At 57.6% G+C, this 56,765-nt stretch carries 59 protein-coding genes and 1 other RNA gene; 47 read left to right on the forward strand and 13 right to left on the reverse strand.

What is annotated here, in order from left to right:
- Positions 1-219 precede the first annotated feature (219 nt).
- The 4 genes from U5K34_RS09210 (at position 220) to U5K34_RS09225 (ending at position 4,591) form a co-directional block, all read left to right on the forward strand.
- Complete coding sequence (locus U5K34_RS09210) at positions 220-402, forward strand: hypothetical protein (protein WP_322568100.1); 183 nt, start codon at positions 220-222, stop codon at positions 400-402.
- A 94-nt stretch (positions 403-496) separates the two neighbouring features.
- Complete coding sequence (locus U5K34_RS09215; protein WP_322568101.1) at positions 497-3,049, forward strand: DUF2892 domain-containing protein; 2,553 nt, start codon at positions 497-499, stop codon at positions 3,047-3,049.
- A 2-nt stretch (positions 3,050-3,051) separates the two neighbouring features.
- Complete coding sequence (locus U5K34_RS09220) at positions 3,052-3,186, forward strand: hypothetical protein (protein ID WP_322568102.1); 135 nt, start codon at positions 3,052-3,054, stop codon at positions 3,184-3,186.
- 118 nt (positions 3,187-3,304) lie between these two features.
- Positions 3,305-4,591 carry an OmpP1/FadL family transporter gene (locus U5K34_RS09225; RefSeq protein WP_322568103.1) on the forward strand — a complete coding sequence of 429 codons (1,287 nt, stop codon included), beginning with the start codon at positions 3,305-3,307 and terminating at the stop codon, positions 4,589-4,591.
- Positions 4,592-4,982: 391 nt separating this feature from the next.
- Here the strand turns inward: U5K34_RS09225 and U5K34_RS09230 are convergent, their stop codons facing one another.
- The gene (locus tag U5K34_RS09230; RefSeq protein ID WP_322568104.1) at positions 4,983-6,206 is read right to left on the reverse strand and encodes an MFS transporter; all 1,224 of its coding nucleotides are present in this window, start codon (positions 6,204-6,206) and stop codon (positions 4,983-4,985) included.
- Between the two features lie 50 nt (positions 6,207-6,256).
- On the opposite strand from U5K34_RS09230, the gene U5K34_RS09235 reads away from it, so the two are divergent.
- From U5K34_RS09235 to recR, 5 genes are all read left to right on the forward strand, one after another.
- Positions 6,257-6,931, forward strand: a complete 675-nt coding sequence (locus U5K34_RS09235) for a class I SAM-dependent methyltransferase (RefSeq protein WP_322568105.1) — start codon at positions 6,257-6,259, stop codon at positions 6,929-6,931.
- Between the two features lie 91 nt (positions 6,932-7,022).
- Positions 7,023-7,119, forward strand: an RNA gene (gene ffs, locus U5K34_RS09240) — signal recognition particle sRNA small type.
- Positions 7,120-7,394: 275 nt separating this feature from the next.
- Positions 7,395-8,987 carry a DNA polymerase III subunit gamma/tau gene (gene dnaX / locus U5K34_RS09245; protein WP_322568106.1) on the forward strand — a complete coding sequence of 531 codons (1,593 nt, stop codon included), beginning with the start codon at positions 7,395-7,397 and terminating at the stop codon, positions 8,985-8,987.
- A 29-nt stretch (positions 8,988-9,016) separates the two neighbouring features.
- Positions 9,017-9,340 carry a YbaB/EbfC family nucleoid-associated protein gene (locus tag U5K34_RS09250; RefSeq protein ID WP_322568107.1) on the forward strand — a complete coding sequence of 108 codons (324 nt, stop codon included), beginning with the start codon at positions 9,017-9,019 and terminating at the stop codon, positions 9,338-9,340.
- A 197-nt stretch (positions 9,341-9,537) separates the two neighbouring features.
- Entirely contained in the window at positions 9,538-10,137 is a 600-nt protein-coding gene (gene recR, locus U5K34_RS09255; protein ID WP_322568108.1) for a recombination mediator RecR, read from the forward strand.
- 12 nt (positions 10,138-10,149) lie between these two features.
- On the opposite strand, the gene U5K34_RS09260 is transcribed toward recR, so the two are convergent.
- Entirely contained in the window at positions 10,150-11,625 is a 1,476-nt protein-coding gene (locus U5K34_RS09260; RefSeq protein ID WP_322568109.1) for an HDOD domain-containing protein, read from the reverse strand.
- A 224-nt stretch (positions 11,626-11,849) separates the two neighbouring features.
- Between U5K34_RS09260 and motA the strand changes: the two genes are divergently transcribed.
- Positions 11,850-12,707 (forward strand): flagellar motor stator protein MotA, encoded by an 858-nt coding sequence (gene motA, locus U5K34_RS09265; RefSeq protein WP_322568110.1) that lies wholly within the window; start codon positions 11,850-11,852, stop codon positions 12,705-12,707.
- 17 nt (positions 12,708-12,724) lie between these two features.
- Positions 12,725-13,690, forward strand: coding sequence for a flagellar motor protein MotB (gene motB / locus U5K34_RS09270; protein ID WP_322568111.1), 966 nt, complete (start codon positions 12,725-12,727; stop codon positions 13,688-13,690).
- Between the two features lie 239 nt (positions 13,691-13,929).
- On the opposite strand, the gene rsgA is transcribed toward motB, so the two are convergent.
- From rsgA to U5K34_RS09290, 4 genes are read right to left on the reverse strand one after another with little or no spacing between them, the layout of a single operon-like run.
- Positions 13,930-14,877 (reverse strand): small ribosomal subunit biogenesis GTPase RsgA, encoded by a 948-nt coding sequence (rsgA, locus tag U5K34_RS09275; protein WP_322568112.1) that lies wholly within the window; start codon positions 14,875-14,877, stop codon positions 13,930-13,932.
- Between the two features lie 26 nt (positions 14,878-14,903).
- A complete protein-coding gene (locus U5K34_RS09280) occupies positions 14,904-15,233 on the reverse strand; it encodes a 4a-hydroxytetrahydrobiopterin dehydratase (protein WP_322568113.1) in 330 nt (109 codons plus the stop codon).
- A 4-nt stretch (positions 15,234-15,237) separates the two neighbouring features.
- Positions 15,238-15,558 (reverse strand): hypothetical protein, encoded by a 321-nt coding sequence (locus U5K34_RS09285; RefSeq protein WP_322568114.1) that lies wholly within the window; start codon positions 15,556-15,558, stop codon positions 15,238-15,240.
- Between the two features lie 34 nt (positions 15,559-15,592).
- A complete protein-coding gene (locus U5K34_RS09290; protein WP_322568115.1) occupies positions 15,593-16,837 on the reverse strand; it encodes a M48 family metallopeptidase in 1,245 nt (414 codons plus the stop codon).
- 84 nt (positions 16,838-16,921) lie between these two features.
- Between U5K34_RS09290 and orn the strand changes: the two genes are divergently transcribed.
- The 13 genes from orn (at position 16,922) to U5K34_RS09355 (ending at position 28,184) form a co-directional block, all read left to right on the forward strand.
- Positions 16,922-17,479 (forward strand): oligoribonuclease, encoded by a 558-nt coding sequence (gene orn / locus U5K34_RS09295; protein ID WP_322568116.1) that lies wholly within the window; start codon positions 16,922-16,924, stop codon positions 17,477-17,479.
- Positions 17,480-17,738: 259 nt separating this feature from the next.
- Positions 17,739-18,260 carry a flagellar basal body-associated FliL family protein gene (locus U5K34_RS09300; protein WP_322568117.1) on the forward strand — a complete coding sequence of 174 codons (522 nt, stop codon included), beginning with the start codon at positions 17,739-17,741 and terminating at the stop codon, positions 18,258-18,260.
- A gap of 9 nt (positions 18,261-18,269) precedes the next feature.
- Positions 18,270-19,286: a flagellar motor switch protein FliM gene (fliM, locus tag U5K34_RS09305; protein ID WP_322568118.1), complete on the forward strand. Its 1,017-nt coding sequence runs from the start codon at positions 18,270-18,272 to the stop codon at positions 19,284-19,286.
- 7 nt (positions 19,287-19,293) lie between these two features.
- Entirely contained in the window at positions 19,294-19,713 is a 420-nt protein-coding gene (fliN, locus tag U5K34_RS09310) for a flagellar motor switch protein FliN (RefSeq protein ID WP_322568119.1), read from the forward strand.
- Positions 19,710-20,150 carry a flagellar biosynthetic protein FliO gene (fliO, locus tag U5K34_RS09315; protein ID WP_322568120.1) on the forward strand — a complete coding sequence of 147 codons (441 nt, stop codon included), beginning with the start codon at positions 19,710-19,712 and terminating at the stop codon, positions 20,148-20,150. Before fliN ends, fliO begins: the two co-directional genes overlap by 4 nt.
- Positions 20,150-20,905: a flagellar type III secretion system pore protein FliP gene (gene fliP, locus U5K34_RS09320; protein ID WP_322568121.1), complete on the forward strand. Its 756-nt coding sequence runs from the start codon at positions 20,150-20,152 to the stop codon at positions 20,903-20,905. Before fliO ends, fliP begins: the two co-directional genes overlap by 1 nt.
- 12 nt (positions 20,906-20,917) lie before the next feature.
- Positions 20,918-21,187 carry a flagellar biosynthesis protein FliQ gene (gene fliQ / locus U5K34_RS09325; protein WP_322568255.1) on the forward strand — a complete coding sequence of 90 codons (270 nt, stop codon included), beginning with the start codon at positions 20,918-20,920 and terminating at the stop codon, positions 21,185-21,187.
- A gap of 4 nt (positions 21,188-21,191) precedes the next feature.
- Entirely contained in the window at positions 21,192-21,971 is a 780-nt protein-coding gene (gene fliR, locus U5K34_RS09330) for a flagellar biosynthetic protein FliR (RefSeq protein WP_322568122.1), read from the forward strand.
- 2 nt (positions 21,972-21,973) lie between these two features.
- Entirely contained in the window at positions 21,974-23,104 is a 1,131-nt protein-coding gene (flhB, locus tag U5K34_RS09335; protein WP_322568123.1) for a flagellar biosynthesis protein FlhB, read from the forward strand.
- 19 nt (positions 23,105-23,123) lie between these two features.
- Positions 23,124-25,214 (forward strand): flagellar biosynthesis protein FlhA, encoded by a 2,091-nt coding sequence (flhA, locus tag U5K34_RS09340; RefSeq protein ID WP_322568124.1) that lies wholly within the window; start codon positions 23,124-23,126, stop codon positions 25,212-25,214.
- 42 nt (positions 25,215-25,256) lie between these two features.
- On the forward strand, positions 25,257-26,579 hold the full coding sequence (gene flhF / locus U5K34_RS09345) for a flagellar biosynthesis protein FlhF (protein WP_322568125.1): 1,323 nt from the start codon (positions 25,257-25,259) through the stop codon (positions 26,577-26,579).
- 37 nt (positions 26,580-26,616) lie between these two features.
- Positions 26,617-27,456 (forward strand): MinD/ParA family protein, encoded by an 840-nt coding sequence (locus U5K34_RS09350; RefSeq protein WP_322568126.1) that lies wholly within the window; start codon positions 26,617-26,619, stop codon positions 27,454-27,456.
- Positions 27,453-28,184, forward strand: a complete 732-nt coding sequence (locus U5K34_RS09355) for an RNA polymerase sigma factor FliA (protein WP_322568127.1) — start codon at positions 27,453-27,455, stop codon at positions 28,182-28,184. The genes U5K34_RS09350 and U5K34_RS09355 overlap by 4 nt, the downstream gene beginning before the upstream one ends.
- 15 nt (positions 28,185-28,199) lie before the next feature.
- Here U5K34_RS09355 and U5K34_RS09360 read toward each other — a convergent pair whose 3' ends face one another.
- Positions 28,200-28,544 carry a hypothetical protein gene (locus U5K34_RS09360; protein WP_322568128.1) on the reverse strand — a complete coding sequence of 115 codons (345 nt, stop codon included), beginning with the start codon at positions 28,542-28,544 and terminating at the stop codon, positions 28,200-28,202.
- A 28-nt stretch (positions 28,545-28,572) separates the two neighbouring features.
- Here U5K34_RS09360 and cheY point away from each other — a divergent pair, with 28 nt between their 5' ends.
- From cheY to U5K34_RS09440, 16 genes are all read left to right on the forward strand, one after another.
- Positions 28,573-28,959 carry a chemotaxis response regulator CheY gene (cheY, locus tag U5K34_RS09365; protein ID WP_322568129.1) on the forward strand — a complete coding sequence of 129 codons (387 nt, stop codon included), beginning with the start codon at positions 28,573-28,575 and terminating at the stop codon, positions 28,957-28,959.
- A 20-nt stretch (positions 28,960-28,979) separates the two neighbouring features.
- The gene (locus U5K34_RS09370; protein WP_322568130.1) at positions 28,980-29,720 is read left to right on the forward strand and encodes a protein phosphatase CheZ; all 741 of its coding nucleotides are present in this window, start codon (positions 28,980-28,982) and stop codon (positions 29,718-29,720) included.
- Positions 29,721-29,744: 24 nt separating this feature from the next.
- Positions 29,745-31,823, forward strand: coding sequence for a chemotaxis protein CheA (locus tag U5K34_RS09375; RefSeq protein ID WP_322568131.1), 2,079 nt, complete (start codon positions 29,745-29,747; stop codon positions 31,821-31,823).
- Between the two features lie 93 nt (positions 31,824-31,916).
- Positions 31,917-32,984, forward strand: a complete 1,068-nt coding sequence (locus tag U5K34_RS09380) for a chemotaxis response regulator protein-glutamate methylesterase (RefSeq protein ID WP_322568132.1) — start codon at positions 31,917-31,919, stop codon at positions 32,982-32,984.
- A gap of 3 nt (positions 32,985-32,987) precedes the next feature.
- A complete protein-coding gene (locus U5K34_RS09385) occupies positions 32,988-33,737 on the forward strand; it encodes a flagellar motor protein (protein WP_322568133.1) in 750 nt (249 codons plus the stop codon).
- A gap of 2 nt (positions 33,738-33,739) precedes the next feature.
- Entirely contained in the window at positions 33,740-34,552 is an 813-nt protein-coding gene (gene motD, locus U5K34_RS09390) for a flagellar motor protein MotD (RefSeq protein ID WP_322568134.1), read from the forward strand.
- Positions 34,553-34,782: 230 nt separating this feature from the next.
- Complete coding sequence (locus U5K34_RS09395) at positions 34,783-35,595, forward strand: ParA family protein (RefSeq protein ID WP_322568135.1); 813 nt, start codon at positions 34,783-34,785, stop codon at positions 35,593-35,595.
- Positions 35,585-36,310: a chemotaxis protein CheW gene (locus U5K34_RS09400; RefSeq protein ID WP_322568136.1), complete on the forward strand. Its 726-nt coding sequence runs from the start codon at positions 35,585-35,587 to the stop codon at positions 36,308-36,310. Before U5K34_RS09395 ends, U5K34_RS09400 begins: the two co-directional genes overlap by 11 nt.
- A gap of 169 nt (positions 36,311-36,479) precedes the next feature.
- Positions 36,480-36,956, forward strand: a complete 477-nt coding sequence (locus tag U5K34_RS09405) for a chemotaxis protein CheW (protein ID WP_322568137.1) — start codon at positions 36,480-36,482, stop codon at positions 36,954-36,956.
- Positions 36,957-36,967: 11 nt separating this feature from the next.
- Complete coding sequence (locus tag U5K34_RS09410; RefSeq protein WP_322568138.1) at positions 36,968-37,150, forward strand: hypothetical protein; 183 nt, start codon at positions 36,968-36,970, stop codon at positions 37,148-37,150.
- A gap of 8 nt (positions 37,151-37,158) precedes the next feature.
- The gene (locus U5K34_RS09415; protein WP_322568139.1) at positions 37,159-37,560 is read left to right on the forward strand and encodes a DUF2802 domain-containing protein; all 402 of its coding nucleotides are present in this window, start codon (positions 37,159-37,161) and stop codon (positions 37,558-37,560) included.
- Between the two features lie 508 nt (positions 37,561-38,068).
- Positions 38,069-38,626 carry a class I SAM-dependent methyltransferase gene (locus U5K34_RS09420; RefSeq protein ID WP_322568140.1) on the forward strand — a complete coding sequence of 186 codons (558 nt, stop codon included), beginning with the start codon at positions 38,069-38,071 and terminating at the stop codon, positions 38,624-38,626.
- Positions 38,627-38,690: 64 nt separating this feature from the next.
- Entirely contained in the window at positions 38,691-39,575 is an 885-nt protein-coding gene (locus U5K34_RS09425; protein WP_322568141.1) for a hypothetical protein, read from the forward strand.
- A 75-nt stretch (positions 39,576-39,650) separates the two neighbouring features.
- A complete protein-coding gene (locus U5K34_RS09430; RefSeq protein WP_322568142.1) occupies positions 39,651-40,631 on the forward strand; it encodes a DUF2157 domain-containing protein in 981 nt (326 codons plus the stop codon).
- Between the two features lie 92 nt (positions 40,632-40,723).
- Complete coding sequence (locus U5K34_RS09435; RefSeq protein WP_322568143.1) at positions 40,724-41,698, forward strand: DUF4401 domain-containing protein; 975 nt, start codon at positions 40,724-40,726, stop codon at positions 41,696-41,698.
- Positions 41,688-42,221, forward strand: a complete 534-nt coding sequence (locus U5K34_RS09440; RefSeq protein WP_322568144.1) for a GDYXXLXY domain-containing protein — start codon at positions 41,688-41,690, stop codon at positions 42,219-42,221. Before U5K34_RS09435 ends, U5K34_RS09440 begins: the two co-directional genes overlap by 11 nt.
- 79 nt (positions 42,222-42,300) lie before the next feature.
- Here U5K34_RS09440 and U5K34_RS09445 read toward each other — a convergent pair whose 3' ends face one another.
- Entirely contained in the window at positions 42,301-44,979 is a 2,679-nt protein-coding gene (locus U5K34_RS09445) for a bifunctional acetate--CoA ligase family protein/GNAT family N-acetyltransferase (protein ID WP_322568145.1), read from the reverse strand.
- Positions 44,980-45,054: 75 nt separating this feature from the next.
- Between U5K34_RS09445 and U5K34_RS09450 the strand changes: the two genes are divergently transcribed.
- From U5K34_RS09450 to U5K34_RS16115, 3 genes are all read left to right on the forward strand, one after another.
- The gene (locus U5K34_RS09450; RefSeq protein ID WP_322568146.1) at positions 45,055-45,972 is read left to right on the forward strand and encodes a histone deacetylase family protein; all 918 of its coding nucleotides are present in this window, start codon (positions 45,055-45,057) and stop codon (positions 45,970-45,972) included.
- A gap of 328 nt (positions 45,973-46,300) precedes the next feature.
- Entirely contained in the window at positions 46,301-49,210 is a 2,910-nt protein-coding gene (locus tag U5K34_RS09455; protein WP_322568147.1) for an EAL domain-containing protein, read from the forward strand.
- 93 nt (positions 49,211-49,303) lie between these two features.
- Positions 49,304-49,678, forward strand: a complete 375-nt coding sequence (locus tag U5K34_RS16115) for a PilZ domain-containing protein (protein ID WP_416224070.1) — start codon at positions 49,304-49,306, stop codon at positions 49,676-49,678.
- Here the strand turns inward: U5K34_RS16115 and U5K34_RS09460 are convergent.
- Together U5K34_RS09460 and U5K34_RS09465 are read right to left on the reverse strand one after the other, a co-directional pair.
- The gene (locus U5K34_RS09460) at positions 49,640-49,933 is read right to left on the reverse strand and encodes an EscU/YscU/HrcU family type III secretion system export apparatus switch protein (protein WP_322568148.1); all 294 of its coding nucleotides are present in this window, start codon (positions 49,931-49,933) and stop codon (positions 49,640-49,642) included. The two genes, U5K34_RS16115 and U5K34_RS09460, sit on opposite strands and share 39 nt — an antisense overlap.
- Complete coding sequence (locus U5K34_RS09465; protein WP_322568149.1) at positions 49,930-51,249, reverse strand: flagellar hook-length control protein FliK; 1,320 nt, start codon at positions 51,247-51,249, stop codon at positions 49,930-49,932. Before U5K34_RS09465 ends, U5K34_RS09460 begins: the two co-directional genes overlap by 4 nt.
- A 146-nt stretch (positions 51,250-51,395) precedes the next feature.
- On the opposite strand from U5K34_RS09465, the gene U5K34_RS09470 reads away from it, so the two are divergent.
- Entirely contained in the window at positions 51,396-52,277 is an 882-nt protein-coding gene (locus tag U5K34_RS09470) for a pentapeptide repeat-containing protein (protein WP_322568150.1), read from the forward strand.
- A gap of 248 nt (positions 52,278-52,525) precedes the next feature.
- On the opposite strand, the gene U5K34_RS09475 is transcribed toward U5K34_RS09470, so the two are convergent.
- From U5K34_RS09475 to amrB, 3 genes are read right to left on the reverse strand one after another with little or no spacing between them, the layout of a single operon-like run.
- Positions 52,526-53,056: a hypothetical protein gene (locus U5K34_RS09475; protein ID WP_322568151.1), complete on the reverse strand. Its 531-nt coding sequence runs from the start codon at positions 53,054-53,056 to the stop codon at positions 52,526-52,528.
- Complete coding sequence (gene amrA / locus U5K34_RS09480; protein ID WP_322568152.1) at positions 53,053-53,610, reverse strand: AmmeMemoRadiSam system protein A; 558 nt, start codon at positions 53,608-53,610, stop codon at positions 53,053-53,055. Before amrA ends, U5K34_RS09475 begins: the two co-directional genes overlap by 4 nt.
- The gene (amrB, locus tag U5K34_RS09485) at positions 53,611-54,408 is read right to left on the reverse strand and encodes an AmmeMemoRadiSam system protein B (protein ID WP_322568153.1); all 798 of its coding nucleotides are present in this window, start codon (positions 54,406-54,408) and stop codon (positions 53,611-53,613) included.
- Between the two features lie 91 nt (positions 54,409-54,499).
- Between amrB and U5K34_RS09490 the strand changes: the two genes are divergently transcribed.
- From U5K34_RS09490 to prmB, 3 genes are read left to right on the forward strand one after another with little or no spacing between them, the layout of a single operon-like run.
- Positions 54,500-55,234: a DUF481 domain-containing protein gene (locus U5K34_RS09490; RefSeq protein ID WP_322568154.1), complete on the forward strand. Its 735-nt coding sequence runs from the start codon at positions 54,500-54,502 to the stop codon at positions 55,232-55,234.
- A 38-nt stretch (positions 55,235-55,272) separates the two neighbouring features.
- Entirely contained in the window at positions 55,273-55,824 is a 552-nt protein-coding gene (gene mog / locus U5K34_RS09495) for a molybdopterin adenylyltransferase (RefSeq protein WP_322568155.1), read from the forward strand.
- Between the two features lie 5 nt (positions 55,825-55,829).
- A complete protein-coding gene (gene prmB / locus U5K34_RS09500) occupies positions 55,830-56,765 on the forward strand; it encodes a 50S ribosomal protein L3 N(5)-glutamine methyltransferase (RefSeq protein WP_322568156.1) in 936 nt (311 codons plus the stop codon).

A 56,765-nucleotide genomic window follows, 5' to 3' on the forward strand; every position in this document is an offset into this window, starting at 1 on the left:
TCCCGGGGCCCCCGGCAAATGTGATACCAGGCAATATGACGTCAATCATATTTATTCCGTGTATCTTCTGTAACTATCTGAATACAATCAATAAATAAACTTTCTCTTTGCTGCGCGTCAGCATATCGCGTGGTGCAGCGCCCTATTACCATCCCCGCAGAATAGGTCGTGGCCAATACGGCCATGTGTGGTCTGTTACACAAAGTTCCAGGGGGATGCATGATCAGGTCTGGTTTTGTCCGCACCGCTATCAGCGGGTTGACGCTATTATCGATGTCGGTGCTGTTTGCCGGCATTGCCGAGGCAATGGTTACCGGTCAGGTGACTGACGCGGCAACCGGAAAGCCGGTTGCCGGTGCGGTGGTAAAGGTACAGGGCACGGATCACCAGCGCCCGCAGTGATGCTGAAGGTCATTTTCAGCTCGATACCGCCGATGCGGATCTTTCCACCCGGCATATCACAGCCTGGGATGAGGGATACAGCATCGCCTCCGTAATGGCGTCCCGGGGTGATGAGGTCACATTGTCTCTGGAAGTCCTGCCGCCTGACGATCACACCTATCAATATCAATCCAACCAGTCTTGCGGCGCCTGTCACACGGATATTTACCAGCAATATCAAAATACCACCATGGGGCGGGCCGTCGACGAGAAATTGCCGCAAAAACAGCAGTTCTACCTGGGGGTGGATGAGGACGGTAAATTCGACGGGCTGGGTTTTGGCTGGAAATATTTTGCCCCCATGCTGGGCATTTCCCAGGGCATGCACGCCATGGACATGGATCATTATGTCGGCACTTGCGTCAATTGCCACGCCCGCGGCGCCACCTGGAAGGAGGGGGTAACCGAGCCGCATCGCAAACTCCATCCGGGGACCGGCGAAGTCTTTATCGATGGCCAACTCCAGGTCTACCGTTTCGACAAGCTCGAGGAACTGACTATCGGGCAGGGCCGCGAAGGCATCAGTTGCGAGGTCTGTCATTCGGTTCAGGACGTACGAATACACGAGGATCAGTTTGGCAAGCTCGAAACCGTCAAGATCGACCGCATGGAGATTATCCGCCGCGGCGATGTCAAGTTTGGCCCTTATAAGGATGCGGTCAGTCCGGCCCACAAGACAGCCTACAGTCCGATTTTCGAGAAGTCCGAATTCTGCGCCATGTGTCATATGGAACGTGCCGATGACCTGGAAGGCGTTGGGGTGCCGAGCCTGATGACGCTGGATGAGTATCCGCGCTGGAAAACCAACTTCGATGCCGGCAAGACGGACAAGCAGTGCCAGTCCTGCCATATGTATACCGGCGGTCAAGGTGCCTGGAGCGCGAACAAGGCCGCTACGATCGGTGTGGAACGCGACCCCAACACGCTGGCCGGACATCACTGGCGTGGCAGTTATTTCGATGGGGAGATGCCGCGTCGTGCTTCCAATCTCAAGATTCGTGCGCAACGCAATGACGACGGTGAAATCGCAGTTGCAGCCGAAGTCGCGAACGTTGGCGCCGCGCACAAGATGCCGGGTGGCCCCCCTTTCCGGCAGATGTTGTTGCTTATCGAGGCGACGGATGCCAATGGCGAGAAACTGGAGCCGCTGGATCCGGCAAGGGCCGATCCCAATGATGCCGCACATGCCAACCGCATTATCGACGTCGGTGGTGGTTACCGCAAATACGGTTTCTTCAAATGGTGGGAAATGTATCACGGTGAGTCATTCCCCGAGATGCCCTATGTTGGCCAGGTTGGCAAGGTTTATAACGGTTCCTGGGTGACGCCCGGGTTTTTTCCGATGGGCTGGATGTTCAGCTATTTGTGGATCGGCCTGATACCACTGCTGATTGGCGTGATCGGCTGGTCGCCATTGCGTGCCATGTTCAGTGACGGGAACAAAGACGATTCCGCCAGTCAGAAACCGGGTTTCTTCAGCGTCAACGTCGGCACGATCGACCGGCTGGCGCGTATGCTGGTGGGAGCGCTCGTCCTGATCTTTGTGCCAGCCCCCTGGAACCTGGTCGGGTTGATTCCGCTTGTAAGCGGTTTGCTCGGTTGGTGTCCGACCTACCACCTTATCGGGCAGATCGATACCCGCGAGCAGGGCGGTTTCTTCCCGCCCAATGTCGGAGCGCTGGATCGCTTCCTGCGGATTGTGGTGGGCATCGTGATCCTGATGATGATCGACTCACCCTGGGGTTGGGTTGGCCTGATTCCGCTTGTAAGCGGGGTGATTGGCTGGTGTCCGACCTATCGCCTGGCGGGTAATCTGGATACCCGGGGAGCGGGGATCAAGGGCCTGTTTGCCCCTAATGTGGGCACTCCGGACCGGATACTGCGGGCGCTGATCGGGCTTGCCCTGCTGTCATTGCTGTTCTGGGGACCGCAAACAGCCTGGGGTGCGCTGGGACTGATTCCTCTGTTTACCGCCGTGATGGGCAATTGTATTCCGTATCGGCTGGCGGGGATCGATACGCGCGGCAAGCAGGAGCGTACGAGCGATGGTCCCGTCTGGATGAACCTTAACTTTGGTGAGCGGCGTTCACGCATGCTCGTCGGACTGGTTCTGATTGCCATGGCGACGGTGCTGCCGAGCGTCGGCGCGATGCATGTTTGGCCCGTGGGCGGATTCGCGGCCGAGCGTGTCTACTACGATACACGCATCGGCTACAAGGAATCCGATACCACGCACTATCGTTTTCGTGCGCCTGCCTCCGGGCCTGCCAATATCGAGGCCAAACTCATTTACTTGCGTCACTGGTACTTCATGGAGCCTATCAAAGGCGAAAAATACTGGGGCACGGATAAATGGAAGTATCTGCTTCACGACCTTGCCGTCGAAGTGCCGCCGAAGGACGGGGCAGTGGTGATGGCGGATGCCGGTAACCATGACGGCAGTCTCGAAAATATGCCACCTGTTCCGTCCAAACCGGGTACCGGTGCCTGGACGGTGTCTGACGCCGATGAGCTCAAGCAGCTCGCCGAGACACTTGAACTGGCATCCGGTTCACCTGAGAAGCCGTCCGCGGAGGGTGTTAATGCAACGATGACAGGGGATGAATAGCCATGGGCTGGATTATCGGAGGTGGTTTGCTTGTGTGCTGTATCGCGGTGCCATTGTTGATCCGCTTCATGAAACAGCGCCGTGCAAGGTTATTACCCGAGGACGGGCAACAAGGCAAGGACAAGGATGAAGAGTGAAAAAGGATTTGATAATGGAAATTTAAAAAACATTCGATGTGTGAATGTCAACGTATCGATGCCGGTATGACGCACCGGCAGTGTTCAATCCATTAATTACGATAATCAGGAGAATACCATGAACAGTCTGACATTTCGGTGGATGGGGATAACGGTATTCGGTGTTGCCAGTCTTATGGGCGCATCGGCCCAGGCCAATATTGGCATGGAGAACGTGGGGTTCAGTGCACGCAGTATCGGTATGGGCGGCACCAGTATTGCCGTCGGCGAGGATACCTCTGTGATGAACACCAACCCGGCGGCTCTGGCGCGAGTACAAAACGGTCGGCTGGATCTCAATGCCGGGATGATGATTCCGGATTTCGGGTTTCGCAATGGGGTTAACGATTCTGACGGCGAAGATACGATCTATATGCTGATGTCAGCTGGTTTTGCCAGGCGTCTGAATGAGCGGGTTACCCTGGGTATTGGTCTGTTCAATGAAGGAGGGACGGGGACAAACTACGGGATACTCGACGTCAACAGCAGTTTCCTGGAGGGCGGCGCGCTCGGCTGCGGCACGGCCTGTCCCGCCGAGTACTACACCAACTTCGGTTATATGGTGATGACACCCAGTATCGCCTACCAGGTGGATGATCGTCTTTCCCTGGGCGCCTCGGCACAGATCGGCTATGGCATGATGCGAATGAAAATGCCGTTTTTCATGGATACCAACGCCAACGGTTTTCCGGATGTGTTGCAGGCAGCTGATATGAGTGGCAATGACATCAACTACCGCCTCAAGCTTGGCGTTCATTATGATGCGGGCCAATGGGGGGTGGGTGCGGCCTACACCTCCAAGGCCGACCTGGGCCTCTCTGGCGATGCCACCCTGGTTAATCTTGCCAACAACTCGATCTCCCGCATGCCGGTGACAGTGAATATCGGCTGGCCCTCTTCGCTGAAGGCGGGCGCGTTCTGGGACGGTAGAGAGGCAGGGATGCCCCTGCTGACATTCGAGGTGCAACGTACCAACTGGAGTGAATATCTGGACAGCATTCCGGTCAGCATGGGTCCCATGGCCATGCAGATGCGTACCGGCTGGGAAGACCAGACCGCCTATCGGCTGGGTATTGAATACCCGCTCACCGGATCCTGGGATGCGCGGTTTGGTTATACCCACGGCAGTAACCCGATTTCTGATGCCGGCATCCTGCCTGTCATGAACGCCATCGTCGAAGACCATGTCACCCTGGGAATGGGTTATCACGGTCTGAAAAACCTGGAGTTCAATGCCGCGCTGGAGTTCGGTCTCGACAATACCCAGACCGGCGCCATGCCGCACAATATCGGCCCCGATGTGATGAACGCGGAGGTCGATATGGGTTATCAGGCGATGATGATGCAGGTCTCGTATCAATGGTGATTGTTACCGGGTGAAGTTCTTCGTACTCCCCCGTCATTTCTGGCGCGGTTACACTCCCGTCCGCGCCAGTTCTTTTTTCCTGGTTGAGGTAAGGCGATTCCGGCAGTGATAGCAACAGCTAGAAGCAACAAGTAGTGTGCGAAACAGGATCGATTTGCATGGAGGGCGATGGACATGGTGGAGCATGTTATTCTGACCCCGATCGGTGCCCATGCACTGCTGTACAGGGATTCAGCAGTGGTAAGCGGGCAATTGTCGCGGCTTTCAGCATATTTTCGATGTTGAGACGAAAACGTGAAAAAAATGATCAGGTAGAAGATGTTGCCTATTGGTCGAGTGTGTTGAAAACACGATCCTGTTCAATACCCCGTAATTTGTGGTTGTCGCGTGTTCAGGATTTAATCTGGCCGCGCAACGCCACGGCGGCCAGCACGGCGGCCACAAGGATAGCACCGCCGATCCCGGCGGCGAGCATTTCGGTGCCCAGGCCCCGATCCAGCAGGACGCCGAGCAGCGGCGGGCCGATGGCGGTGGCGAGGATCATCAACGCCTGCAGCAGGGCGCGGATGGCACCCAGGTGGGCCAGGCCATAGCGTTCGGCCAGTAACGGGGTCAGTGCTGTGGCGTTGAGCCCCAGGCCCAGGCCGAGCAGGGCGGGCCACAGCAGTGCCGCCCAGGTGCTGTCGAACAGGGCCAGCACGGCCATCGATCCGATCAACGGCAGCAGCGAGGGGACGAACAGGCGGGTGGCGGTGAGCCGATCCACCAGCGGCCCGGCACCGAGCAGCCCGCTGACGTGGCCCACCGCGAACAGTGCCAGTCCCGAGGCGACCAGTTCGGTACTCCAGCCCTTGGCCTCGGCCAGCGGGATCTGGTGAAAAAAGGCGATGGTGACCGTAAACGGTGCCGCCACGGCGGCGGGCATCAGCAGGGCGAAACGCCAGTCGCGCACCACCTCGCGACGGGTCCAGTCCCGGGCAACCTGGCGACCTGTCGAGGTGTCGGCGAGGGTACCGCCGTGGGCACCCTGCAGCAGCCACAACAGCAGCAGCAGAAACAGCAGCACCACACCGCTGCCCAGCAGCCAGAGATCGCGCCAGCCCAGCCAGGCCAGCGCCGCCACGGCGGTGGCGGGGAACACGGCCTCGGCCAGCGGCAGGCCCATGGCGGCGATGGAGACCGCCTTGCCGCGTCCGCCGTGAAAACGCTGGGCCATGGTGGTCAGGGCAATGTGGGTCATCAGCCCCTGGCCGCCCAGGCGCAGTAAAAACAGCGCTGCCAGCAGCGCGAGCACGCCGCCGCTGGTTCCCAGCAACAGGCCGCCGAGAATCAGCAGCAGCGCCGCGCCGCTTAAAAACAGCCTCTGGTCCGCGCGATCATAGAGCTTGCCCAGCCAGGTCAGCAGTGAGGCGCTGGCCAGGGTGGCGCCGCCGTAGACCAGGCCAAGTTCAGCATGGCCCAGATCGAAATCGGCGCGCAGCTGGGGATTGAACAGGCCGATATAAAAGGTCTGGCCGAAACCGGAGAGCATGGCGGTCAGCAGGCCGAAGGCGAGCAGGCGCCGGTGCTCCCATAAAAAGGCCAGATAGTCGCGGGGCAGAAGGCGTGTTGGCATAGCGCGCAGTCTAGCAGAACCGTCGGCGGTCGATGCTATACTCCGCGCCTGTGAAAACACCTGCTACCAATCCATCCGATTCCCTGGCCTGCCCGTTATGCGGTCATCCGGCCGAGCCGTTTTGCGCGGATCGGCGCCGGCGGTTTTTCCGCTGTCCCCACTGTGAACTGATCAGCGCCGATCCCGCCGCGCATCTGGATCGTGACGAAGAAAAGGCGGTTTATGATCAACATGACAACGATCCGGGCGATCCCCGCTATCGGAGGTTTCTGGCGCAACTGGCCGACCCGTTGCTGGAACGGTTGAGTCCCGGCATGCAAGGGCTGGATTACGGTTGTGGTCCGGGGCCGACCCTGAGCGGCATGCTGCGCGAGGCGGGGATGGTGATGCATGACTACGATCCCCTCTATGCGCCGAATACGGTGCTGCTGGATCGTCAGTACGATTTTGTCACCTGCACCGAGGTGGTGGAGCATTTCAACGATCCGGCCACGGCCTGGCCCCAACTGGCAGACCTGGTGCGTCCGGGCGGCTGGCTCGGGATCATGACCTGGCTGGTCTCGGATCCCGATCCACAGGCTTTTCGCAGCTGGGGCTACAAGGGCGACCCGACTCATGTCAGTTTTTATCGTCCGGCGACTTTCGACTGGCTCGGGCAGAGACTGGGGTTCACGGTCGAACAGGCGGGTGAGCGGGTGATTCTGATGCACAAGTCCCGGGACTGATGTGCTACCATCGCGATTCGGATGTTGTGAAAACCTAGGGGCCCGCGGCCCTTTTTGTTTTTCGGCACCCTGCCAGTTCAATGGCAGCTTGTGCCGGTCCCCTCGCGACGATAAACCGTGAACCCGGTCAGGCCCGGAAGGGAGCAGCCGTAGCGGTGGACTCGGGCGCCGGGGTGTGGCTGGTACGAGCTGTCACCCAATTCCAGGGACGAGGTACGAGGGACGAGTGACGAGGAAGATCAAAAGCCCACTCCACGGATTGTAGGAGCGGCTGCGCCGCGACCGGGCTTGCCAGTGCGCAAAGGGGTATCGCGCCGAAGGCGCCCCTACCGGCCAGTGGCCTTGCGGTTTTCCTCGTTACTCGTCCCTCGTACCTCGGCCCTTTGTTCAGATTGATGCACCGCCCGTCCGGGACAGGTAGAATGACCCTTCTTGTGAAGCTTCAGGCGAATTCCGGAATATCATGAGCTACCAGGTATTGGCACGTAAATGGCGGCCGCGTACGTTTGAGACGCTGGTGGGGCAGGAGCATGTCTCGCGGGCGCTGATCAATGCGCTGGATAACGACCGCGTGCATCATGCCTTTTTGTTCACCGGCACGCGCGGGGTGGGCAAGACCACCATTGCGCGGATTTTCGCCAAGTCGCTCAATTGCGAGCAGGGCGTCAGTTCCCAGCCCTGCGGCGTCTGCAGTACCTGTACCGAGATCGATGAAAACCGGTTTGTGGATCTGATCGAGGTGGATGCCGCCTCGCGCACCAAGGTCGAGGACACCCGCGATCTGCTCGATAATGTCCAGTACGCACCCACTCGCGGGCGTTACAAGGTGTACCTGATCGACGAGGTACACATGCTCTCCGGGCACAGTTTCAATGCCCTGCTCAAGACCCTGGAAGAGCCGCCGCCGCACGTCAAATTCCTGCTCGCCACCACCGATCCGCAAAAACTGCCGGTGACCATTTTGTCCCGCTGTCTGCAGTTCAACCTGCGCCGCCTGCCGGCGGAGTTGATCGTTCAGCATCTGGAAAATGTCCTGCAGCAGGAGGGTATTGAATGCGAAACGCCGGCCCTGCAGCAGCTGGCCCGTTCCGCCGATGGCAGCATGCGTGATGCGCTGAGTCTGCTGGATCAGGCCATCGCCTACGGCGGCGGGGCGGTGCGCGAGGCGGAGGTGCGCGCCATGCTCGGCAAGCTGGATCAGCAACCGGTGCTCGCCCTGCTCGATGCCCTGGCCGACGGCGAGGGTCAGCAGGTGCTGGCGATCGTCCAGCAGGCCATCGATATCATTCCGGATTACAGTGAGGTGCTGGCGGAGTTAATCAGCCTGTTGCATTCGCTGGCGCTGTTGCAGCAGGTTCCCGAGGCGTACCATGAGGGCATGGGCGATCAGGCCGCTCTGCAGGCGCTGGCGCAAAAACTGAGCCCCGAGGATGTGCAGCTCTATTATCAGATCGCGCTGAATGGCCGGCGTGATCTGCCGCTGGCGCCGGACCCGCGCAGTGGTCTGGAAATGGCGTTGCTGCGCATGCTGGCGTTTCGGCCCGTGGCGGCGGGCGACAGTGGAGGCCCTGTCGCGGTAAAAAAGCCGCAGGCGGACGTGCCGCGTCCGCCACCCGCGAAACCGGCACCGACGGATAAAGCAACGGCAGCGGCCACGCCGGTTACGGCGTCGCCGGCCGAACAGGAGTGGTCGACGATTGTGGGCAGTTTGTCGCTCGGTGGCGCGGTCAAACAGCTGGCGGCCCATTCCGTTTTACTGGCCCGGGAGGGCAACAGCCTCAAGCTGGCCCTGGATCAGACCGGCGCCCCGCTGTATACCAAAGATCGCCAGGCCAATCTGCAACAGCAATTGAGCGAGTATTTCGGCCAACCGATCAAGCTGAGTATCGAGGTGGGCCAGGTGGAAGGCGAAACCCCGGCGCGTCGTGAAGCCCGGGAGCGGGACGAGCGACAAACTGCCGCAGTGGCGGCAATTGAAAACGACGCCAATGTAAAAAATCTGATGGAAACGTTTGACGCCCGGATCAATACCGGGAGTGTGGAACCGATCGACTAAACCGATAGTAATGCATCGAGGTGAAAAATATGAAAGGCGGATTAGGCAATCTGATGAAGCAGGCCCAGCAGATGCAGGCCGACATGCAAAAAGCCCAGGAAGAGATGGCCAAACTGGAAGTCACCGGCCAGTCCGGCGGCGGTCTGGTCAAGGTCACCATGACCTGCAAGCATGATGTTAAACGCGTCGAGATCGACGACAGCCTGGTGGGCGACGACAAAGAAATGCTCGAAGACCTGGTCGCCGCGGCCATCAACGACGCCGTGCGCCAGGTGGAAAAAACCGTGGAAGAAAAATTCTCCGGCATGACCGCCGGCATGAACCTGCCTGAAGGTTTCAAACTTCCATTTTAAAATTATTACATCACGTTCTCGCAAAGTTGCAGAGGCGTTTATGCCCGTTGTTCGGGTGCAAAGAAAACAAGGATCGGGTTTGGGCGTGATACGGCATTGTCAGAGTGACATGCTCACCAGGGCTTGCGATATTTATGATTTCTCCTGTTTCTTTGCGTGCGCGGCGGCTCTGCGAGAACAGTTCAGGATACGTTGTCATGTCCTACAGTCCCCTGATTAACCAGTTGGTTGAGGCGCTGCGCTGTTTGCCCGGCGTGGGGCCGAAGTCTGCCCAGCGCATGGCGTTTTATCTGCTGGATCGGGATCGCGAGGGCGGACGCCATCTGGCGCAAACACTGCAGGAGGCCATCGAGAAGGTGGGCCACTGCGAGCAGTGCCGTAATCTGAGCGAGTCGCCGGTCTGTCAGCTGTGCGCCAGTGACAACCGGGATCGCAGTCTGTTATGCATCGTCGAAACGCCGGCCGATGTGCAGGCGATCATGCAGGCCACCGAATACAAGGGCCTGTTCTTTGTGCTGATGGGCCATTTGTCGCCCCTGGACGGGATCGGACCGCTGGATATCGGGCTGGATAAACTGGGCGAACGCCTTGACAGTGGTGAAGTCACCGAAGTGATTCTGGCGACCAATGCCACGGTCGAAGGCGAAGCGACCGCCCATTACATTGCCGAGATGGCTGCCCGGCGTGAAGGCATCAATGTCTCGCGCATTGCCCAGGGCGTTCCGATGGGCGGTGAACTGGAATACCTGAACAGCAGCACCCTGTCCCGGGCGTTCATGGAACGCCATCGCGTTTGATCCCTCGGTCGGTTAATGCTTTTTCTGCGGGCTGTTGGCTCGGATTTTTTCAATAACCTGACCAAGTTGCTTGCAGACAGTTTTGAAATGGCGGTAGGTATTGTCGTCGAGCTGGCAGTTGTTGCTGTGGCGATCCGCGTAGATCAGGCCTAACGGTTGGTCATTAACAAAAAGAGACATGGCGATAAACGAGTTGACCCTGATTTTTTTCTGAAGATCCGCGGGAACCAGTGACCAGTACTGTTGGCGATTCTGATCGTTGATCATAATGGCCTGGGTTTTTTCCATGAGCCGACTGAACAGATGCTTGCCGTTCAGATCGATCTCAAACCGGCTGAAAATTGGATCGTTGTTACTGCCAATCACTTTCTCGCCAACCAGTTTTCGCTTTTCCGGTTCCAGGCGGGCAAAGACCACGCGATTCAGACCCAGACCGTGATGCAGGGACTCGATGACGGTTTGTATAACTTCCTGGGGACGTTTATCGAGTATTTGCGTGTCGGTCAGTTGTTGCAGCAGCTCGCGTACCACCGGCAGTTGCGGCATGAGGCAGATATCCGCGGTCGCTTCTGGCGCGTTGGCCTGCTTCGGGGAGTCGGCCCGGGTCTCAGGTTGTGGCTGCACAATCAGCGGTAGCCACGTAGCCGCGGGCGATACCTGGTACAGGGTGTACGAGGTATTGGCAATACGGGCGGCCAGTTGATGGATTCGGGCAATGACCTGATCAGGCGGCTGATCCAGCCATTCGGCTACCCTGTCTTCAATATCCCGGGTTTTTTCGCTGTACCAGTTAATCGCGGCATGGCGGCCGAGTTGCACGGCCAGCATGATGCCGTAAGCACGCGGAAAACGGGCATTTTCGGCTTGCAGGGATTCTTTGAGCAATTCCGGCAGATGCCATTGCTCCGCCAGTTTCAGGGTCAGCTCTTCAAGGGTGAATCCGAGCAGAACGTACTGGGCCTCTTCGGAGGGCAAATGCTGTTCGATGCACATCCGGTCGATCTGATCGAGCAGATCGGGGGCATGGATGGCGAGGGCCATTTCGCCGAGAAAATGCAGCTGGGTGGCGGCGAAGACTTCATCCGGGTTCATGTCCCGTCGCTCACGGGCCCAGGCCAGGGACTGATAGGCAGCATGATAAGTGCGGGAGAAGGTTTTGAGCAGGCGCAGACGGGCGGCATCGGGCAGACTTTTTTCCAGATCGGTCAGTTGTGCCGGGATTTTTTGCAGCTGCCCGGTCCCCAGCAACATCAGCGCCTGCTGGACCGAGGTTACCTCACTGGAGAGGCTGCTGCGCTTTTTGCTGTTGGCCAGACGCAGAACAAAGACCGACAAACCGGGATCCCGTTCCACCACTTCGACAATCTCATGCACGGAGCGGCGTTCATCACTGGTGACGCTGCGTAACTCCTTGATCGCACGACCAATGGCCGGAATCGGGTCGTTGCCGAACCGCTCGATCCAGTCGTTGAGGCGCCGGTTGCTCATGAAATACCCTGATCTCCATTGGGGCCAGGGATGACCTTGTTAGGCTTTCTATATCGGTATCCTGACCGCCGGCTTTAGAGTGGTGAAAGATTGACCATAGACGAAAGTCCGATGACATTACCGGCCGGAAACCTTTAAAGTTTACCGGTCATTCAGACGATAAGAGAATGGTATGCCGTCAGGTTGACGCGAATCTGCAGAATAAACAGGAACCGCTCGAGGCTATGAAGTTAATTATTGGTCTATTGATCGTCATTGGTGCCGTATTTGGCGGTTATTTGATGGCGCATGGGAATTTGCTGGCTCTTTATCAGCCTGCCGAGCTGGTGATCATCGGAGGCGGTGCATTCGGTGCATTTGTGATTGCCAACCCGCCAACAACCATCAAGGGTGTTTTCAAGGGCCTCCCGGCCCTGTTAAAGGGCAGTAAATATAACAAACAGACCTATCTGGATTTGTTGTCATTGATGTATAACCTGTTTGCCAAGGCGCGCAAGGAAGGGCTGATGGCACTGGAAAGCGACATTGATGAGCCCGAACAGAGCGAGATTTTCACGGCCTACCCCAAGCTGATGGGCAATCATCACCTGATTGCATTCATTTCCGATTATTTGCGGTTGATGGTTGGTGGAAATATGAACGCCTTCGAGCTCGAACAGCTCATGGATCTGGAGCTGGAGACTCACCATCATGAAAACGAGCAGCCGAGTCATGCACTACAAACAATGGCCGATGGTCTGCCGGGTTTTGGTATCGTCGCGGCGGTCATGGGTGTGGTAATCACCATGGGTTATATCAGTGAACCCCCCGAGGTGTTGGGGGCGCATATCGCCGCCGCGCTGGTCGGAACCTTCCTCGGGATTCTGCTGGCTTATGGCTTTGCTGCTCCAATGGCCAATGCCATGGCGGCACAGGCAGAAGAGGATAGCAAGCTGTTCGAATGCACCAAAGTCTGCATTATGGCAACTCTGAACGGTTATACCCCCCAGATCGCCGTTGAATTTGGCCGAAAGGTTCTGTTCACCAATCTCCGTCCCGGGTTCCTCGAACTGGAGGAACACATCAAGAACCAGAAAAAATAAGCTGACGGGTGACGGGCGTGGCCTCCGAGGACAAAAAACAGCCAATAGTCATCAAAAAAGTCGTCAAAAAAGGCGGCGGTCATCATGGTGGCTCCTGGAAAGTCGCCTATGCTGACTTCGTCACCGCGATGATGGCGTTTTTCCTGCTGCTATGGCTGCTGGGTATTTCTGACGAAGAGCTGCGTGAGGGCATTTCGGACTGGTTCCAGAATCCGTCGGCCATACAGGGCCCGGGCGGTGCCAGCACCAGCATGATCAAGCTGGGGGGAACCAAGGATATTCCCAAAGGCGAGGGATATAAGTCCGAACAACATGCCCCGCAAACCGATCCTGTCGAGAAAACCGAGCAAGAAAACATCGAGGAACGTGTCCGCGAAGTGATACGCCAGCAGGACAAGAAACAACTCGACCAGTTATTACAAAAACTCAAGGCGGCTATCGAAAGCAGCGATCAGCTGAAGAACTTCAAGGATCAGCTATTGCTGGAAATTACACCGGAAGGATTACGGGTGCAGATTGTCGACAAGAAGAACCGTCCCATGTTCGATCTGGGTGGCGATCAGCTTAAATCCTATACCCGTGAAATTCTGCAAAATATTTCCGGGGTCATTGCCGCGAATGTGCCGAACAAGGTGAGTATTGCCGGCCATACCGATGCCACGCCTTTCCCCAAAGGCTATATCGAATATGAGGACCAGTACGGCAACGATTATCGCAAGCCCTATTCCAACTGGGAACTGTCGGCGGATCGCGCCAATGCCGCGCGGCGTGAACTGGTTAGCGGCGGTATGCCACCGGAGCAACTTGGCCGGGTGGTCGGTTTGGCCGATTCGGTGCTGTTCGACAAGGAAAACCCGTACAACCCTGTGAACCGGCGCATCAGCATCGTGGTGTTGAACCGCGAAGCAGAGCAGGCCCTGATGGAAGGCGAGGGAAAAATGGAGACCCTCGAAATCAAATCCGAACAGTCTGCTTCTGAATAATCCATCACTCATAAACTAACTGGAAAAAACGCAAAGGACGCGGAGGCGCAAAGAACGTAAAGTGTTGAACTTATGATTTCTTTGCCCCGCTGGAAATGCTTGTCTGCTTGTTTCTTAACAGTTGTATTCTGAGTGGTTATTCCGGGGCATAAACGGATTGATTTGATAAATTATTTTCTTTGCGTCCTCAGCGCCTTTGCGAACTCCGCGTTATTTACAGAAAATTCAAAAAATGACAATTAATGTTTGTCTTGCTCCAGCGATTCGAGCAGGTTCAGATAGCTGCCATAACGTTGTGCACGGATCTTACCGGCTTCGACTGCCGCGCGTACGGCGCAGCCGGGTTCCTGGCGATGCAGGCAGTCGCGGAATTTGCACTGCGTTTGAAAAGAGTCAAACTCACAAAAGCCTGCTGCCAGATCGGCCGGGCCGACCTGCCACAGACCGAACTCACGGATGCCCGGTGAGTCGATGATATTGCCGTCCCGTTCGGGCAGGTGGTAGAGCCGGGCGGTGGTCGTCGTGTGGGTTCCCTTGTTGGTGGCAAGGGAGACATCGCCAACCCGGGCCTCGACGCCGGGTAACAGCGCGTTGATCAGGGAGGATTTGCCCACCCCGGACTGTCCGACAACGATATTGTTGCGCCCGCTCAGCACCTGATGCAATGCGTCGAAGCCATTTGTCTGTTTGGCACTGACCTCCACAACCCGATAGCCGATCTGTTCATACACGACGAGCCGTTTTGTTACGGCTACCGTATCTTCTTTGCTGAGCAAATCGACCTTGTTCAGAACGATGACGGGTGTGATGCTACTTAATTCCGCGGCCACCAGATAACGATCGATCAGGGCCTCCTTGAAGGCAGGGCGGGGCGCTATGACGATCAATAGCTGATCGATGTTGGCCGCGATGATGCGGGATTTGCCGCGGCTGTCGGGACGAGTCAGTTCACTGCGGCGCGGCAATCGCCGGAGAATGACATTATCCCGCTCGCCGGTTTCAACGATGACCTGATCGCCGGTAACCAGAGGACCCGCGCTTTTGCGGCTATGGCACTCACGTTGCTGTTGATCCGCTGTTTCCACCAGCAGGCTCGCCCCGTGATGGGCGATCACCAGCCCGGTTTGCTGCCTGTGCTTTTCGGTTGAGCGTGATGAATGACTTTCGAGGGAGGTGTCAACGCTCATGCAGCTACCGGTTTGTTGTCTGGTACTCAGTCAAACAGGGCGTCGACCCGCGCGGCGCAGATAAAGTCATTTTCCGACAGGCCGCCCACCGAGTGGGTGGTGAAAGTAATCTTGCAGCGATTGTAACCGGCTTCAATATCCGGGTGATGATCCTGTTGATTGGCAATCCAGGCGACTGCATTGACGAACTCAATGGTCTGGTAAAAATTTTTGAACTTGAATTCACGCACCAGGCTCTGGTCGGCTTCGTTGAGTTCCCACCCGGAAACTTCCTTGTGTAACTGATCGGCCTGTTGGACCTCGAGTGCCGGGCTGCCTTTGGGCAGTGACTGACAGCTTTTATCGGCGAGTCCCATTGGTTTACTCCTCGAACTTGTAAAAGTTCTGATTGAGATAGGTTACCACGTCCTCGATCTGGCTGTCCGGCCACGGGGCACCCAGGCTGGTCTTGCAACGCCGTACCTGGTTATACAATGCCTCAAGGGAATGGATACGGCGATTTTCCCGCACATAGATGCCGGTACCGTCTTTGCCATAGATACCATTTTTCATCGAGGCGTGACACTTGATGCAGTTCTCCCGATGCAGTTCCCGCCCATGTTCGGGGTCGCCGGCATGCACGGGGCCGGCTGTCAGGAAAAGACAGAGCAGCAGGATACTGTAGCTGAGATGTATACGCATTGGCTTAAAACCTTATATTCTGTAACGGAAACACTTAACTCATTTTACTCGACAAATGCGCGATACGCACCGGGGCCGGCGGGTGCGAATCATGAAAGGCCGAATAAACCGGGTCCGGCGTCAGGGTACTGGCATTCTCCTGGTAGAGCTTGACCAGGGCCTGTATCAGGGTGCCTGCATCGCTTTGCCGGGCGGCGAAATCATCGGCTTCGAACTCATGCTTGCGGCTGAAAGCCGCCATCAACGGTTGCAGATAGACCGTGAAGACCGGCATCACCAGCATGAACAGTAGCAGGGCGATATAGGTCGACGGCTCCTCGACGCCCAGGCCATGATAAAACGGCGCATAGTCGAGCAACCAGCCCAGCAGCGCCAGTCCGGCGAAACTGAGCACGGCCATGACGGCAATGCGCTTGGGGATATGGCGGCGACGGAAATGGCCCAGCTCATGGGCCAGCACCGCTTCCACTTCATCCGGCGTCAGGGATTTGAGCAGGGTATCGAAGAAGACGATGCGTTTGTTATCGCCCAGCCCGGTGAAATAGGCGTTGCCGTGACTGGAGCGGCGCGATCCGTCCATGACGAAAATGCCGTTACTGCGAAAGCCGCAACGGGCCAGCAACTTTTCAATGCGCTCACGCAAGGCCTGATCGTCCAGCGGCGAGAACTTGTTGAACAGGGGCGCGATAAAGGTGGGATAGGCCCACATCATCAGCAGACTGAAACCCATCCAGATGGCCCACACGTACAGCCACCACAGTGCGGAGGCGTCCTGCATCAGCCATAACACGAGCGACAGCAGCGGCCCGCCGATCAGCACCGCCAGCAGCATATTTTTCAAAAAGTCGGCAACGAACAGTTTGCCGGTCATACGATTGAAGCCGAAGCGTTCCTCCAGTCGAAAAGTCCGATAGAGGCTCAGGGGCATATCCAGCAGGCTGCTGATCAACATGAAACTGAAGATGACGGCCAGGCCGGTGAGAATCGGTGACAGTTGCATCCCGCGCCAGAATTGATCCAGCCAGTTCAGTCCGCCACCCAGGGTCCAGATCAACAGCAGGCCGGTACCAATTAACAACTCGGTCTTGCCAAAACGCAGTTTGGCCAGGGTGTAGCCGGCGGCTTTCTGGTGATCACTCAGGGCGATATGCTCCTGAAATGCCTCGGGGACACTATCGCGATGGCGGCTGACATAACGCGCCTGTCGCTGGCCCAGCCATAACTGCAGGACAACGGACAGGGCCAGGGCTATAACAAAAATAAGAGTCAGCGTATTCATCGTGGATTTCCAGGTTCAGAGTGCAGCATGGCAGATTAGCCTCTGATAGAATGGTTGGCAAGAGACCTGCGACGGAAACCTTTTATGAGTGCAGACAGCAATAATCTCATCTGGATCGATCTGGAAATGACCGGTCTGGATACCCAGAACGACATGATCATCGAAATTGCCACCATCGTCACCGACAGTCAGCTCAATATTCTGGCCGAAGGCCCGGTGAGGGCGATTCATCAAAGCGATCAGACGCTGGCCAAAATGGATGAATGGAATACCCGCCAACACGGCCAGTCGGGCCTGGTGGAACGGGTGCGTAACAGCAGCGTCACCGAAGCCGAAGCCGAAGCCGAGACTCTGGCATTTCTGAGCCAGTACGTGCCTGCCGGCGCCTCGCCCATGTGCGGCAACAGCATCTGTCAGGATCGCCGCTTTCTGGCCCGCTGCATGCCGCAGCTGGAGGAATATTTCCATTACCGCAATCTTGATGTCAGTACCCTCAAGGAACTGGCCAGGCGCTGGGCTCCGTCTATCGGCGAGGGGCTGACCAAAAACGCCACGCACCTGGCGATGGACGACATTCGCGATTCCATCAACGAATTGCGCTACTACCGCGAGCACTTGCTCAAGCCTTTCCCCGCCGATTGAATCCCGCCTCCCGGCGGGGATAATTTCCCGACAACTTGTTAAGGTTAGAAAAGCGGCCCGGGTAACAGTTCCCGTGCGGCCTGCGCGCCAGTCAGGTTTCTGACTGCGCCACGTCGCCGCAGTGCGTCAAGAGATTGGCGGGCTGCGTGCCATACTTTTCAAGTCATTGTATTTAAATAATAAATTATTCATCGCAACCGCTGGCATATGTTTTGCACCCACAGAGGTGCACGGCGGTTCCAAACCCCAGGGGAAGCTCATGGCAGACAACGAACAAGATCTGGATCTCGATGTAAAAAGCGGCAACAAGCTCAATACCATTTTGCTGGTGGTACTGATCGTGCTCGTGCTTGCGGTCGCCGGCGCGGGCGCGGCCTGGTACCTGCTGAGCGGCGACGACGACACTGCCGCTGCGGGGGACGAAGAGGGCGAGAGCGCGGAGGTGGTCGAAGCGCAACCGAAACCGGCGCACTATTTCAAGCTCGAACCGGAATTTGTGGTCAATTTCGAGGATCCCGGCAAGGCGCGCTATCTGCAACTGGAAATCCAGTTGATGGCCCGCGATGCCGAGGTTTTCGAACAGGCCAAGACGCACATGCCGGTCATTCGCAGCGAGCTGCTGATTCTGTTCAGTGAACAGACATTCGAGGAACTCAGCTCTCGTGAAGGCAAACTGCGCCTGCGCGAGGAGACCTTGAAAACCATTAACCAGATACTGCAGAGCGGCGAAGATGACGCCGGTATCGAGCAGGTCTATTTTACCAGCCTGATTATGCAATAGGGTCCAGGGATGTCAGTCAACGATCTCTTATCACAAGACGAAATCGATGCCCTGTTACATGGCGTTGACAGTGGCGATGTGGATACCGAGGACGATTTTTCCGCCCACGACGGGGTGCCTCGCGGATTTGACTTTGCCAGCCATGATCGCATCGTTCGCGGTCGGATGCCGACGCTGGAGATGATCAACGAGCGTTTCGCCCGCAAGTTTCGTATCAGTCTGTTTAATATGCTGCGCCGTACTGCTGAAATTTCGGTCGGTGGTGTGGAGATGATGAAATTCTCCGAATATGTGCACAGCATGTTTGTTCCCACCAGCCTGAATCTGACCCGGGTGCGTCCGTTGCGCGGGACGGCGCTGGTCGTTTTCGATCCCAAACTGGTTTTTATTATTGTCGATAACTACTACGGGGGGGTTGGTCGGCATACCAAGGTCGAGGGGCGCGATTTTTCCGCCACCGAACAGCGCGTTATCAGCACGGTGCTGGAAGATGCCTTTAACGACCTGGTCGAGGCCTGGAAGCCGGTGCTGCCGATCAACTTCGAATTTATGAACATGGAAGTTAACCCGCAGTTTGCCAATATCGTCAGCCCGTCGGAAGTCGTGGTGGTTTCCCGTTTTCATATCGAGTTGGATGGCGGTGGCGGCGATTTTCAGATCACCATGCCGTATTCCATGCTCGAACCGATCCGTGAATTACTCGATGCCGGTGTACAAAGCGATGTTTCCGAGCGGGATGAACGCTGGGCGCATGCGTTGCGCGAGGATATCAAGTCGGCCGAGGTGAATCTGTCTGCCACATTGACCGAGGCCAGGATGAGCCTGGCGGAGGTTGTGAAGCTCAAGGCAGGGGATGTCATCCCGATCGAAATGCCCGAACTGGTGACCGTGCGTGCCGAGGATATACCGGTGTTCCGCGGCAAGTACGGGGTGCATGACAACAATATGGCGATCAAGATCGTCGAACAGGTGGAACGGACCAAGGAAAACCCGTTGCTGAATACGGCGCTGACGGAATCAAAGTGAGGTAATCATGAGCGATACAAACGATGAACCAGAAGTCATGGATGAATGGGCGGCGGCGATGGAAGAGGCGGCGGAATCCGGCGATGAAGCAGCGGCCAAGCAGACCGAAGAGGTTCAGCATGCCGGTTTTGAGAATATCCAGGAGTCGGGCAGTCGTAGTAACGAAGACATTAACCTGGATGTAATCCTGGATGTACCGGTTAGCCTGTCACTGGAGATCGGTCGTTCACAGATTAACATCCGTAATCTGCTGCAACTGAACCAGGGGTCGGTGATCGAACTGGATCGTCTGGCGGGCGAGCCGCTGGATGTTCTGGTTAACGGCACTTTGATCGCCCATGGTGAAGTCGTAGTCGTGAACGAGAAATTCGGTATTCGTCTGACCGATATCATCAGTCCCGCGGAACGGGTCAAAAAACTCAAATGAAGCGCTTTTTCTACAGAATGGGTCTGTTTTCAGCAGGCCTGCTGGGTCCCTGCGCGCTGCTGGCAGCCGAAACAGTCAAATCCGGTCCCCTGACCAGCGAGCCCATTGGCAGTGGCAGCTATGTGCAGATGGTGCTTGGTCTGTTATTCATCATCGCCCTGATCTTTGGCATGGGCTGGTTCATCCGCCGACTGGGGACCTTCAACAGTGTTGCCAGCGGCAACCTTAAACTCCTCGGCGGGTTGTCGCTCGGTCAGCGTGAAAAAATCGTGCTGGTGCAGGTGGGTGAGATCCAGTTGCTAGTGGGGGTGGCGCCGGGACAGGTTCGCACCCTGCATGTACTGGATAAGCCGGTCAGTGATGCATCACCGCAACCGATGTCATCCGGGTTTGCGGAAAAACTCAACCAACTGTTGAAACAACAGAAGTCACGCTAATGAAACGCCTGTCTCTGTCCATGTTGTTTTTTTCGGTAGTCGCGCTGCTGCTGCCGCTTGACAATGCCATGGCGCAGACCGGCATCGATGCCCTGACGATGACCACCGGCGAGGAGGGTGAACAGACCTACAGCCTGAGCCTGCAGATCGTCGCCTTGATGACCGTGCTGACGCTGTTGCCGGCGGCGTTAATGATGATGACTTCCTTTACCCGGATCATCATCGTGCTGGCAATCCTGCGCCAGGCCCTGGGACTGATGCAGACACCGACCACCCAGACGCTGCTTGGTCTGGCCCTGTTTTTGACCTTTTTCATCATGGCGCCGGTGTTCAACCAGATTAACAACGACGCCATTCAGCCCTACATGAATGAATCACTCGGTATGCAGGATGCCGCCGTCAAGGCGGCTGAGCCCTTGCGCGACTTCATGATGAGCCAGACCCGCGCGGCGGATGTCAACATGTTCGCCAGCATCGCCGGTGATGACGGCTATGAGTCCGAGGCGGATGTGCCGTTTACCGTGCTGGTGCCGGCTTTTGTGACCAGCGAATTAAAAACGGCGTTTCAGATCGGCTTTTTGTTGTTTATTCCCTTTCTGATTATCGATCTGGTGGTGGCCAGTGTCCTGATGTCCATGGGGATGATGATGCTCTCGCCCATGATTGTTTCCCTGCCGTTCAAGATCATGCTTTTTGTGCTGGTCGATGGCTGGAACCTGATCATGGGAACCCTTGCCTCGAGTTTCTATGTGTAGCGGAGCGTAATGATGACACCGGACAGCGTTCTCAGCATATTTCAGCACGCCCTTGAAGTGGTGTTGATTATGATCGTAGTGATCCTGATTCCGGCGCTACTGGTTGGTTTGCTGGTCAGCATGTTTCAGGCCGCTACCCAGATCAACGAAATGACCCTGAGCTTTATTCCAAAGCTGATTGCCACCGTGCTGACACTCATGCTGGCCGGTCCCTGGTTATTGCGATTGTTGATCGATTACACCAACCGCCTGGTTCATGACATACCTTATTTAATAGGTTAGTTATATGGTTTTCACCGGCAGCGAACTTACCAGTCTGATCGGCGCCTTCCTGTGGCCGCTGTTTCGTATTGGCGCGATGGTGATGTCCGCACCGGTGTTCGGTGCCCGGTATGTTCCGACCCGGGTACGACTGTTGGTCGCTCTGGCGGTGACGGCGCTGGTCGTGCCCCTGCTGCCGCCGCAACCGCCGGTGGAACTGCTCAGTCCGATGACGCTGTTCATTATCGGTCAGCAGATACTCATTGGTATGGTCATGGGGGTTACCCTGCAGCTGGTGTTCAGCGCCGTGGTGACCGGCGGTCAGATCGTTGCCATGCAGATGGGGCTGGGATTTTCCCTGATGGTGGATCCGCAAAACGGCGCCCAGGCCCCGGTACTCAGCCAGTTTTACATGCTGATGGTGTTAATGGTGTTTCTGGCGCTCAATGGGCATCTGGTAATGATCCAGGTGATGGTCGACAGCTTTCAGACCATGCCTATCGGTCCGCAGGGGGTGACGGCGGACAGCTTCTGGCAGGTGGTGAGCTGGGGCAGCCTGATTTTCGCCGGGGGCCTGGGTATGGCGATCCCGGCGGTGGCCTCGCTGCTGGTGGTTAACTTTGCTTTCGGCATCATGACACGCTCGGCGCCGCAGCTGAATATTTTCGCCATCGGTTTTCCGCTGACCATGTTGATTGGTTTTGCGCTGGTTCTGTTGACGCTGCCCAGTGTGATCCCGCACAGCACAGGTATGTTTAACGACACCTATCAATTGATCCGGCAACTGCTGAGCGGAGGCGCCTGAAAATGGCGGAAGATACCGGTCAGGAACGTACCCAGGAGGCGACCCCGCACCGCAAACAGCAGGCGCGGGAGAAAGGCCAGGTCGCTTCCTCTCGTGAACTCAATACCATGCTGGTGATGTTGATCTCCGGCATGGCGGTATTATTACTTGGGCCCGGCGCAATCGACGACATGCTGGAGCTGATCGGTCGGCATCTGGATATCAGTCGCCAGGTGATATTCGATCCCATGGCCATGCCGCGTCAGTTTGAAAGCGCGATGCTCGAAGCGCTGTGGATTCTGGCACCGTTTTTTATCATCGTGGTGATTGCCGCCGTGGCCGGGCCGATTTTGATGGGCAGTGTGGTTCTCAGTCCCGAATCGATCGCCTTCAAGTGGGAGAAGATCGATCCCATCAAGGGCCTCAAACGGATCTTCGCCTGGCGCGGGTTGATGGAGCTGGTCAAGGCACTGGTCAAGTTTATTCTCATCGCCTCGGTGGCTATCGCCTTTTTGTATGTCCAGGCCGATACCTATCTGGGCCTGGGCGGCGAGCCGGTGATGCAGGCGATTCCGCACGCCGGCTATCTGTTGATCGGGGCGTTTTTGATCATCGGCTCGGCACTGATTCTGATCGCGGCGGTGGATGTGCCGTTTCAGATATGGGATCACCATCGTCAGTTGAAGATGACCTTCCAGGAGGTCAAGGATGAGAACAAGGACACCGAGGGGAACCCCGATGTGCGCGGTCGTGCACGGCGCATGCAACGGGAGATGGCCCAGCACCGGATGATGGCGGCGGTGCCCGAGGCCGATGTGGTGGTCACCAACCCGAGCCATTTCTCGGTCGCGCTGAAATACGATCCCAAAAACATGGGCGCACCGGTCCTGGTCGCCAAGGGAGCGGATCTGATTGCCATGCAGATCCGCACCGTGGCGCGCGAGAACAATGTCATTCTGGTTCAGGCACCGCCGCTGGCGCGTGCGCTGTTCCATACCACCGAGCTGGAACAGGAAATTCCCTCGGGGCTTTATCTGGCGGTCGCACAGGTGCTGGCGTATGTCTTCCAGCTGCGGCGTGATCGCAAGGGCTATACCACCCGGGAACACAAGATGAACGATTTGCCGATTCCCGACGACTTCAAGTTCGATTAATTCAAGACAGGTAATTGTCATGGCCGAGTCCAGCAGTGCGGTAGTCAGTTCATTACGTCAGTTCAGCCGGCAGGGTCTGGGTGCGCCGATCCTGCTGATCCTGATGATGGCCATGATTGTGGTGCCGCTGGCGCCGCTCATGCTCGATGCGCTGTTCAGCTTCAATATTTCGCTGGCGCTGGTGGTCATGCTGGTGACGGTCTATACCCTGCGGCCTCTCGACTTTGCTCTGTTTCCCACGGTGTTGCTGGTGACCACATTGTTGCGTCTGGCGTTGAATGTGGCGTCCACCCGCGTGGTGCTGCTCGAGGGACATACCGGGACCGACGCGGCGGGGCAGGTGATCAAGGCCTTTGGTGAATTCGTGGTCGGCGGTAATTACGCGGTGGGGATCGTGGTCTTCGCGATTCTGGTGATTATCAACTTCGTGGTCATCACCAAGGGCGCCACCCGTATCTCGGAAGTCAGCGCCCGCTTTACCCTGGATGCGATGCCGGGCAAACAGATGGCCATCGATGCCGATCTCAATGCCGGGTTGATCGATCAGGATACGGCCCGGGCCCGGCGCCAGGAGATCAGCGACGAGGCCGAGTTTTACGGGTCCATGGACGGTGCCAGCAAGTTCGTGCGCGGTGATGCGGTCGCCGGGATTTTGATCCTGATCATCAGTATCGTCGGCGGCCTGATCATTGGCACGGCCCAGCATGGTCTGTCCTTCTCCGAGGCGGCGCGCTATTACACCCTGCTGACCATCGGGGATGGCCTGGTCGCACAGATTCCGGCGCTGTTATTGTCCTCTGCCGCCGGTATCATTATCACCCGGGTGTCGGCGTCCCAGAATATGGGCCAGCAGGTGATTCACCAGTTGTTTGACAACCCCCGTTCGCTGGCGGTGACTGCGGCGATTCTCGGCCTGATGGGCGTGATTCCCGGGATGCCGAACGTCGCCTTTTTGACGCTGGCGCTGATCAGTGGCGGCCTGGCCTGGTGGATGCAGCGTCGTCATCGGGAACAGGCCGAAGAAGCCGAATCGGCCGCCCCCGGTCCCAGCGCCGCCCAGCCCGAGGTCAAGGAGTTGACCTGGGAGGATGTCACCCCGGTCGATCCCATCGGCCTGGAAGTGGGCTATCGCCTGATCCCGCTGGTGGACAAGGATCAGGGCGGACAGCTGATGCAGCGGATCAAGGGGGTGCGCAAGAAGCTCACCCAGGATCTGGGCTTTTTGATTCCGCCAGTGCATATTCGCGATAACCTGGAGCTGACCCCCACCACCTATCGCATCACCCTGATGGGCGTGACCGTCGGCGAGGCGGATGTCTACCCGGAGAAGGAGATGGCCATCAATCCCGGCCAGGTGTTCGGTACTATCGAGGGGATCGACACCACCGATCCGGCCTTTGGCCTGGATGCGCTGTGGATCGATCCCGCCCAGCGGGACCAGGCCCAGACCATGGGTTACACCGTGGTCGATGCCAACACGGTGATCGCCACTCACCTGAGTCAGCTGCTGCAGACCCATGCCGGTCAGTTGCTGGGGCACGAGGAGGTCCAGCATCTGCTCGACAAGCTGGCGGCCAGTACCCCGAAACTGGTCGAGAACCTGGTGCCCGATACACTCTCGCTCGGGGTGGTGGTCAAGGTGCTGCAGAACCTGCTCAACGAGGGCATCCCGCTGCGGGATATTCGCACGATCGCCGAAACTCTGGCGGAACACGGTGGCCGCACGCAGGATCCCGACGTCCTGACGGCGGCCGTGCGCGAGGCGCTGGGACGCATGATTGTCCAGCAAATCAACGGGATGCAGGCGGAGCTGCCGGTGATCACCCTGGATCCCAAACTGGAACAGATATTGCAACAGTCTATTCAGAGTGCCGAAGGTTCGACGGCCGGCGTGGAGCCGGGTCTGGCCGAGCGGTTGCATCAGGCGCTGAGCGAAACCGCCCAGAAGCAGGAGATCGCCGGCGAACCGGCCGTGCTGCTGGTCTCGGCGACCATCCGGACCATGCTGGCCCGGTTTGTCCGTCACAGCATTCCGTCGCTGCAGGTGCTCTCGTATAACGAAATACCGAGCGACAAACAGATTCGTATCGTTGCCACGGTCGGCCAGTAAGCCGGGCGCGCAACGCAAACCAGCCAGACAGGGGCTTTTGTTATGAAAATCAAGCGCTTCCAGGGTACTGACATGCGCACGGCCATCCGCCAGGTGCGGGATACGCTCGGCGCCGATGCGGTGATTCTCTCCAACCACAAAATCCCCGGCGGCGTGGAGATCGTCGCGGCCATCGATTATGACGAATCATTGCTGGATGGCCCGGCCACCGGCACTGGCACCGGCACCGGCGCCAGGCAGGCAGAGGCCACCAGCGCCGCCCCCGAGGCGGACACGCCACCACCGCGCCAGTCCCGTCAGGCGGCGATGGATGACATCCGCTTCAGTCGCAATATTCCCGACAGCGATTATACCCCGGCCGCACCGAGCGCCGGTGTCCCGGCCGGCCGTGGCCGTGCGCAAGAGCCCGGCCATCTCTGGTCGCAGCAGCCGATGATCATGGAAATGCAAAACGAGCTGCGCTCCTTGCGCGGTATGCTGGTCAATCAGCTCTCCGGTCTGGCCTGGGGGCAGGAAACCCGCTATCACCCGCTGCGGGCCCGTCTGTTGCAACGTCTGCTGGCACTGGGGTTGAGTCCGAACCTGGCGCGCCAGGTCGTGGCCCAGTGTGACGAGCAACAGGATTTTGATTTCAACTGGCGCAAGGCTCTGGGCGTGGTGGCCCATCAGTTGCCCACGACCGATAATGACATTGTGGATCGCGGCGGGGTCGTGGCCCTGGTTGGCCCCACCGGCGTCGGCAAGACCACCTCCATCGCCAAGCTGGCGGCCCGCTATACGCTGCGTCACGGACCGCAAAAAGTGGCACTGATCACCACCGACAATTACCGCGTGGCGGCCCATGAACAGCTGCGCAGCTATGCCCGGATCATGGGCGTGCCGATGCGCGTGGCCGCCGACAGCCAGGCGCTGGATGAGGCGCTGGCCGAATATCGCGACAAGGGGCTGGTGCTGATCGATACCGCCGGCATGGGCCAGCGCGACATGGCCCTGTACGCGCATTTGGCCGCGCTCAACACCGGCGGGCGGGTGGTCCAGACCTACCTGACCCTGGCCACCAACAGCCAGCGCGGGGTCATGAACGATGTGGTCAATGCCTTCGGTCAGGTGCCGCTCAGCGGTCTGATCCTGACCAAACTGGACGAGACCACGAGTCTGGGCGGGGCGCTGTCGGTGGCTATAGAGCAGAAGCTGCCGCCGGTGTACCTCAGCGACGGGCAGCGGGTGCCCGAGGATTTCCATCCCGCCCGACCGCACACCCTGGTCAGCCGCAGCGTGGTGATCATGCAGCAGGTCGCGGCCGGGGTGAAAGACGATGACATCTCCCTGGTTCTGGGCGGCATGGTCGCCGGGGCCAACGGTTGAGTCGCCCATGAATCATCAGGCAGCAGGATTACAGCGCATGACTCAACCCAATCCGGTCCGCGTTATCACCGTCACCAGTGGCAAGGGTGGCGTGGGCAAAACCAATGTGTCTCTCAACCTGGCGATGGCCCTGTCGGCGCTGGAAAAGGACGTCACCATTCTCGACGCCGATCTCGGCCTGGGCAATATCGATGTGCTGCTGGGTCTGCATCCGCGTTACAACCTGTCGCACGTCCTGCGCGGTGAGCGTGAGCTGGACGAGATCCTGGTGCAGGGCCCGGGGCGCCTGAGCGTGATTCCCGCCTCCTCGGGGGTGCAGGAGATGGCGGAACTGAACACCAATCAACACGCAGGATTAATCCGGGCTTTTAGTGAGTTGAACCACAATATTGATGTATTATTAGTGGATACTGCCGCTGGCATTACGGACAGCGTGGTCAGTTTTTCCCGGGCGGCGCAGGAAGTGATGGTGGTAGTGTGCGACGAGCCGGCCTCGATCACCGATGCGTATGCGCTGATCAAGCTGCTGAATCGGGAATACGGGCTGTTCCGATTCCGTATACTCTGTAATATGGTGCGCAGTGCCCAGCACGGGCGGGAAGTGTACGACAAGATTGCCAAGGTGACGGATCGATTTTTGGATATTGCGCTGGATTATGTTGGTTATGTCCCTGATGACGAGTCCGTGGTCAAGGCCATCCGCAAGCAGCGCTCGGTGATCGAGGCCTATCCGCGCAGCAAGGCGAGTCAGGCTTATGGCACTCTGGCGGAAAAAGTCGACAAGTGGCCGTTACCCGAGACGGCGGGGGGCCATCTGGAGTTTTTTGTGGAACGACTGATAATGGGACATGAGCAAGAGGCGGAGGCGCTGACGTGAGTGGTGTGGCCATCTATGCCGCCAACCAGCCGCGGCTGCACGACGATCTGGTCGAGCAGCATGCGCCGCTGGTCAAGCGTATTGCCTGTCACCTGATCAACAAGCTGCCGGCCAGCGTCCAGCTCGAGGATCTGATCCAGGCGGGGATGATCGGCCTGCTCGAGGCCTCGCGCAATTACGACGAAACCCAGGGCGCCAGCTTCGAAACCTATGCCGGCATCCGCATTCGCGGCTCCATGCTGGATGAAATCCGCAAGAACGACTGGGCCCCGCGCTCGGTGCACCGCAAGGCCCGCATGGTGGCCGAGGCAGTGCGTGAGATCGAAAACGATCAGGGACGCGATGCCCGTGACGTGGAAATCGCCGAATCCCTGGATATGTCACTGGAGGATTATTACAAGATCCTGCAGGACAACAGCTATCACAAGGTCCTCAGTTTCGAGGATATGGGCACGGGCGAGGACTCGATGCTCGACAACATGTCGGACAACGCCCCGGGTATTATCGACGGCCTGCAGAACGAGGACATGCAGCGGGTGGTGGCCGAGGCGATCGCCAGCCTGCCCGAGCGCGAGCGGCTGGTGATGGCGCTCTATTACGATGAGGAACTCAATCTGCGCGAGATTGGTGCCGTGATGGGTGTCAGCGAATCGCGCGTCAGCCAGATCCACAGCCAGGCGGTCATTCGCCTGCAGGCACGCATGGAGAACCGCTTCAAAGAAGCGTGATTCTCACTATTGTGGTCAGTCTTTGACCGCTGCTTGCCGACTGTTAACCGTGTTCTGCACGGATTTTTCCCGTTCAGGTATTCGAATAAAGCCACTGAAGACACCGATTTCACTGAAATCATCGAAGCCTTTGAGTGCGATACTGCTGGAAGGCACTGCTGCGACTTGCGGTGTATTTTTCGGTGTGTTCGATGGATTCGGTGTCCTCGGTGTTATCCGGAACCCCATGCCGATTTTTCTATCGCCCGATTTTAGCCCTACTCCCTTAAGTTTTGGTCGAACCCGGCCGATAACTTCGATGAATTTGCCGCTCCATATTCCTGTTTGCCGGTAAGCGTCCGGCCCGGGGGATGGCAGCATGGTGTTGCATTAATGCTGGAGGGATAGCGTGGACAAAAATATGAAGATCCTCGTTGTGGATGATTTTTCCACCATGCGACGAATCATCAAGAACCTGTTACGGGATCTGGGTTTTACCAATACCGAGGAAGCCGATGACGGCACCACGGCACTGCCGATGCTGCAATCGAATCATTACGATCTGTTGATTACCGACTGGAACATGCCCGGTATGCAAGGTATTGAACTGCTCAGGAAGGTTCGTGAAGACGAGAACCTGGCGCAAATCCCGGTATTGATGGTGACCGCCGAACAGAAACGTGAACAGATTGTCGAGGCTGCCCAGGCCGGGGTTAATGGTTATATCGTGAAACCGTTTACCGCCCAGACACTCAAGGAAAAACTCGACAAGATCTTCGAGCGCATCGAAGGCTGAATAGTATTCAAGGCGGTTCAATGTCGGATAATAATCTCATCAACGACGATAATATTGCCCGGGTCCGCGATCTGCTGGCCTGTATGGAAAACAAGGACGAAGAGGGGGCCCGCGAGGTGGTCGATGACCTGACCTCGATTCGTGAATCCGCGCTGTATCAGGAAATGGGCAAGCTCACCCGCGAGTTGCACGATGCCATCAGCGCTTTCGGCATGGACGATCGCATCGCCGATATCGCCGAGCACGATATCCCCGACGCACGCGAGCGACTCAACTATGTGATCCAGAAAACCGATGAAGCCGCCAACCGTACCCTGGAGGCGGTGGAAGAATCCTTTCCCCTGTGTGAAGAAATCGAAAATCGGGCCGCTGAGTTACATGAACAGTGGCAGAGATTTACCAATCGCGAACTGAGTGCCGACGAATTTCGTACCCTGAGCAAACAGTTGGGTGATTACCTGGGCAGCCAGGGGGAGAAAACCGGCGTACTGAAAAGTAACCTGAACAATGTACTGATGGCTCAGGACTTTCAGGATCTGACCGGACAGATCATCAAGAAAGTGATCAAGCTGGTGGAAGAGGTCGAAGACAACCTGGTTGAACTGATCAAGCTGGCCGGGTTGCCGGAACACGAAGAGCAACCGCAAAAACAGGCTAGCGAAAAACTGGCCGGGCCGGTGGTGCCGGGAGTCGACGATACCGGCGACACTGTCTCCGGTCAGGACGAAGTCGATGACCTGCTCTCCAGTCTCGGGTTTTAATCAAGCGTACAGGCTGAACGAAGAATGGATGATGAACTGTTACAAGATTTTCTGGTTGAGGCGGGCGAGATCCTGGAGCAACTCAACAGCCAGCTGATCAGCCTGGAGCAGGCCCCCGACGACAAGGACCTGCTCAATGCCGTGTTTCGCGGTTTTCATACCATCAAGGGCGGCGCCGGCTTTTTGAATATCGATCCGATGGTGGCGCTGTGTCATCGCACCGAGGATATCTTCAACCTGCTGCGTAACGGCGAGCGCCACGTGACCCAGGATCTGATGGATACCGTGTTGCCGGTACTGGATGTGCTCAACGATCAATTCGCAAGGCTGCAATCCGGCGACGAGCTGGATGCCGCCGATCCGGCCCTGTTGCGGGCCCTGGAACATTACACCACCCCGGGCGACGCTCCGGCCCCGGCGGCCGCGCCGGGCGCTGAACCGAAACCCGAAGCGGTGGCGGCCGCCGGCGATGAGGATATCACCGACGAGGAATTCGAGGCGCTGCTCGATGCCCTGGACAAGCCCGGGGGTGGCTCGAGCGACAAGCCGGCGGCGACCGATAAATCCGACGGCGACGAGATCAACGACGACGAATTCGAAGCGCTGCTGGACGACTTGCACGGCAAGGGACAGTTCAAGGGGGCGCCGGCGGCCGACAGTGCCGCGGACAAACCGGCCGCAGCGGCGGGCGGCAACGAACCGCAAGAGCCGATCAGCCAGGATGAATTCGAAGCGCTGCTGGACGACTTGCATGGCAAGGGGCAGTTCAAAGGGGGCGCGGCGGATGCCGGACACAGCGCTGCTGCGCCGCCCGCCGCCGGTGGCGCTGGCGGCGGCGGGAACACCTCTGCCGCAACCTCGGCGGCGCCGGAACCCGAAGAACCGCAGTCGGCTGCCGCCATGGTGGCCAAAGCCGCGGCCGGCAACAAGGAGCGCCCGGCCGGTGAGACTTCCGTGCGGGTGGATACCGCCCGTCTGGACGAGATCATGAATATGGTCGGTGAGCTGGTACTGGTGCGCAACCGGATCTCCCGTCTGGGCGAACATGCCGGTGACGAGGAACTGTCCAAGGCGGTCGCCAATCTGGACCTGGTGACTTCCGATCTGCAACTGTCGGTCATGAAGACCCGCATGCAGCCGATCAAAAAAGTCTTCGGACGTTTTCCGCGCGTGGTGCGGGATATGGCCCGCAGCCTGGAGAAGGAAATCCATCTGGAAATGATCGGTGAAGAAACCGATCTGGATAAAAACCTGGTTGAGGCACTGGCCGATCCGCTGGTGCACCTGGTGCGCAACTCGGTGGATCACGGTATTGAGATGCCGGATGTCCGCGAAGCGGCGGGTAAGCCCCGGGAAGGGACTGTCGCCCTGACGGCTTCCCAGGAAGGGGATCATATCCTGCTGGTGATTGAAGATGACGGCGGTGGTATGGATCCGAATAAGTTGCGCGACAAGGCCGTGGAAAAAGGTGTCATGGATGCCGATGCAGCCGCGCGTCTGGACGATAACGAATGTTTCAATCTGATTTTTGCGCCGGGTTTTTCCACCAAGGATCAGATTTCCGACATTTCCGGTCGCGGTGTCGGCATGGACGTGGTCAAGACCAAAATCACCCAGCTTAATGGCAGTATCGAGATCGATTCGGCACCCGGCAAGGGCACGCGCCTGAGTATCAAGGTGCCACTGACCCTGGCGATTATGTCGACCCTGATGGTCCGGCTCAAGGATCAGCTGTTTGCCCTGCCGCTGGTCAATGTCAGTGAAATCTTCCATCTGGATCTGACCAAGACCAACATCATGGATGGTCAACAGGTGATCATCGTGCGCGAAAAGACCCTGCCCCTGTTTTATCTCAAACGCTGGTTAGTCAAGGGTGAAGCCAACACGCCGCTGCCCAACGAAGGTCACGTGGTGATCGTGCATATGGGTAACCAGAAGATCGGCTTTGTGGTGGACGAACTGATCGGTCAGGAAGAAGTGGTTATCAAACCCCTCGGTGCCCTGTTGCAGGGGATTCCGGGACTGGCCGGAGCCACTATCACCGGCGATGGCGGCATTGCCATCATTCTCGATGTGCCGGGCCTGATGAAAATGTATACCTGACGCAATGGATTAATCCATCTCAGGCAAGACCCGTCGCCCGTGTCTTGCCAAACGGAAGCATGACAAACAACGCAGTATGACGGAGGAACGTTAATGGCAACACGGGTGCTGGTGGTGGATGACTCGGGGTTCTTTCGTCGTCGGGTCGCTGAAATTCTCAATGCCGATTCCTGGCTGGAAGTAGTCGGGCAGGCGGAAAACGGTGAAGAAGCCGTCCGCATGACCGCCGAACTCAAACCCGATGTCATTACAATGGATATCGAAATGCCGGTGATGGACGGCATCACGGCCACGCGCAAGATCATGCAGCGTACGCCGACCCCGGTGATCATGTTTTCCTCCCTGACGACCGATGGCGCCAAGGCCACGCTGGATGCCCTGGAGGCCGGTGCGCTCGATTTTCTGCCCAAGCGCTTCGAGGACATCGCTCGCGATCGGGACGAAGCCAAGAACCTGTTATGCCAGCGGGTCCGGGCGCTGGGGCGCAAGCGTATGGCCACGCCGCCAACCAGCGCGCCGGCCAGCAAACCCATTAGCACCAGCAGTGCCGCGCCGGTGCCGGCGCCCGCGCCACGTATCAGCAAGAGCGGCACACTGAAATTACTGGCGATCGGCACCTCGACCGGCGGACCGGTGGCGCTGCAACAGGTGCTGACCAATCTGCCCGCGGATTTCCCCTTGCCGATTGTGCTGGTGCAGCATATGCCGGCCACCTTTACGCCAGCGTTCGCCAGGCGGCTCGATCAGCTGTGCAAGATCAACGTCAAGGAAGCCGAGGATGGCGATGTCCTGAAACCGGGCTGGGCCTATCTTGCCCCCGGCGGTAAACAGATGTTGCTGCAGAGTCGCGGTAGTCAGCCGGGTCTGAAAATTATCGATGCCGATGAGTCGCAGACCTATAAACCCAGCGTCGATATCACGTTCGATTCCATTAGCAGCGTCTATCCGGGGGAAACTCTGGCGGTAGTTATGACCGGGATGGGGGCGGACGGTCGCGAGGGGGCACGGACCCTGAAACAGAAAGGCTCCACGATCTGGGCCCAGGACGAGGCCAGCAGCGTGGTTTATGGCATGCCGGCCGCTGTGGCCGAGGCCGGTCTCACCGAACAGATACTCAATCTGACCGACATCGGGCCGAGTATCGTCAAGCGGGTGATGTAGCTCATGGATCTGCTGAGCCTGTTCGGTCTGATACTCGGGCTTGCCGCGATCCTGGTTGGCCAGCATCTGGAAGGCGGGCATATCAGTTCGTTGCTCAACGGACCGGCGTTGCTGATTGTGATTGGCGGTACAGTCGGGGCGGTCATGTTGCAATCCCGTCTCGGTGTGTTTTTACGCGCCATGCGCATGCTGTTCTGGACCTTTTATTCCCCCCGCTACGACTTTGAAGAGGGCATTCAGCGCATCATCCGCTGGAGCAACATCGCGCGCAAGGAAGGCTTGCTGGGGCTGGAAGATGTCGAGGAAAAAGAACCCGATCCGTTTGCGCGCAAGGGGCTGCAGCTTTTGATCGACGGCAGCGAGCCGGACAGCATTCGCAATATTCTGGACGTGGATATCTCGGTCAAGGAACAGTTCGATATCCAGGCGGCCAAAGTCTTTGAAAGCATGGGCGGTTACAGCCCGACCATCGGTATCCTCGGCGCGGTCATGGGACTGATCCAGGTGATGGGTAACCTGTCCGATCCCGGCATGCTGGGGAGCGGTATTGCGGTGGCGTTTGTGGCAACCATCTATGGGGTTGGGGCCGCCAACCTGATCTTTTTGCCCATTGCCAACAAGCTCAAATCATTGGTGCAGCTACAATCCCAGTACCGGGACATGTTCGTCGAGGGCATGATCTCCATCGCCGAAGGCGAGAACCCGCGCAACATTGAAACCAAGCTGCTGGGTTATCTGCGCCAGGGGCCGTAACCATGCGTCGCCGTCAACGTCGACAGGCACCGGAAGAGGAGAACGTCGACCGCTGGATGGTCTCCTACGCGGATTTCATCACGTTACTGTTTGCGTTTTTCGTGGTCATGTATTCCATGTCCTCGATCAACGAGAGTAAATACCGGGTGTTATCCGACACCATGATCGATGCCTTCAAAACGCCGCCCAAGTCCCGTGATCCGATTCAGATCGGCGAGGAGGCCAGGGCGTTTGTTCCGGTCGAACCGTTGATCGAACAGCCGCGCACGGACATCGTCCAGTTAAAGGCGCCTGAGACGACGGTGGATCGATCCCGGCAAATGGCACAGATCGCCGAACAGGTCCGCGACGCCATGCAGCCGCTGATCGATCAGGGCATTATTAACATCAATCAGGACAAGCTGTGGGTGGAAGTGGAAATGGATACCCGGGTGCTGTTCCCCAGCGGTGCGGCGCAACTCACACAGCAGGCTTACCCGGTGCTGGAGGAACTGGCCGAGGTATTGCGGGATGTGCCCAATCATATCGATGTGGAAGGGCATACCGATAACCAGCCCATCAATACCCTGGCCTACCCGTCCAACTGGGAACTGTCCGCGGCGCGCGCGGCGAGCGTGGTCCATCTGTTCACACAGAGCGGAGTGGAGCCGCAGCGTCTGTCCGCCATCGGCTATGGCGAACACCGGCCGATCGCCGATAATGACGCCGTCGAAGGCCGCCAGCGCAATCGCCGGGTCACAGTGGTGATTCTGGCCGACAAAAATGCCCGCCGGATGCTGGAAATCGAGCGCCAGATAGATAACGATCAAAGCTAGACGATTGTTTGCCGGTTTACTGCGTGTGGCAGGCGTTTACATCTTCTCGCCAGGCCGCACAGAACACCGGGTCTGGTGTTATGGTGAATCTCCGGGCACTATGATTGAGTCCGTTGCGAGCTCGGCGTCTCTGCGAGAGTCTCTGTTTTCTGGAACAGGCTGGCGTCACAGGATATCCGGGCTGTAGCTGGCCGGCTTCTTGCATTATTGAACCTCATGAGGAGGCGCATTTGAAAATCTGGGCGGTGGCCAATCAGAAAGGCGGGGTGGGTAAAACCACCACGGCCGTGACCCTGGCCGGGCATCTGGTCAACCAGGGCGAGCGTGTGCTGCTGGTGGACATGGATCCCCATGGCTCGCTGACCGCCTATTTTGGCAAGGATCCCGATACCCTGGAGGAGAGCCTCTATTTGCTGTTCCAGGGCGAGGGCGCCGAGTCGTACGTGGATCCGCGCCAGTTGTTGCTGGATACCCGGTTCGAGGGCCTGAGACTGTTGCCGGCCTCCACCGCGCTGGCCACGCTGGATCGCCAGCTCGGCAGCCAGGAGGGCAAGGGCCTGGTCATGGCCCGCAGCCTGGCCCGGCTGGAAGGCGAATTCGATACGGTCCTGATCGATTGCCCGCCGACCCTGGGCATCCTGATGGTCAATGCCATGGCCGCCTGCGAACACCTGCTATTGCCGGTCCAGACCGAATTTCTGGCCCTCAAGGGGCTGGAGCGGATGATGCGCACCCTGCAGATGATCCTGCGCGCGCGCCGCGGTGGTCTGAGCCATACCATCATTCCGACCATGTACGATCGGCGTACCCGCGCCGCCGGGGAGAGCCTGCAGGTGCTGCGGGAAAAATACGGCAACGAGGTGTGGAACTCGGTGATTCCGGTCGACACCCAGTTCCGGGAGGCCAGCAAACAGGGCATCCCCCTGTCGATCATGCGCCCTGCCGCGCGCGGCGCGCAGGCCTACGCCGCCCTGTTGCATTCGCTGTTGAACCCCGGGGCCGACGAGCCCCATTTGAAACTGGTGACCGGTTATGAGCAATAAGCCCGCCAAGCAGACGCTGGTGGAGGAAAAAGTGGCGCTGGATATGTTCCTGCAGTCCCTGCTGCGCGAACCTGAATCGACGCCCGAGCCGGAACCGGCCCCCGCGCCGCCAGTGAGCGAAGCGCCGCCCGCGGCCCCGCCGCAGGTCAAGGTCGAGGTGCCCTCACCGACGGTGGTGGAGGCCCCGGTGGTCGAGACGCCCACTGCACCGGTGGAGGCGCCGTCCGAGGTCCCACCGGCCGCCGGCGAAGATTTGCCGCCCTGGGCCGATCTGTTCCAGGCCATGCTGTTTCGGGTCGCCGGCCTCACCCTGGCGGTGCCCCTGGAAGAGCTGGGCGGCGTGCTTGAGTTCGATCCCGACCAGCTGACCGAAATGCCCGGGCATGCCGATTTTTATCTGGGCCTGGTGACCCATCTGGGCAAGAGCGTACCGGTCGTGGATACCGCCCGGCTGGTCTTCCCCCCCGAAAAACTGCAGCAGCTGGCCGGGGACGATCCGCTCAAACGGGTGCGCCGGGTGGTCCTCATCGACGAGGGGCGCTGGGGCCTGGCCTGTGACGAGGTCGACGAGGTCATTACCCTGCGCAAGGATGAGGTCCGCTGGCGCAGCGATCGCACCCGCCGGCGCTGGCTGCTGGGGACGGTCATCCAGCATATGTGCGCGCTGGTGGATACCGGCGCGTTTGCCACAAAATTGGCCGAAGGCCGCGATTAAACCCTCAAATCAGCGGCTTACCGGCCGATAACAGCAATACAACCATCGCCACGCCCATTTCCGCCGACTGTTGACGCGGCAATGGCATGGATAATGCAACCTGATATTCTGCACGGCCGGGGCGTCGGCGTTTTGACGCCACCGGCACCGGCAAGGAGAGAGACAACCGATGAATGACGTGGTAGAAGCCGCCAACGATCCGAGCATCCAGTGGGTGACCTTCAAGCTGGAAGGCGAGAAGTATGGCATCAAGGTGATGCAGGTGCAGGAAGTGCTGCGCATGAACGAGATCGCCCCGGTTCCCGGTGCCCCGGATTACGTCCTGGGCATCATCAACCTGCGCGGTAACGTCGTCACCGTGATCGACACCCGCAAACGGTTCGGTTTGCCGATCCGGGAGCCGGATGATTCGACCCGCATCGTTATTGTTGAAGCAGAAAACCAGATCGTCGGCATCCTGGTCGACAGCGTGGCCGAAGTGGCCAACCTGCGGACCTCGGAGATCGAAACTGCGCCCAATGTCGGCAATGACGAAAGCGCCAAATACATTCAGGGTGTCTCCAGCCAGGAAGGCGAGCTGTTGATTCTGGTCGACGTTAACAAGCTGTTGACGGACGAGGAATGGGAGGAGGTTGCAGCCTTGTAACCTGTTCGGGCATGACGGAGATACGCAATATCATTCCGTTGAATCCCGGTTGGCCGGTGCACAAACCCGAGCCGACCAGCCCTTCCGGGGAGCGCAAGCAACGTCCCCGGCGCCAGCCCAAACGTTCGCCACAACAGCCGCCGGATAACCCGCGTGATCCCGACAACGGACCACAGATTGATGAATATGCCTGAGGTGGCGAATGGAACCGATGAACCTGTTAAGCGAACTCGACCTGAATATCATCCTCTTGCTGGGCAGTGTCGTGCTCCTGTTGCTGGCGGGAGTGGCTATCCATTTACTGCGTCGTCAGAATAAACAACAGCAACTAACCCTGGCTGCGGTCAAAAATGATCTGCGCGCCCTGACCACTGCCGCGGTCAGTGTCGGCGAACGTCTGCTGGAGGTCGAACGCCGCCAGCGCCGTCTGGCCGAACGTCAGGAACAGGTCGACATCTACGACTCCGCCAACCAGCCCTACGAACATGCCATCCGCATGGTGGAAAAAGGTGCCAGCGTCGAACAACTGGTGGACGTCTGTGGCCTCAGCACCAACGAGGCGGAACTGCTGCACATGATGCATCGCTTCGACAAGGCAGGTTAAGCCTCTGTTTTTTTGATCTTCTATTATCCCAACTGTTGTATTTTGCGTCCGGTTAACCCGGGCGTTTTCTTGTGCTTTTTCCTCGCTAAATAATAGTTCCCAACACCCGATCACCCCTGTAGGGTGGAACAAGCAAAGCGGTTCCACCTGAACCCCGACTGCTTTTTTCCCTGCCAGAGCGCCATCGTGCGATGCACGGGCGGGCGTATTGGTTTAAAATCAGCCTGTCGCTGTTTCAAGCAAGCAAATCACAGTAAACCAGAGAGGATGTGGAATGGAAAGGCGGGCCTGCGTCGTATGCGAGACGAATCAATTCGCGCAACAGTATTGCCATCTGGATGGCCAGGATTATCTGCGCTGTGACAATTGCGGCCTGATCTATGTTGACCGGTTATTAAAACCGGAGGAGCTGTACAAAGCCTATAGTGGCGACACTCTCAAGTCGTTGCGACGGAAACTGACGGCACCTTTTCGAAAGTTTGCCTGGACCAAATCGTTCGACAAATCCATGCGCCGCGCCCGGGGGATTTTCGAGTTCGGCCAGAAGCAGGTGATGGCCGGTGGCGAGAAGCGTCGCTACATGGATATCGGCTGTAACAAAGGCTTTTTGCTGGCGATGGCGCACGAACACGGCTGGGATGTTTATGGTATCGAGCTGGTCCGGGAATTGATCCGGCCGTTTATCAACAGTTATCCCCAATACAAAAATCAGATTTTCTCCAAACGCTTCGAGGACGCAAAAGAAAAAGTCGAAGGGGAGACTTTTGACCTTATCACGGCGATCGATGTTATCGAGCATTTTGAAGATGTCTCCGGCGATCTGCGTGGGATCTATGAGCTTTTGAAACCCGGCGGAGTTTTTTTGATACAGACTCCTGATTCCGGTGGCGAACGAGCCTTACAGCAACAATGTACCTGGAAATCTCTCAAGCCACTCGAACATTTGCATTTGTTTAATGAAGAAAGTCTGAGGATTTTGTCCGAGCGTATCGGGTTTGATGACATTGAGTATTTTTCTCCTTTTGACGAGGCTAATGGCAACTTTGTGGCAGTGTTGCGTAAGTAATGGTTACGTGTATTTATTTTAGCGGTATTATTCTGAGTTTTATATAATTTTATTGGTGATCAATATGTCTTTGTTTGTATCTACCAGTAATGGCATATTTTCTGTTAATCCTGATACTGAGTCTATTCGACATGTTTTAAAACGAAAGCATACTTCGGGATTATTCAGCAGAAGAGCTAAAGGTTATTTTGGTATATGTAATTATGCAAACAATAAGGTAATGGCTGCTTCTAAAGAGGTTATGGGAACCACGAAGTCGAACAAACCTACTTCGGATTGCAAGTTACACTTAATTTTTCCTGATACTGGTGGATATGAATATTTGGCTTCAGTGTATGATGTGCACGACGTTCATCAGATCGAGTATTATGATGGGTTTGTGTTTTTGACTGACACAGGAAAGAACAGGATTGTTGTTTATGATTTAGAAAAACAAATTGTCAAAGGGTATTTGGATATTGGAAAAAGAAGATTTGATATTAATCATGTTAATGCGGTTAAGGTTTTTAACGGTATTCTGTATATCGGGCTGAATTATGCGGAGCCTAACAGTAAAATATTGCTCCTTCATATGGCGTCGCTTGAAGTGGCATTGGATTGTTCTGATATAATGGATATTGTCGATGTAATCACCATTCCGGGGTGTTTTCATACCCATGATCTTGTTGAGTGCGATGATAAGTTGTTGGTTTGCTCGTCAGCTGATGCGAGATTGGTTGATGCATACACAGGCAGGCAATTATGGGCTTATGAGTCCTGGCTTAGAGGTATTGCAGTAACAGAGAACCATGTTTGGGTCGGGCAAAGTGTTCATGCTAAACGTAGAAAACGTCATAGCAAAAAGCTTGCAGGGTATCTACACAAGCTTGATCGAAATACTTTTGAGTTTCAGGGGACGGTTACAATTTCTAAAGTAGGTCAAATAAACGATATGGTTTATGCAGGCTGAATATGCTACTAAATCGATTGTTGTGAGATAAGATGATACACAAGAATGTTCCATTATATTGAAATATAGGGAAATATGGGTTCGAATCAGCGGTTTATCATTAAGCTTGTAGAACAGGGTTACATCCTGCCGCAAAAGCTCGAACAGGCCCTGACGGTTAGCGGTGTTTATCCTGACTCGCATGCCTGGCATAAATTCATTGATCATCTCTTCTTATGGCTGGGCGGACTGGCACTGGCGTTTGCCGTGCTGTTTTTCGTCGCCTATAACTGGTCGGAGCTGGGGCGCCTGTTTCGTTTTGCTTTGGTTGAGGTGCTGGTGATCGCGGCGATTGTCGGTTACTGGAAACTGGGCACGGAGCGCATGGCCGCCAAGGTGGCGTTGCTGGGCGGGACGATCGGTCTGGGCGTATTGCTGGCCCTGTACGGGCAGACCTACCAGACCGGCGCGGATCCCTGGCAGCTGTTCTTTAACTGGTCGCTACTGATTCTGCCCTGGGTGCTGGTGGGCCGCTTCGCCCCCTTGTGGCTGCTTTGGCTGGCGCTGGTCAACCTGAGTGTGATGCTCTATTTCACTGCCTTCCCCGGTGCCTTCGGCTTGTTATTGCCCAGGGATACCGGCATGTACTGGACACTGTTCCTGCTTAATACCCTGGCACTGGTGTTGTGGGAGTGGGCCGCCACTCGCTGGTCGTTTATGGACCGGCGCTGGGCGATTCGACTGGTGGCGCTGGCCAGCGGTTACACCATTACCTGGCTGGCGCTGATCAGTATCGTTGAGGGGGCACTGACGGATCGTTCCGGCTTGGTGGCGGGGATGATCTGGCTGCTCTGGCTGGCGAGCCTGGGCGGGGTCTATCGCTACAGGATCCGCGATCTGTTCATGCTGACCGGGGGTTCGCTGTCCGTGATTGTGGTGGTGACCACGTTCCTGGCCCGACACATGCTGGAAGGCGATCCGGTGGGCGCGTTTTTGTTCCTGGCCGTTGTGGTGATGGCCGGCGGTAGTGGTTCGCTGATCTGGCTCAAACGTTTGCACAGAGAGTGGCAGTCATGACGTCGCGTGAGGGACTCTGGACGAAATTGGTTGAAGCCGGTGTGGTCGAAGGCCCGTTACCAAAAGAGCCAAATCCGGATTCTCCCTGGTATATGCGTGTACTGACCGGTTTTTCCGGCTGGCTGGCCGCGTTGTTCCTGCTGGGTTTTGTCGGCTCGGCATTTGTCTGGGCCGTGGAAAACGCCATTCTCTCGCTGGCCGTGGGCGCGGTAATGATCCTGGGCGCGTATACAATCCTGCGTCATGCCGCTAACGAGTTCGTGGAGCATCTGGCTCTGGCATTGAGCCTGGCAGGGCAGGTGCTGGTGTTCTGGGGGCTGTTTCGGATTAACACTCCCGGCTGGTCGGCTTCTACCTGGTTGTGGATCGCGCTGCTGGAACTTGCCCTGACCTGGTGGATGCCGAGTTTCGTGCACCGGGTGTTTTCAACGTTTCTCGCAGCGGGCGCGTTGTCAACGGCCTTTATGCAGATGCACGTTCCCTATGTGATAGACAGTGTATTGCTGCTGGCTATGGCCTGGATCTGGCTGCACCTGTTTCGTTACCCACGCCAGCTTGCCCGTTTACGCGCGGTTGGTTACGGGCTTGCCCTGGCTTTGATTCCGTTGAAGGGCTCGGTGTTGTTTCAGGCCGGCGGCACGGGCTGGCGGGCACAACCATTTCAGGTCGAGTCATGGCTGCAACCGTGGATGGCCGAACTGTTGACCGTGGCGGTGATGATCTATGTGGTGTGGCAGTTGCTGCAACGCTATCAATACGACAGCGGTGATCGTTTCAGTTTGCTGGTTCTGGCTGCGACTTTGTTGATTGCGCTGTTCTCACTGGAAGCGCCGGGGTTGGCGACGGCACTGGTGATCCTGTTGCTGGGGTTTGCCGTGGGCAACCGGGTGTTACTGGGACTGGGGATCGCCGCGTTGCTGTTCTTTATCTCTTCTTATTATTATTTGCTGGATATCACTTTGCTGGCCAAGGCAGGCCATTTGCTGCTTATCGGATTGGCGTTGCTGATGTTGCGCTGGCTGGCTGCGCGCTACCTGTTCAACAAAGGAACAACCGATGTCGCTTAACGTTAAGGTGGCCCTGTTGACGCTGGTGGTGGCCCTGGTGCTGGTGAACGGGGCGATCTACAACAAGGAACAGCATCTGGCCCACGGGCAGGTGGTGTATCTGGAACTGGCACCGGTCGATCCGCGCTCGTTGATGCAGGGCGATTACATGGCACTGCGTTTTCAACTGGCGCGATCTCTCTACGCGGATTTGCCGAAAGTGAAGTCTGAACATGGGCGGCAACCGGTCGAGGCCGGTGACGGCTATGTCGTCGTGTCGCTGGGTGAGCGTAATATCGCGACATATCGCGGGCTCTACCAGGACCAGAAGCTGGCGGAAAATGAACGGCTGTTATATTACCGGGTCCGCCAGGGCCGGGTGAAATTTGCCACCAATGCCTTTTATTTCCAGGAAGGGCGTGCCGGAATTTATGAACCGGCTCGCTATGGCCGCTTTCGGGTCGATGAACAGGGTGAATTATTACTGGTCGGTTTGCACGATGAACAACTTGCGCCACTGACGCCCGGTGAACCGGCTCGCTGAAGCAGACCGCGTTCGCTTGCCAGACGATGCGACGGGAGTTTCTGGTCTCCCGTGATACAGATTTTCTCTGTCCGGCTGCTTACAGTTTTTTCAATACGACTTTAATACCCGGATCATCGTCACTGGATCTGGCGCTGAAGCCGAGATGTTCGATCAGTTTCAGCATATCGTGATTGTTGGCCAGCACTTCGCCTTCCATCTGTTTCAGACCACGTTGTCGGGCCGTGTCGATCAGCGCCGTCATTAAATGTGTGCCGATACCCTTGCCTTGCCAGGCATCGGCCACCACCAGGGCAAATTCGCAGCTCTTGCCATCGGGATTGGTAACATACCGGGCCACGCCCAGCTCGGTTTCATCCGTCGCCTCGTCCAGCACGGCAATCAGGGCCATCTCGCGGTGATAATCCAGCTGAGTAAAGCGCACCAGCATTTCCGGCGTCAGTTCGTTAAGACTGCGCATAAAGCGAAAATACTTTGACTGACTGGATAGGTTTTTGACAAAACTCTGTTCGATTGTTGCATCTTCGGGCCGTATCGGGCGGATGGTGATGTCGATTCCGTCCGCCAGTTGCATGCGAGAGATTAGTTGTTTGGGATATGGATGGATGGCCATGTGGCCATAGCGATCCAGGGTCGGGGCCGGGCGTTCCACCTCGATGCGAGCATCCAGGGCGATCACGCCCTGTTCATCGGCGATTAACGGGTTAATGTCGATGGATTTGATATGCGGCAGCTCGCAGACCATTTCGGAAACCCGGCGCAGTAACTGCACCAGGCTTTCCATGTCAACCTGGGGCATATTACGCCAGGCGCCGAGCAAGCGGGCCACCCGGGTTTGTTCGATCATCTTGCGCGCCAGGTAACTGTTCAGTGGCGGCAGGGCAATGGTTCGGTCATGCAGCACTTCCACCTGGGTGCCGCCGGCGCCGAAGGTAATGGCCGGACCGAAGACCGGATCCCGGATGACGCCGACGATGAGTTCCCGTCCATTGGGGGCGTGGTACATCGGTTCAAGCGTGACACCGCGGATATCCGCGGCGCGGGATTTTTGGCTTACCGTCGCCATCAGTTCATTAAAAGCACTGCGTACGGTCTGGGCGTCGCTGATGTTCAATCTGACGCCGTTGACATCGGTTTTGTGCGTAATGTCCGGTGAGTAGATTTTCATGACCACTGGAAAGCCGATCGATTCGGCCACAACCAGCGCATCACCGGGGCTGTGGCACTCGATACTCTGGGTGACGGGGATGGTAAAGCTATGCAATACCGCCTTGGATTCGGCGGTGGTCAGCACGCTGCGGTTTTCCTGCAAGACATTTTCTATGATCAGCCGGGCGCCATCGATATCCGGCTCGCTATGGCGACCCAGCGGCGTCGGCACCTGCAGCAGCAGTTGCTGATTGTGATAATAACTGGCCAGGTAAAAGAAAGCCTCGACCGAGGTTTCGGGACTGCTGAAGGCGGGAAGATGGTGTTTGGCGAACAGGGCATTGGCTTCGTTGACTTGTTGCTCGCCCATCCAGCAGGCGAGTACCGGCTTGCGGGAATCCTTGTGCGCCTTGATTACTGCTTCAGCACAGGCTGTGGGATCGGTCATGGCCTGGGGCGTGAGCATCACCACGATGCCATCGACCTGGGTATCATCAAGGCAGGCCTTGACGGCATGGTAGTAACGATCGGCATCGGCATCGCCGAGTAAATCCACCGGATTGCTGCTGGACCAGTGCGTCGGCAGAACCTGGTCCAGAGCGTCGGTGGTCGATGCCGACAGCTCGGCCAGTTGCACCCCGAGATCCATGGCGCGATCGGTAGCCATCACTCCGGGGCCTCCGCCGTTGGTGATGATGGCGAGACGATTGCCGTTGATCCGGTATTCACTGGCCAGCACCTGGGCCGCGGCAAACAGTTGCGAGACGGTCATGGCCCGCACCACCCCGGCCCGTTGCAGGGCGGCATCGAATACATCATCGGCGCCGACCATGGCGCCGGAGTGGGTGACGGCGGCACGAACGCCTTCACTGTGACGTCCCGATTTGATCACGATCACCGGTTTCATGCACGCGGCACTGCGCAAGCCGCTCATGAAACCGCGAGCATCACGTATGCCTTCGATATATAAAAGTATACTGTGGGTTTGTGCATCCTGAGCGAGATAATCGAGAATGTCACCAAAATCGATATCCGCGGCGTCTCCCAGCGAAACAATGCTGGCAAAACCGATATCATGCAGCATCGCCCAGTCGAGCACTGCGGTACACAGTGCCCCTGACTGGGAAACCAGGCTCAGCTTTCCGGGCAGGGCACTGTTTTTACTGAAGGTGGCATTCAGTCCGATGCCGGGACGAATCAGTCCCAGGCAGTTTGGCCCCAGTACCCGGATCTGATACTGGCGTGCGATGTCGAGTATTTCCTTTTCGAGTGCCTGGCCGTGGCCTGAGCCTTCGCTGAAACCGGCCGAGTGAATGATTACGGCACGCACTCTGTATTCGCCGCATTCGTGGAGGATACCAGGCACGGTGGTCGCCGGGGTGGCGATCACGGCCAGATCGATCGGTTGGCCGATTGTTTGTAAGTCCGGATAACAGGGCTGTTCACGCAGTTGCGTATATTTGGGATTGATCGCATACACTGTGCCGGTGTAATCACTATCCTGCAGGTTGTCGTATACTCGTCTGCCGACTGTGTTGGGCCGCTGGCTGGCGCCAAATACCGCGATGGAGCGGGGCGAAAACAGGTGGTCGAGATAATGTTGTCCCATGGGTGTCTCTGATTCCGGCTGGTATTATGATTCAAGCATAGCAACTGCAACACAAACGCGAGTGGTGGTATTTTTATGTCGATTGGCTTTATCACACATCCTGACTGTGCCTTGCATGATATGGGTACCGGACACCCGGAGTGTCCGGCACGTCTGGGGGCAATCCAGGATCAGATACTCTCCAGTGGTATGGAACTCGCGTTGCAATACTATGATGCCCCGCTGGCCACTCGGGAGCAGCTTTTCCGGGTGCATGATCCGGCCTATGTGGACGAGATATTCCGGATCGCCCCTGATGAAGGTCGGGTATACCTGGATGCCGATACTTTGATGGGTCCCTATTCACTGAATGCCGCATTACGTGCTGCCGGTGCGGCGGTGCTGGGTGTCGATCTGGTGATGAACGGCAAGAACAATCAGGCATTTTGCAGCGTCAGACCGCCAGGGCATCATGCTGAACGCCACCGTGCCATGGGTTTTTGTATCTTTAATAATGTGGCGGTCGGGGCGGCGCATGCCCGGCAGCAGTATCAGTTACAACGTGTCGCGATCGTCGATTTCGATGTGCATCATGGTAACGGCACGGAGGATATTTTTCGCGATGATGCCGGTGTCCTGTTTTGCTCGACCTTCCAGCATCCGTTTTATCCGCATACCGGTGCCGATACACAACGGGATCATATCGTGAATGTTCCTCTGCCGGCGGCCAGCGGCGGCCAGGCATTTCGCGAGGCGGTAGAGCAGTACTGGTTAGCACGCCTCGATGCCTTCAAACCAGAGTTGATCCTGGTGTCAGCCGGGTTTGACGGGCATGTGGAAGACGAAATGGCCGGACTGGCGCTGGTCGAAAATGATTACGCCTGGGTCACGCGACAGATCAAACAACTTGCTGATCGCCATGCCAGCGGACGGATTGTCTCGACTCTGGAAGGGGGATATGCCCTGTCGGCACTGGGTCGCAGCGTGGTCGCGCACCTGAATGCCATGCTTTGAGAAAAATCGTCGGATAAAAATATACGCCGCCTTCGGGTCGACGAACAGGGAGAACTGCTGCTAGTCGGACTGAACGATGCACAGTTAAACGCCCTGAGGCCACTGGCCGATTGATTCACTCATCGCCGCTTTGGCCGAAAAGCGGTGTACCTGGTTATTTGTCCATCACCTGACCATCCATTTGTCTTTAATGATTTAATTTCCTAAGGTTATTCTCAGGGCTGCCGATATGAGGAGTAATTGGCGTTGCCTGCTGGCCGTTAGCCGCACAATTAAACCGTAGAAAGGATTCCATGTTCGCTGAACCCGACAACCCGGGAATGTTGCCGTGAAGCCGGCCACGTTGGGGCTGCGTGGGCGCTTGCTGCTGCTGGTTTTGCTGGCGGTGATCCCCGCCTTTGCGCTTATCGGCTATACGGCACATCTACAGCGCAAGCAGGTAGCGGCCGAGGTGGAGGAGCAGGCACTGGGTATCGTGCGTGGCGCGGCACGCGAACAACGCCAGCTGATCAGCATGACCCGGCAGTTGTTGATGAGCATGGCGCAGTTGCCGGCGGTGGACCCTGCCAGCGATCGGGTCCATGACTGCAGCGATATCCTGAGCATGCTGCGCAAGCCCAACCCGTATTACACCAACTTCGGTGTCGCAACGCCCGATGGCCAAATGTACTGCAGCGCCATACCGATGCACCGGCGGGTGAATATTACCGATCGAACCTATTTTCAGCGCGCGATGCGCAGCCGGGATCTGGGCATCGGCGATTACCAGATCGGGCGCCTTACCGGAGTCCCGGCGATCAATTTTGGCTATCCGGTGACCAACCAGAAAGGCGAGATTGTCTCGCTGGTATTTGCTGCCCTGAATCTCTCCTGGCTGGAAGAGATGATCGGTAACATCGAGCTGCCGGACGGCTCCAGTCTGATGGTCATCGATAATCTGGGTACCGTGCTGGCCCGTTACCCGCAGAGCGGATTGGCCGGGGAGTCGATTCGCGGCGAGGCGTTGTTCACGGCCATCAAACAGATGGAGTCCGAGTCAGTGGTTTCCCTGAGCGAACGGCGGGGAACATCGGTATTGCATGCCATTGCGCCATTGCATTACAGCACGTCGGGGCGGATTTATATCACTGTAGGTATTCCCGCCGATGTCGCTTTTGCCAGGGTAAATCAATACCTGTATCGCAATACCCTGCTGCTGGCGATGGTAATGCTGCTGGTGTTTGCCGCCGCCTGGTTCGGCAGCGATATGCTCGTGTTGCGCCGGATTCGTGCCCTGCAAACGGCCGCCCGAAAACTGGCCGCCGGCGATATGTCTTCTCGTACAGGGTTACCGGAAGGCACCGAGGAACTGGGGCAGCTGGCCGGCACGTTCGATGAAATGGCCGGGGCATTACAGCGCACCAATCGCGCTTTGCGCACACTCAGTGCCGGTAACCACGCCGTGGTCCGGGCGACCGATGAGCCGGGTCTGTTGCGTTCCCTGTGTGACAACATTGTTGCCTTCGGGGGGTATCGGATTGCCTGGGTGGGGTATCACGATGAAAAGGTTCCCGGACAGCTCAATCTCATGGCAATGGCACCGCAGAAAGAGGATGCCCTGACCACTCAGGAGCCCCTGGGCTTACTCGACACCGCAACGGAAAACAGTCCCGTACAGGAGGTGTTTGGTAACTGCGAGGTCTTCATCAGTCGTGATCTGCCCAGCGACCCGCGCATGCAGCCCTGGCGTGTGGCAGCCAATCGCTCCGGAATCAATGCCCTTGCCCTGTTTCCCCTGCAGATCAATCATCGAATCATCGGCATTCTGGCGATCGGCTCGACCGATGCCGATGCGTTTGATGCCACCGAGATTGCCCTGCTGGAAGAGGCGGCGGAAGATCTTTCCTATGGTATCCGGGCTCTGCGGACCATGGAAGCTCACGAGCAGGCGCACGCTACGATCACACACATGGCCTACTATGATGCGCTGACTGACTTACCCAATCATACCCAGTTCGACGAAAAACTGCAGGTAACGATTGAGCAGGCCAATCCTGCCGTGCTGTTGTTTATCGATCTTGACCGGTTTCGCGAGATCAATGAGGCACTGGGTTTTCATCGCGGGGATACATTGTTGCGCGATATCGGGATTCGAATCAATCGCTGTCTGTCCGACGACATCTTGCTGGCGCGCATGCGCGGTAACGAGTTTGCCGTTTTGCTGCCCGGTCACAAACCGGGCCTGGCGGAGAAAATCGTCAGGGAAATTCTGGCTGTGATGGAGGAGCCGTTCGAGGTGGATGATCTGACCCTGGATGTCAGCATTACGATCGGAATTGTTCGCTTTCCCGAACATGGGAATGACGTGCCGGTCTTGATTCGTCGGGCCGAATCGGCCGTGCGCCAGGCGCGCAAGGAGGGAGAAAGTGTTGCCGAGTATCTGCCGGAAAATGAGGAACAGGGCCAGCGTCGCCTCTCTCTGGCCAGTGAGTTGCGCCATGCCATTGAGCACGATGAACTGATTCTGCATTACCATCCCAAGATTGAACTGGAAGGCGAACGTCTCTGGGGTGTTGAGGCGCTGGTTCGCTGGCGCCATCCGCAACGGGGTCTGATTCCACCGGATCAATTCATTCCGCTGGCCGAAGAAACCGGCCTGATCAAGCCGCTGACCGACTGGGTGCTGGAACATGCCATGTGCCAGTCCACCCGGTGGCGTCGCTATGGACTGCAAATCCCCATTTCGGTCAACCTTTCGGCTCGCAATCTGCATGATCGAAACTTGATAGAGAAGGTCGAACATATGCTGTATGTCTGTGAGACGGATGTTTCCCTGATCAATCTGGAGCTGACCGAAAGTGCGTTGATGATGAATCCGGAAAAATCACTGGAAACGTTGAAAAAACTCAACGATCGGGGTTTTGCTCTGTTTATTGATGACTTTGGCACCGGTTATTCATCACTGAGTTATTTGCAGAAGATGCCGGTTGGTGCGCTCAAGATCGACAAGAGTTTTGTCCAGGCCATGCTTTCCAGTCCCGAGTCGTTGACCATCGTCAGTTCAACGATCGCCCTGGCCCATGATCTCGGGTTGTTAGTGGTTGCTGAAGGGGTGGAAACCGCAGAGCAGTGGCAGCGTCTGCAGCTTTTGGGTTGCGATGTGGCTCAGGGCTATTACATTAGCAAGCCCTTGCCGATAGATGAGTTCGAGCACTGGTTGGCGCAAAGTCCTTATGGCCGGGATAATAACGGGGATTGAAGGTGTACTGTGACTTGATTAACAGTTTGACGGCTGCTAAAAATTACAACTTGAACAGAAAATAATAATAAGACGAATTCAAAGGTAAGGGGCATGTTACAGGTCGGGCTGCATTCCCGCGAACGGCGTGCAAAACACCGTTTGCCGTTCCAGCGCCAGGTCCGGATTGATTCATCCACGGTCGGACAATTACAACTGACGGGGGTTGATTACTCTCCTTCGGGAATTTCGGTATGTTCGTCTCAGCCGTTGCCGGTGGGGGAACAGTTGATGCTGCGGTTTCCCGTGGGGCGTCACCGGCAGGCGGAGCTGGAAGTGGCCGGTGAGGTTGTTCACGCTTGCCGACAGGACAACGGCTATACTATATTATCGGGATTCGCTTTCTGGAAAGACTCGATACGCCTCTGGGCACCTTGTCCTGAATCTCTCTTAGTCTTGTTCCCGATTCCCCGGCGTTTTACCGCGTAACATATAGGCAAAGGCGATCACCTCGGCGACCGCCAGATACAGGGCGTGCGGGATCTCTTCGCCCAGTTCCAGCCGGGATAACAGTTTGACCAGCTCCGGATTGTCCTGAATCGGTACCTCATGCTGGCGGGCGATGTCGAGAATTTGTTGTGCCAGGTCGCCGCCGCCCTTGGCGGTGACCGTCGGGGCGTTTTCGCCGTCATAGTGCAGTGCGACAGCCAGTGGCAGCGGCGGTTGTCCGGTTTGTTCACTCATGCTTTTTCATCCAGCAGGGCACTGCCGGTCACGGCTTGTCCGGGTGGCGGATCGTCGATGCCACTGGCACATTCCAGCCTGCCGACATCAAGTCCCGCCCCATGCAGGCGGCTGCGCAGTTGATCCAGGGCACTGTCGAACAGGCTGCGGGTCTGTTCTTCCTGCATCTGGAACTGTGCCGAAACGGTCTGTCCGATCAGGGTGAGATTGACCCGCACCGGTCCCAGTCCTTCCAGATCGAACGCCAGGCTCACGCTCCAGGGACGCTGGTGTTCGCCGTCTCCCGCTTCGGACTCTTCCTGACGAATTCGCAGATCGAACAGATCGATCCCCTCGTGGGAGCGAATCGGCAGCTCCATGGCCCACATGGGGCGCCCGGTCTGTTCGCTCTGCAGACTGTGCAACTGGTGCAGTTGCATTCGAGCGAGTCCCCCCTCGACCTGGCGCAGTAACTCGCCCAGTCCCTGATCCTGGCTGGTCAGCCCCTGCAGGCTCGGGGGCTGGGGCGGTTGAGGCTGCGGGGTTTGCGGACGGGACGGGGCACTCTGGGTGGCGCTGCGGGCAGCCTCCGCCGCGGCCCCGGACGAGGCGGGCAGGGCAGTTTGCGGCATCGGATTGGGGGCCGGGGAAGTGTTGGCTGGCGCCGGACGCGACGGGCCTGGGGCCAGTTGCTGGCGAATCTGATCGGCCAGGCGCAGCAGTGCACCTTGCAGGGTTTTGTCCGGCGGCGGGGCGTCCTGTCCCCGGGCGAGCTGGCCCAGCTGGTGGTGCAGGAAGGGGCCGCTGCGCGCCAGCGCCTGCTGCAGGCTTTCAGCGCGACTGGCCTGGCGCACATCCGGCAGCAGTTGATGGATCTCCCAGGCCATTTTGCGAATCGGGGCGGGCAGGGGCGGATGTTGCCGGGGCTCGCGGGCGACCGTTTTCAGGTTGGCCAGCAGCGGGGACAGGGGCGTTTGCCGTCCCATATCCTGGCGCAGGGTTTGTTGCAGCAAGCCCTGTTCCGTGCCGGCAGCCGGCCGGGGTGTGGGGGCGATCAGCTTCATCGCCGGTTGCGGCGTGAGCTGGTCGACCTGCAGGGTCAGTTTCTGACCCGGTAAAAATGCGAATTCAGGCCGGTTTTTGACCAGCACCGGTTGGCCCTGGATGTCCAGCAGCAGATTATTCCTGTCCTGGCGGACCACCAGGGCATTCAACAATTGGCCGTTTTGCCAGTTGATGCGGGCGGCCTGCAGCGCGCCGTCCCCCGCCCGGGTGGCCTGCTGGCGAAGTTCGCTCAGATTGATTGTGGGAAAATTGCCCGGACCTTTAATTTCCATCGCGCTTTGGCCGATAAAAGAGAAACAGGGATCGCTTGCCGGCCCGATGCCCGGCAAGTCCTATGGATAGTTAACGGATAAAAGCCGCCGGTCTTGACCCTGGCAGATAACATGCGACGCCGTAATCCGGCACACCGAGCATCATTATGACAAAATATGCCCCGTTATTTGTAAAACTCAAACAGGATAACCGGATCAAGGGCCCCTTCCCGGCAGGACAGATCTCCCAGTCCTTGTTGCTGGGGCGCTTCAGCCTGGATGATCAGGTCAGTGAAGACAAGCAGAACTGGCAGCCGATTCGCCAGCGACCGGATCTGATTCCCGAGGTGCTCAAAGCCGATCCCGGCGATGAACTGGCCCAGGAACGGCTGCAGGCGGCGCGTCGCTGGGCTGATGAGCGTCGTCCCCAGCATCATATACACGCCACGGCAGAGGACCAGCGGACGCCCGAACCCTACGAGACGCTGGAATACCGTCATCACCGCGAAGATGTCATGCGCGAGACCAATCCCGAGCGAAAATTCTCGCTGCTACACCTGGTTCTGGTTATTGGTCTGGCGGCGGGGCTGATTGCGCTCGGTTTTATTTATGGACCCCAACCCGGCCCGGGGGATCCCGATTGCAATGCGCCCGCCGCGCCCGGGGTGAACTGGCGTAACTGCCGGATGATTGGGCTCAATGCCATACGGGAGAACCTGGATGACGCGCAGATGAACAATGCCGCGCTGGGAGGGGCCAACCTGTTTGCCAGCAGTTTGCGCCGTGCCGATCTGCGTTATGTGGATCTGAGCCTGGCCAATCTCAGCTACACGGATCTGGAGCAGGCCAATCTCAAAGGCGCCGGCTTACAGAATGCCGATCTGACCGATGCCAGTTTGAAAAACGCGAATCTTGCCTATGCCAATCTCAGAGGGGCCACGCTCGACGGCGCGGATCTCACCGGCGCCAGACTGGACCATGCGATCTGGATCGACGGGCGCACCTGCATGGCCGGTTCCATTGGGGAATGCCAGACCGTTTCCCGTTAACGGCCATGAATTGTTCAGGTCAAGATTCGAGATCAGGTGTTGGTCTGATGGTTTGCGTGGTAACACTGAATCCATCGGCGATTCAATCCCCTGTTTTTTCAATGCGGGTCGGTGTTTCGGTGGTTATACCGGGTTTGATCCAGTGGTAGGCCGGACATAGCAACGCGGTGTCCGGCAATCGGCTGAATGCACCGGAGTAATTTTATTCAGCGTACTTTGAGATAGTTTTACGTCCGTGTTATCGGTGGTCAGGTTTGTTTTTTTAGTAGCGTGCGATCGGTCAGCTTCAGCGGTGAGCTTGAAGTGGGGGTTGTTAATGGATCGTGGGTTCGGGCGGGTTCTGTGTTGATGAATAACCCGGGGTCAAAATCTTCACTGATGGCAATATTCAGAATGACCGTTTCGTACAGCCAGTAGATCATGCCGCCTTCCCGGACCCGGTATCGCCATTGATATCGGCATTGCGTCCATGGCGCTACCAGGGAGCCGAGGGAAATCCGGTCGATGTCGTTGCTGTAGGCCAACCGGTTGTTTGAACGGTCGATATAGAAACGATCGATGACGAACAGCTGATTCGACTCCTGTCGGTATTGTAACCGGTTACCAAGTCGATCGTCGCCATATTGATCGATAATAATATTCTCAGCGTCCAGCTTCTGTGCCGGCGGGATCTCAACCGCATAACGATCGGGCAGGCCCGCGCGTCGCTGCATTTCCTGTTCGCTGCACTGCCCCTTGTCCCATTGCCGGACAATGAACTGTAACCACAGCCGGTTCATGAGAGGCCGAATTCTTCGACCGTATAGCGCGAGACTTTCAGGCTGTCGGACCAGTAGTTCGCCGGCAGGCCGGCCTTGAGTTTGAGATGCTGCCAGAACTGTTCGGGTTCGGGTAGGCTGTCCCAGACAGCGGGCAGAAAGGTACCCCGGTGTCCCCGGTCTTCGAGAATCAGGCCATCGACATGCGGGCGCAGTTGCGCGATCAGATCCGACTCGCTGGTGAATTGCATGGGTTCGGCGGGGTTGAGCAGGGAAATATGGTATTCGAGTTGTGGAAACTCGCTGTCGCTCAACGGCGGGAAACGGGGATCGCGAAATGCCGCGGCGTAGGCATTTTGAGCCACATCGACGACCAGAGGCCGGTGTGCTTCCAGACTCCCGATGCAGCCACGTAGCTGCCCGTGTAAATTCAGCGTGACAAAACTGGCGCCAGGTTGTTGCAGGGGCTCGTCATAGTCCTGCGGATTAACGCTTAATGGTCGGCCGTGTTGTAAACCGTGCTGGATTGACTGGCGCGCAATGGCCAGTAATTGTTGCCGCTGCTGAGCCTCCATTTACTGGATCAGGTAAGCGCCGTAGCCGACCACCTGATCGCGCGGTCCGGCCGTATCGCCGGAATTGCGCAAATCCACCATGCTGGCATGCAGGTCGTGCGCACGGGCGAATTGCAACAGCCCGTTGACCGGGTTGCGCCCACAGGCGTCACCGTAACCGATCGACTCGGGGCGCAGGGCTTCGATGGCGCGGGAGGTGGCTGTGTCGAGTTGTTGGGCCGTGGCGTAGTCGTGGTAATGACTCAGGTCTGAACTGATCACAATCAGGGTCTGGTCATCCCAGAACTGTTCGATAATTTCACTGACTTCATGCGGATCGGCATCCCCGACCACCAGTGGCACCAGCACAAACTCATCCAACACGGACTGTAAAAAGGGCAATTGCACTTCCAGGCTATGTTCCATGGCGTGGGCCTGATCCAGCCGTGTCACCTGTGGTAAGGTTTCAAGCCGCTCGAGGCTGGCGCGATCCAGCGGTATCTGGCCCAGCGGCGTCAGAAAGTGGCTGGCGCTACTGGTCGCCAGGCCCCGGAAGGGGACCCGATGCGAGGGACCGAGTAACAAGACGCGTTTGTATCTGGCATGAGCCGGGCGTAGCCGCGCATAGGCGCTGGCGGCCACGGGGCCGGAGTAGACATAACCGGCATGGGGCACGATGATCGCGCGCGGTACCGGCGCCTCTTCGTCAAGTTGCTGGCCGGCCTGCTGCAGGAACTCCTCCAGCATGGGGCGCAGGCGGGCGGCGTCCGCGGGATAAAACATGCCGGCGACAGCCGGTTGGCGGATTTGCGGGTTCATACTCTCACCATAGAGTCGAGGCACGCGGGTTTCAAGATAACCGGGTGTCAAAAGTAGTAAATAATCAAGGCAGGTTACTATGTTGTTAAAAATGGCGGTCGCACACCGATGTGGTCTGGGCGGTCTGCTGGTGGTATTGAGCACGGCCCCGTTGCTGGCGGCGGAAGAGACTGACGAAGCGCCGGCCAGTCAATGGGGCGGGGCCGCCGAACTGGGTTTTATCATGAACCGGGGCAACACCGACTCCGATAGCCTGAACGCTCAGTTGCGGGTGGAAAATTCTCGCGACAAATGGCGCCACCGCGCTGAGGCCAAGGTGTTGCGCATCACCGAGGAGGACACGACCACGGCGGAAAGTTACGAAGTGTCCGGGCGTTCGGATTACCTGCTGGATGATAATGATTATCTGTTCGGCAGTCTGCGCTACGAGTCCGATGAGTTTGCCGGTTATGATCGACGCACGACCGAAGTGGTCGGTTACGGACACCAGTTTCTCAAAAGAGAGGATATGCACCTCAAGGGCGAGTTCGGTGCCGGTGGTCGGCAGACCAAATTTGTCGATGGCAGTGACGATGATGAAAGCATTGTCCGGATTGGACTCGATTATAAATGGCAGATCAGCAAGACCAGTTCTTTCAGTGAAGTGGTTTATGTGGAACATGGCAGTAACAATACCTATACCGAGTCGGTGACGGCATTGACGGCGAAAATCAACAACAGCCTGGCCATGAAAGTCAGTTATACCATCAAGGACAACAGCGATCCGCAGCCCGGTTTCGAAAACACTGACACCCGCACCGCCATCACGCTGGTGTATGACTTCTAACGCATTGGCAGCATCCGTCAAAGAGAGTTGAAGCAAGCATGACAGACAAAGTTCGTATCGGCATTGTGACCGTCTCCGACCGCGCCAGTCGGGGCGAGTATGAGGATCAGGGCGGTCCGGCAATTCGCGAATGGCTGGACCGGGCCCTGATCAATGAGTGGGAGGCGGTGGCACGACTGGTGCCCGATGAACAGGATCAGGTCGAGGCGGCATTGAAAGCGCTGGCGGATGAAGAGCAGTGTTGCCTGGTGGTGACCACCGGTGGCACCGGACCCGCAGCGCGGGATATTACGCCCGAGGCGACCGAGGCGGTGTGTGACAAGGTGCTAGATGGTTTCGGTGAACAGATGCGTGCGGTTTCCCTGCAATATGTGCCGACCGCCATTCTGTCCCGGCAAATGGCCGGCATTCGCGCAAGCAGCCTGCTGATCAACCTGCCGGGCAAGCCCTCGGCGATCGCCGATTGCCTGGATGCGGTATTCCCGGCGGTGCCGTATTGCATCGATCTCATCGAAGGCCCGTATCTGGAAACCGACGAGAGCGTGATCAAGGCGTTTCGCCCCAGGCATGCCAAAAAACCGGGCGGCTGATATCGATGGACAGGACCGAGATCGAAGCGGCGCTGGCTTCGGCCACCAACCTGCACGAACTGGTGCTGCAAACCGAATCGTTGCTTGATGCATCAGCACTTTATTTTGGTCACGGCACCGACAATGCGCTGGATGAAGCCGCCTATCTGGTTTCCTACAGCATGGGGCTGCCGCCGGATTTCGACGATCAGGATCTGCAACGTCAGGCTACGGCGGAACAAAAACAGCAACTGGCTGATTTACTGTGGCAACGGATCCGTACCCGCAAGCCCGCGGCCTATCTGACCCATGAGGCGTGGTTCGCCGGCCTGAAGTTTTACGTGGACGAACGGGTGTTGATCCCGCGCTCGCCCTTTGCCGAACTGATCGCCGATCAATTCGAGCCCTGGGTGGATTCGTCGAAGTTGCAGCATGCGCTGGATTTATGCACCGGCGGGGGATGTATTGCCATCGCCATGGCCGAGGCCCTGCCTCAGGCCCGGGTCGATGCCAGTGATGTCTCTGCCGAGGCACTGGCGGTGGCCCGGATCAACGTGGATCAATATGACCTGGCGGACCGGGTTGAACTGATCGAATCGGATCTGTTCGCCGCTCTGGGCGGGCGTCGTTACGATTTGATTGTCAGCAACCCGCCCTATGTGGATGCCGATGATATGGCCGAGCTGCCCGAGGAATACCGGCACGAACCGGCCATGGGCCTGGCTGCCGGAATGCAGGGACTCGATTTTGTCCTGCCCATGTTGCGCGAGGCCCCGCAACATCTGAACCCGGGCGGGGTATTGATTGTGGAAGTGGGCAACAGCGCCGACGCCCTGGCCGACCTGTTGCCTGACGTGCCATTCACCTGGCTCGAATTCGAATTCGGCGGCCACGGCGTCTTCCTGCTCACCGCCGAACAACTGACCGTCGCTTCGGAGGCGATCCGGGCGGTTCAGGTATAA

Source organism: Thiohalophilus sp., from assembly GCF_034521165.1.
Taxonomy (GTDB): Bacteria; Pseudomonadota; Gammaproteobacteria; order UBA6429; family Thiohalophilaceae; genus Thiohalophilus.

Coding starts and splice junctions, on each gene's coding strand:
- U5K34_RS09210 (WP_322568100.1), top strand. CDS start 220: ATGATCAGGTCTGGTTTTGTCCGCACCGCTATCAGCGGGTTGACGCTA.
- U5K34_RS09215 (WP_322568101.1), top strand. CDS start 497: ATGGCGTCCCGGGGTGATGAGGTCACATTGTCTCTGGAAGTCCTGCCG.
- U5K34_RS09220 (WP_322568102.1), top strand. CDS start 3,052: ATGGGCTGGATTATCGGAGGTGGTTTGCTTGTGTGCTGTATCGCGGTG.
- U5K34_RS09225 (WP_322568103.1), top strand. CDS start 3,305: ATGAACAGTCTGACATTTCGGTGGATGGGGATAACGGTATTCGGTGTT.
- U5K34_RS09230 (WP_322568104.1), bottom strand. CDS start 6,206: ATGCCAACACGCCTTCTGCCCCGCGACTATCTGGCCTTTTTATGGGAG.
- dnaX (WP_322568106.1), top strand. CDS start 7,395: ATGAGCTACCAGGTATTGGCACGTAAATGGCGGCCGCGTACGTTTGAG.
- U5K34_RS09250 (WP_322568107.1), top strand. CDS start 9,017: ATGAAAGGCGGATTAGGCAATCTGATGAAGCAGGCCCAGCAGATGCAG.
- recR (WP_322568108.1), top strand. CDS start 9,538: ATGTCCTACAGTCCCCTGATTAACCAGTTGGTTGAGGCGCTGCGCTGT.
- U5K34_RS09260 (WP_322568109.1), bottom strand. CDS start 11,625: ATGAGCAACCGGCGCCTCAACGACTGGATCGAGCGGTTCGGCAACGAC.
- motA (WP_322568110.1), top strand. CDS start 11,850: ATGAAGTTAATTATTGGTCTATTGATCGTCATTGGTGCCGTATTTGGC.
- rsgA (WP_322568112.1), bottom strand. CDS start 14,877: ATGAGCGTTGACACCTCCCTCGAAAGTCATTCATCACGCTCAACCGAA.
- U5K34_RS09280 (WP_322568113.1), bottom strand. CDS start 15,233: ATGGGACTCGCCGATAAAAGCTGTCAGTCACTGCCCAAAGGCAGCCCG.
- U5K34_RS09285 (WP_322568114.1), bottom strand. CDS start 15,558: ATGCGTATACATCTCAGCTACAGTATCCTGCTGCTCTGTCTTTTCCTG.
- U5K34_RS09290 (WP_322568115.1), bottom strand. CDS start 16,837: ATGAATACGCTGACTCTTATTTTTGTTATAGCCCTGGCCCTGTCCGTT.
- orn (WP_322568116.1), top strand. CDS start 16,922: ATGAGTGCAGACAGCAATAATCTCATCTGGATCGATCTGGAAATGACC.
- U5K34_RS09300 (WP_322568117.1), top strand. CDS start 17,739: ATGGCAGACAACGAACAAGATCTGGATCTCGATGTAAAAAGCGGCAAC.
- fliM (WP_322568118.1), top strand. CDS start 18,270: ATGTCAGTCAACGATCTCTTATCACAAGACGAAATCGATGCCCTGTTA.
- fliN (WP_322568119.1), top strand. CDS start 19,294: ATGAGCGATACAAACGATGAACCAGAAGTCATGGATGAATGGGCGGCG.
- fliO (WP_322568120.1), top strand. CDS start 19,710: ATGAAGCGCTTTTTCTACAGAATGGGTCTGTTTTCAGCAGGCCTGCTG.
- fliP (WP_322568121.1), top strand. CDS start 20,150: ATGAAACGCCTGTCTCTGTCCATGTTGTTTTTTTCGGTAGTCGCGCTG.
- fliQ (WP_322568255.1), top strand. CDS start 20,918: ATGACACCGGACAGCGTTCTCAGCATATTTCAGCACGCCCTTGAAGTG.
- fliR (WP_322568122.1), top strand. CDS start 21,192: ATGGTTTTCACCGGCAGCGAACTTACCAGTCTGATCGGCGCCTTCCTG.
- flhB (WP_322568123.1), top strand. CDS start 21,974: ATGGCGGAAGATACCGGTCAGGAACGTACCCAGGAGGCGACCCCGCAC.
- flhA (WP_322568124.1), top strand. CDS start 23,124: ATGGCCGAGTCCAGCAGTGCGGTAGTCAGTTCATTACGTCAGTTCAGC.
- flhF (WP_322568125.1), top strand. CDS start 25,257: ATGAAAATCAAGCGCTTCCAGGGTACTGACATGCGCACGGCCATCCGC.
- U5K34_RS09350 (WP_322568126.1), top strand. CDS start 26,617: ATGACTCAACCCAATCCGGTCCGCGTTATCACCGTCACCAGTGGCAAG.
- U5K34_RS09360 (WP_322568128.1), bottom strand. CDS start 28,544: ATGCTGCCATCCCCCGGGCCGGACGCTTACCGGCAAACAGGAATATGG.
- U5K34_RS09370 (WP_322568130.1), top strand. CDS start 28,980: ATGTCGGATAATAATCTCATCAACGACGATAATATTGCCCGGGTCCGC.
- U5K34_RS09375 (WP_322568131.1), top strand. CDS start 29,745: ATGGATGATGAACTGTTACAAGATTTTCTGGTTGAGGCGGGCGAGATC.
- U5K34_RS09380 (WP_322568132.1), top strand. CDS start 31,917: ATGGCAACACGGGTGCTGGTGGTGGATGACTCGGGGTTCTTTCGTCGT.
- U5K34_RS09385 (WP_322568133.1), top strand. CDS start 32,988: ATGGATCTGCTGAGCCTGTTCGGTCTGATACTCGGGCTTGCCGCGATC.
- motD (WP_322568134.1), top strand. CDS start 33,740: ATGCGTCGCCGTCAACGTCGACAGGCACCGGAAGAGGAGAACGTCGAC.
- U5K34_RS09400 (WP_322568136.1), top strand. CDS start 35,585: ATGAGCAATAAGCCCGCCAAGCAGACGCTGGTGGAGGAAAAAGTGGCG.
- U5K34_RS09405 (WP_322568137.1), top strand. CDS start 36,480: ATGAATGACGTGGTAGAAGCCGCCAACGATCCGAGCATCCAGTGGGTG.
- U5K34_RS09410 (WP_322568138.1), top strand. CDS start 36,968: ATGACGGAGATACGCAATATCATTCCGTTGAATCCCGGTTGGCCGGTG.
- U5K34_RS09415 (WP_322568139.1), top strand. CDS start 37,159: ATGGAACCGATGAACCTGTTAAGCGAACTCGACCTGAATATCATCCTC.
- U5K34_RS09420 (WP_322568140.1), top strand. CDS start 38,069: ATGCGCCGCGCCCGGGGGATTTTCGAGTTCGGCCAGAAGCAGGTGATG.
- U5K34_RS09425 (WP_322568141.1), top strand. CDS start 38,691: ATGTCTTTGTTTGTATCTACCAGTAATGGCATATTTTCTGTTAATCCT.
- U5K34_RS09430 (WP_322568142.1), top strand. CDS start 39,651: ATGGGTTCGAATCAGCGGTTTATCATTAAGCTTGTAGAACAGGGTTAC.
- U5K34_RS09435 (WP_322568143.1), top strand. CDS start 40,724: ATGCGTGTACTGACCGGTTTTTCCGGCTGGCTGGCCGCGTTGTTCCTG.
- U5K34_RS09440 (WP_322568144.1), top strand. CDS start 41,688: ATGTCGCTTAACGTTAAGGTGGCCCTGTTGACGCTGGTGGTGGCCCTG.
- U5K34_RS09445 (WP_322568145.1), bottom strand. CDS start 44,979: ATGGGACAACATTATCTCGACCACCTGTTTTCGCCCCGCTCCATCGCG.
- U5K34_RS09450 (WP_322568146.1), top strand. CDS start 45,055: ATGTCGATTGGCTTTATCACACATCCTGACTGTGCCTTGCATGATATG.
- U5K34_RS16115 (WP_416224070.1), top strand. CDS start 49,304: ATGTTACAGGTCGGGCTGCATTCCCGCGAACGGCGTGCAAAACACCGT.
- U5K34_RS09460 (WP_322568148.1), bottom strand. CDS start 49,933: ATGAGTGAACAAACCGGACAACCGCCGCTGCCACTGGCTGTCGCACTG.
- U5K34_RS09465 (WP_322568149.1), bottom strand. CDS start 51,249: ATGGAAATTAAAGGTCCGGGCAATTTTCCCACAATCAATCTGAGCGAA.
- U5K34_RS09470 (WP_322568150.1), top strand. CDS start 51,396: ATGACAAAATATGCCCCGTTATTTGTAAAACTCAAACAGGATAACCGG.
- U5K34_RS09475 (WP_322568151.1), bottom strand. CDS start 53,056: ATGAACCGGCTGTGGTTACAGTTCATTGTCCGGCAATGGGACAAGGGG.
- amrA (WP_322568152.1), bottom strand. CDS start 53,610: ATGGAGGCTCAGCAGCGGCAACAATTACTGGCCATTGCGCGCCAGTCA.
- amrB (WP_322568153.1), bottom strand. CDS start 54,408: ATGAACCCGCAAATCCGCCAACCGGCTGTCGCCGGCATGTTTTATCCC.
- U5K34_RS09490 (WP_322568154.1), top strand. CDS start 54,500: ATGGCGGTCGCACACCGATGTGGTCTGGGCGGTCTGCTGGTGGTATTG.
- mog (WP_322568155.1), top strand. CDS start 55,273: ATGACAGACAAAGTTCGTATCGGCATTGTGACCGTCTCCGACCGCGCC.
- prmB (WP_322568156.1), top strand. CDS start 55,830: ATGGACAGGACCGAGATCGAAGCGGCGCTGGCTTCGGCCACCAACCTG.